Below are 57671 nucleotides of genomic sequence, written 5' to 3'. Positions count from 1 at the left end.
TTAAAGAATTTTAGGTTGTGAACAACAACAATATTGGTCTTATTAATTTCAATAAACTTTGAAATATCAATGAGGTTGATATTGTGAGCAACTAGACATCCTTTTGAATCAAGGCCTTTATCAATTCTTGGCTCGTTATCTGTTGAGTGAAGCCAGATTCCGCCACCTGTTTTTCCTTGGGCCTTGTCAATTGGGTTAGGGTAGTTAAGAACAAATGCTCCAACTCCATATTGCGCACCAAGCTCTCCATGTCTTTTAATGAGATCCTTGTGGTCGATAAATTGATTAAAGAAGTAAACACCTTCTGGAGTTCTGCGGTCTCCTTGGAATGATTTATTTCCAACCTTCTGACCTGTGGCCATTTGATAAGTTTTAATTAATCGTGGTAGGCCATCGTTATTTTCATATAGGTAGAGAGTGTGAGTTGATTTCTCTGCAACGATCACATGGTGAGCGAAGTAATCATTTAATAAAAGCAGATTTGATGGATAGAATTCCTGAGCGACACTACTCATAGAAAAAATAGTCGATGTAATAATAGTCGATAAAAATAATAGTTTTTTAATCATGAAAAGCCTTTATATTTGATAACTACCTAATATTGTAGAACATTTTTTTACCACTACTCAAGTATTTATCCCCCAAAAAGCAAAATAACTTTCGACAAAATAACTTTACGAGTCGTAAATACTTAACTTTTTTCAAAAAAAGGCGAAAAGTAGAGGGTAAGGATTTAAGAAAAGGCCATATTTAAATAAATTTCATACGTTTTGCATGGCCGCGATGGGGAAAAATATGTCAGCAGAAAAGAAGCAACAAGAAGAGTTACTCGCTGAAAGTGAGAAAATTCAAAATGCAGTTGATGAAGTTCTTGGAAGCGATACTGAGGCAAACAGTGACGCACAGGAGAAAACTTCTTTAACGCTTGTTGACACAAATATTGACTTTTCTCAGCTAAACAATGAGGCCAGTTCCCCACTGGACGAAGGTATTGAGCTTAACTTTGATGATGTAAGTGCCATTGATCTTTGTGCTGAAGGGGATATTATTGAAAATGCCCCTGCCAATGCAGATTCTCCAAATGATCTCGATATGGACTTTTCATCAAGTATTAAGATCAATCTTACTCAGGAAGGGGATACCATTCCTAATGCATCAATTGATGCTGTTCGTGAGGATGATCTCGACCTTGATAACAATCCAATTATTGTTGAAGATAAAGTTGAGGAAGCACCTGAGGCCCAAGTAGAAGATGTTGAAGAGGCCGAAGAAATTGAAGCACATGCTTCTGAGGACGACTTCGAGGTGAGCCTAGGCGAGTTAGATAATCTGGATAATCTGGATAATCTGGATGACGAACTAAGCGAAATGGAGATGTCATTAGGTGATGACCTAGATGACGATCTTGATGGTGAGCTTGGGGACTTAGGTGATCTTGATGACCTAGGGGATTTCGGGGATGTCGATGATGATTTAGGTGACCTCGACGACGTCGATGATGACTTAGACGCAGACCTTGATATGTCTCTTGATGCTATTGAAGCGGAGGATATGACAGACGAAGTTGAAACTCCAGTGATGCAAGCTCCTCTTGAAGCTGAAGACACGATGGCACAACTTGATGGCATGGTTGAGACAAACCAAGAACACCATGAGACGCCAGCAGTTTCATCAGAAGAAACATTAACTGTGACGGCAGTATCACCAACAGAAGTAACTTCTAATTTTGATATGAATGACTATGAAGCAGTGGAGACACCGGCAGCAGAAATTGCACAAGACTTTACTTCTTCTGAGCATGGGACAACTCAAGCCTATGCCAGTGCAAATATTAATTTTCATCCAGGGCATATTTTAAGCTCCCTGAGTGAAGACCAGCTTCTTGACCTAAGAGTTACTGTTACTGAGTTGAAAGAAGATCGAATCAATCTTCTGTCTGAGTTAAACGAACTTAAGACCATGGTTGAACTCCTAAAAAGAGAATCACTTAACTTAAGAACTGAAGTTGATGAAAAAAATATTGAGCTATCAATTGCTAAAAAACGACATGCTATCGAAGTAGAGGAGACTAAGTCTCAGCTTGATAAGTATAAGCATGGCCTCGAGTTAAGTGAGGCGAAGAATAAGGCCATGAAGGAAGAAATGGCCGAGTTTGGCACGCGCCTAAAGATTGACCATACAAGCATTAGAGCACGTGAACAGGAACTGGAAAGTCAATTAGAGCTAATGGCCATTGACAGTGATAATAAGATTAAAGCAAGAGATGAAAAGATCTTGGAGCTTAAGCGTAAAATAGATACTCTTGAGTTTAATATGGAAAATGTTGCAATCAACGAGAGACAAGCAAAGAAAGAAAGAATGTTAGCACAGCAAAAACTTGAACGCCTTATTACAAACTTAAGGGGATCTTTGAATGTAGTTGCTGATACATTAGAATTAGATGATGATTTAGGATTGGATGATTAATAATTAATATGCTGGAAAAACAATATAAAGCACTTTTAGATTTTATCTGTCAAAATGTTGAAGAACATAATTTCAATATCGTTTTGAAGTCCTTTCGTGACTTTATTAAGACAGAGTTTGATTCAAAAACGCCACTTGTTTTTGCAACACTTGATAATGATTCGGCAAATCCCATTATTCGTGACTTCTACAATAATAAAGTTATTGAAGAGTATCCAAGTAAGGTCTATCAAGAACTTATGGGGGCCTTAAAAACGCAGAAGCTTCACGTTGATATCGAAGGTGATAAGTACCGCTTTGTGGAAGTCGGCTTTAATGGTAGCCAAAGCTTATACCTAGTACTCAATGGAGAGTATTCGACAGATATATTTAAGCAAATAGAAAATTATATTCAATCGAAATTTAGAAGCCTTTTACAAGTCAAAGAGCTACAGCGCCTTCAGGCCTTAGCACATGTTGATGATGTCACAGGCCTATATAATCAAAGAAAGTTTAAAAGTGATATTGACGCTGCTATTAGAGAGTTTGAAGCATTAGAGCGCTCATTCTCTTTAATCTTCATTGATATTGATTATTTTAAAAGTATCAACGACGGCCATGGCCACTTAATTGGAACAAGTTTACTTCAACAGGTTGCTGAGACTATTCGCGCAACAGTGAGAGAGGATGATCTTTGTTATCGTTATGGGGGAGATGAATTTGTTGTCCTTGCTCCATACTCTTCACTGGAAGACGCTAAGATGATTGGTCAACGAATCCTTAACCGAGTTAAGTCGACTGTCTATAAGATTGAAGCTGATTTAGAAATCAATACTCACGAGGATGAAGATGTCCAGCTGAGTGTCTCAATTGGTGTTGCCAATTACCCAACTAACGCTTCTGGACGTAATGAAATCATCGGAATGGCCGATAGAATGATGTATGAAGCAAAAAAGTCTGGACGTGGCAAAGTCTGTGTAGCAGACTCATAAATATGAAGTATCTAATCTTATCTGATCTCCATTTAGGCAAAGGTAGTTACCTGCAAAACGGTGAATTTAATATCTTAGAAGATTTCTTCGAAGATAATCGTTTCTATGAATTCTGTGACTACTTCTCAACGAATGAATATTATTCAAAACCCGTCACAATCATTATGAATGGGGATATTCTAAATCTCATTCAAATTGATTCAGATGGTGTCTTTACTCATGTTGTTGATGAAGCAATGACAATCAAACAAATTGAAGACATTGCAAAAGGGCACCCTCGCTTCTTTGCCGGACTTAAAAAGTTTCTAAGGGCACCTCATAAACGTGTCGTCTATGTTGTTGGTAATCACGATGTAGGAATGCTTTTTAAAGGTGCACAAGAGAAGTTTTCTAAAATTTGTGGTGATAATATTTTCTTTACTGAAACCTTCTTAGAAAACGGTCTTCATGTGGAACACGGCCATCGTTTTGAGGCGGTCAACACTGTTCCAAAGGCCAAGCAATTCATTCGTGGACCTGGAGGAAAAGAGATTCTTAACTTTCCGTGGGGGTCTCTGTTTTGCATCAATGTCCTACCAAAGCTTAAAAAAGAGCGTCCTTATATTGATAAGGTTAGGCCTATGTCTTCATATGTGAAGTGGTGTCTTTTTAATGACACGAGGTTTTTTTGGCGACTCTTTATGACTTGTATTAATTACGTCATCAAGACTCATTCAAATTATTACACACGTCAAAATTCAAATTTTAAAACCAATATCAAAATTCTCCAACAGATCACGATCTATCCACGTTATGAGCGTATGGCCAGGCGAATATTAGATCGTGATAGCTCGATTCATACCGTTGTTATGGGACACACTCATCTTCAGGAGTGGAGACGTTTTCCAGAAGGACGCTACTATTTTAATACTGGTACTTGGAATAATATCCCTTCTATTGATGCAGGAAAGCACCAGGATACGTTAAGTCTTACTTATTGCAGTGTTATTGTACATCCCGAGAGTAACTCATTAGTTAATGCGTCAATGAATCAGTGGATGGGGCAGTGGAAGCCTTATATCGAAGAGATTAGAACTAGTTAAAAATGTAATTGAAAGATAAAATGAAGTGATTTGTGGTAAAAAAAACGACGTTCCTAAAAAGTCCTTTCCCGAAACGCCGAAGTGTCTTTAATTTTTTGTCTCTGCTTATTAATAAGTTTATTCGATTTTACAGAAACCACAAGAGATTTTTTCTTACAGTAACTCGCACTAGAGATTAACTTAGTCCATTATTCTTATGCCCCTGCTATAGGGTATTTACACACTCTATAAAATATGTTTTTCTGTTTTCTGACATCACAAAAATTTGTTACTTTTGATTTCATATTTTGATGAAGAAGTGAAACGAAATTTAGATGCTCAAATGCTGGCCTGTGCTGACTTTTTCGAAAAGTTTTGGTAGAAATATGTGATATTTAATTAGGTAGAAGAAGTGAAAAAATACGAATCAATTAGAATATTTAAAAACCCTATTCTTGAGTCATTTACCCATGTCCATCCAATTGTTCCTTTGGTTTTATGGGCACCATTTATAGGCTTTCTAATTTATCGTTCATATTTTGAACTTGGTTATACTCATCTACAGATGCTTCTATGTGCAGTGAGTGGTCTCATCATCTGGACACTTACAGAGTACCTTCTACACCGCTTTGTTTTCCATTTAAGGCCGATTGGTCCTCTTACTGAGCGATTTGTCTTCCTATTTCATGGACTTCATCACGATGACCCAAATGACCCGACAAGGCTTGTTATGCCTCCTGTGCCGGCCATTCTTATTATGGCCTTGATTTGGTTATTCTTTTCACTATTTATCCCTGCTTTTTACATGCCAGGATTTATGGCCTTCTTCACGGTAGGCTATCTTTGCTATGACTATATTCACTATGCGACTCATCATTTTAAAATGACTGGAAGAGTTGGACGCTATTTAAAAAAGTTTCACCTTCAACACCACTTTAGACACGAAAAAGCGAAGTACGGTGTAAGTTCACCGCTATGGGATTATGTGTTTAGAACAGTGACAGGGCCAAAGGAAGACTAGACTAGAGCCAATTGCGCTCTTGGTAATCCTTAGCTGTCATTTCAATCGTATCTTTTAGGTTGTAATTTGGAATAAAGCCAAGTGCCTTAATCTTTGAGTTGCTACAAAGCCAAGCATCTTGTTCTAATTCATTAATCTTATCTCCCGTAAGAGGTAAGTGAATTGGGAGAGTATAGATAATTCCCGCTACGATCCTAAGAAACCAGATAGGCAGCGCCATGAACATGACCTTCTTAACACCAAGAGCTCCTGAGATCTCATTGATTAATTCTTCAAAAGTTACTTCATCAACTGAAGTCACAAAGTAAGTTTCCTTCTTTGCTTGTTCTTGAGAAGCACAAAGGATAATGGCATCCACTAGATCAAAAACATTAACGACGCTATATCTTTTCTTTTTAAAATTAAGTCCAGGGCCAGTGACAATTCGACCTTTAACCATTTTAAAGACATCAAGAACTGCACTGTCACGCGGGCCAATAACCATTGGAGGGCGGATAATTGTCGTATTCCAACTCTCAGGTGCAAGCTCATTTACTGCATATTCTGCTGCTAGTTTTGAATGGCCATATGCTGAAACAGGAAGGCACTCAATACTTTCATCAACAAGTTGTGATGAAGGGCCAGCGGCCGCTTGAGAAGAGATAAGCATAAAGTGAAGATTTTCATATTTATCTTTTAAGGCCTTAATTAAAATTTCAGTTGCGAGATGATTTGTTTTAGCAAAGGTTAGGGAATGTTTTGCAGAAACAACTCCGGCCGTATGAATAACACAGTCGATGTCTTGTGGAAGTTTTCTTACCCAAGACTTAATTGATTCTTCTTCAAGATTGCCTTTGATATATTCACCAGGGAGCTCTAAAGACTCTGCCTTTTGAGGGCTTCTTACAAGAGCAAAAACCTCATGACCTTGTTGAGTTAATTTATCACATAGATGTGAGCCGACAAAACCTGTTGCACCAGTAACTAAAACTTTCATTATAACTCTTTTTGAAAAATTCGATATGTGCGATATGGAATCGCATTCATGCGAATGAGTGGTTTATTCATATTGAGATTATCTTCTAGAATCCAACTCATCTCTACATTCTTATATTTTTTATATTGCTTTATATTCTCATGGCATCTGTAATACAGAATTGATTCAAGTCCGTATAAACGGTATTTCTTTTTCACACCCATTGTAATGACACGAACACCGTCGATAAGCTTTGGCGCGCGTAGGACTTGAAAGATTCCCTTTGGAAATAACTTTCCATCTGGAATTTTGTGTAGGACTTGGTTGAAGTCGGGGAGGCATACGATAAAGCCGGCCACTTCGCCGTTAACTAGAGCAAAGAGAACGAGTTTTTCATCAGCAACAGTTTTAAGGTCTGCGGCCATGGCATAGAACTCATCTTTGGTCATTGGAACAAATCCCCAATTCTGTTCCCACGCATCGTTGTAGATGCTGTACATAAGATCAATTTCTTTCGTCCAATTCTTCTTTGAAACTGTTCGATAAGTAATATTGGCCTTCTCTTCAGCTCTTAGTGCGATTTTCTTGATTACCTCAGGCATCTCAAAATCACTCTTCATATGATAGGCCAAAAGATCTTTCGCTTTTGAGAACCCAAGCTCATTTAAGTATTGGTGATAGTACTCATAATTGTACATCATCATAAGGACTGGGACTTCATTATGTCCTTTAATCAGTGTTCCACACTCATAATTTGTCGATGGATTAAATGGCCCAACAAACTTTGCTAGACCTAGTGACTTTGTCCACTCCATTGCTGAATTAAAGAGGGCCTTAAAGACTTCGATATCCTCGATGGCCTCAAAAAAGCCCCAGTGGCCTTCTAGCGTCTTATGGAATTGATTATAATTGTGGTTATTGATGGCCATAATTCGGCCAACATCTTTTCCATCCTTAATTGCAATATAGAAAGCACATTGTGCTGTTTGGTAGAATGGATGCTTATGAGTAAAGAGCTTATTGAGTTCCATACGAAGTTGTGGAACCCAATACTTATCGTCTTTGTAGATATTAAATTGGACATCAATAAATCTTTTACGGGCCTTTTTATCGTTTAAGATATCAACTTTTTCGATATAAATGGCCATAGACTTATCTCCTTAAAATTTAACTATTGTCCCATTGTTGAAGGGATATCAAACTCTTTCTTTGCTCTTGCAAATACTTCTAGAACTTTTGTTAACTCACTCTTGTTATGAGTGGCCATATAGCTTGTTCTAATTAATGCTTCTCCCTTAGGAACTGCAGGTGGCACAACAGGAGTTGCAAAGACACCATTTTCACTTAGGAATTTTGTCACAAGCATTGATTTAACATCATCACCAATGAAGATCGGGATGATTGGAGTTTGTGAATTATAAGTATAGAAACCAATTTCTTGAAAACCGTTTCTCATAAATTTAACGTTATCCCAAAGACGCTCATGGATTGTGTCATCAGAATTGATAACATCAATACAGGCAGAAACAGTTGCGACTGCAGAAGGTGCCATTGAAGCAGAGAACATGAATGATCTTGCTAGGTGCTTCACATAGTTAATTGTTTCAGCATCACCTGAAAGAACACCACCAATAGATGCGAATGACTTCGAGAAAGTACCCATATTTAAATGTACTTTATCAGTTACCCCAAAGTGGTTCATTGTTCCCGCGCCTTTATCTCCCATAACACCGATACCGTGAGCATCGTCGACGTAGATATAAGCACCATATTTTTCAGCAAGTCTAACCATCTCTGGGAGATTTGCGATATCACCAGTCATCGAGAAGACACCGTCAGCTACGATAATAACTTTTTGAAAGCGGTCGATATTTGCTTCTAGCTGTTCTTCTAAAGACTCCATATCGTTGTGACGATATTTGAAAGTCGTCCCCATCGCTAGGCGAGAGGCATCGATGATTGATGCATGATTTTCTGAATCAAAGAGCATACAGTCTCTTGGACCGCATACAGCTGAAAGAGCACCAAGGTTTGTTTGCATACCTGTAGAGAAGATAAGGGCCTTCTCATGTCCGAGATAGCGTGCAAGCTTCTCTTCAAGTTCTTCGTGTATCGTTAGGTTACCATTTAGGAATCGTGATCCTGTACAACCTGTTCCGTATTTTTCGATGGCCTTGATGGCCGCTTCTTTTACGTGTGGGTGATGTGTAAGGCCTAGGTAGTTATTTGAGCCGATCATGATTTGATCTTTTCCATCAATCTTTACTACTGTTCCTTCTGAGTCACCAATTTGGCGGAAGAAAGGGTAAAGATCTTTTGATTTTAGCATCGCTGCTTTGTCCATTAAACGGTCAGCTGCGCTAGAGAATTTAAGTGCCATATTTCACATCTCATTCGAATTGTATTAATAATAGAGGTAGGGTTGAATTTAGCCAGTATAGATTGACAAGTCAACAAATTATGCGCACAGTGACAGCACCTATGGTACTTAAATTATTCACTTTGAAAACATGCATCATGTTCATTCTGTTAACAATTAATGTCTCGTGTCAGAGCGAGGTTGATCAGAATGAAGGAACACAAGTTGAAGTTTCCGACTGGAAACCTCCGTGTGATTTGAACTCTCTATGTGGCCGAAAAGAAATTTTAAGTTCTTTAAATGGGCCAATAGAGTATCGTCAATCACTTGTAAGTATTCTAAATCGTTCAAAAGACGAGTTTCAAAAATACCAGGCACACTACGCAGATGATATCTTCTACATTTGTGGCAAGTTAATTTCGGTAGGCGGCTGTTCGTATCTTTCACTAAAAGAAGAGGATATGAATTCGACTCAAATTGAGCTCTACCTAAGTGCTATGGCCAATTGTCATCACTATAAGTGCTATGATTACTTTCAAAACCTAAGGGCCGACTTTCTTAAATTGGCCAATGCCTCCCAGTCTGATAAGGCCAAGAAGTCTTTCTATTTAATGGCCATTAAGCTTCCTAGGCCATGGTTTGAAAAATCTGGCGACTTAAGAATGTATATTCATTTACTTGAAAAGAATGAAAAGAGCATTGCCTATAAAGACCTTGGGGCCTTAATTAGCGCAATTCCTAACCATGAGGACTTAAAGGACTTTGTGGCAAAAAACTTCTTTAAAATTGATTCACATAAGTCAGGAGTCGCAGTTTATCTTGCACGCTACCTAGAGGGTTGGCATGATCGCAATTACAAAAGATTTCTAGTGAAAGATGTGAAGGTAGAAGATATCAATGCATTTATTCTTAGCATGCCGATTGGTTGTCCAAAACTTGAGACAATTTTAGCTTTTAAGGATCACTTCTCGAAGGACAATGAGAGGGTATTAAAAGATATTCTTAAGCAAGACGAGCTTAATACCTATTTTAAGGATTTAAAGCTTAAAGAGAATGAAGGCTCTAAGTGCCTTTCTTCATTGCCGCCTGCTTCCTAAGCTCTTCGCCACGTGCCTCTGAATTAATTGAAAGAACGAGATCTTCTTCAACTTCCTTATCCATATTCATAAAGGCGATTCCAATACCCATTGGCGTCTCTTCATTATTTTCAATAGGCCATGTTGCTGCAATTTTAACTTGTGGAATTTCAAATCTCTTTGAAGCAAGTCTTACGGTTGCATTGTCAAAGATTAATTCTTTCTTGAATTTATCAGCGAAATCTTTTGGACAATTAAAGCTAATTCCACCGGCAGAGATATCGTTGCAATCAAAGACATCTTCTTCGATTTTAATCTGAATAGGGATGTAAGCATTCGCATGCAAACGATAGTTAGATCTTTGCTGACTCTTATAAACTGGACGGTCAACTTTGAGCTTATAGACTTCTTCTGCTGGAAGAAAGCTTAAGAATGAACTTGAAAATAAAATAACTGACTTAAACTTAATTTTTAGAAGAACCTCGCTATCCTTGTTTTTTGAACCGGCCAGCTTGGCAATGAGACTTGCGTCAAAGTCGAGAGTGAATTCGAGTTCACTTTCATCAAAAGATTTGATTTTGAAGCTTTCTACTTTGTCTTTTTCTTGTCCTTTGCGCCAGATTTCAATGATCAATCCATCGCTTAGGGCCCTTTTTAGAAAACTTATCTTCTCTTCAAAGGGAATTTCTGAGAAATAAAATTTCTTATTCGCATCCATCAAGTTCTCACTTTAATAATATCTAAATTAATTTAAGTGTTTAATATTAAATATATTCTAATCAAAGTTTTCATTCAGTTCAAATTGTGGCAAATTCTACAAATAAATACTCAAAATTATAGGAAATAACGAGGTATATATGAAAAGCGAAACTCCTGTGGTCAAGTATTTGGCGGACTATAAAGCGCCAACTCACAAAATCGAAACTGTGGAACTAGAATTTCACTTAGACGATACAAAAACTCAAGTATATTCAAAGATGGAAGTTGTGCCAGTAAATGGTCAAACTCTTGAACTTAATGGTGAAGAATTAATTCTGAAGTCAGTTAAAGTTAACGGTGAAGAATTTAAAAACTTCAACGAAGAAAAAGAGATTCTAACTCTTTCAGCTCTTCCAACAGAAAAGTTTACTTTAGAAATTCACAATGAAATTAATCCAAAGGCCAACACTGCACTTGATGGTTTATATAAATCAGGTGGAATGTTTTGTACGCAAAACGAGCCAGAAGGTTTTAGAAGAATTACTTACTTTATCGATCGTCCAGATAACCTAAGTATTTTTACAACGAAGATCGTAGCAGATAAGAAAGACTATCCATTCCTTCTTTCTAACGGGAACTTAATTGAAAAAGGTGATCTTGATGGTGGAAAGCATTTTGCGATTTGGAATGATCCATTTGCAAAACCTGCATACCTCTATGCACTAGTGGCAGGGGATCTTGCACTAATCGAAGATACATTCAAAACAAAATCAGGTCGCGATGTTAAGCTTCAGGTATTTGTTGATAAAGGGAATGAAGATAAGTCTCACCACGCGATGGAATCTCTTAAGAAATCAATGAAGTGGGACGAAGACAGATTTAGACTTGAGTACGATCTTGATATCTACATGATCGTAGCAGTTGACTCATTCAATATGGGGGCAATGGAAAACAAAGGTTTAAATATCTTTAACTCTGCTTACGTTCTTGCTTCTAAAGAGACAGCAGAAGATCATAACTTCTTTGGTATTGAATCAGTTGTAGGACACGAGTACTTCCACAACTGGACAGGAAACCGTGTTACTTGTCGTGACTGGTTCCAACTTACTCTTAAAGAAGGTCTTACAGTATTTAGAGATCAAGAATTCTCTGCGGACTTAAATTCGAGATCAGTATGTCGTATTAATGACGTTATTAATCTTAGGGCAGCTCAGTTTCCAGAAGATGCAGGGCCTCAATCACACCCAATTCAGCCAAAGTCATATATTGAAATGAATAACTTCTATACAATGACAATTTATGAAAAAGGTTCTGAAGTTATTCGTATGTATCACACACTACTTGGTGAAGAAGGTTTCCAACGTGGTATGGATAAGTACTTTGAGCTTTATGATGGTCAGGCCGTAACAACAGCAGACTTCACAAATGCAATGAGTGTTGCAAACGATAACTACGACTTCTCACAATTTAGAAGATGGTATGACCAAGCAGGAACTCCAGTTCTTGATGTAACAACTAATTACGATGAAGAGGCAAAAGAGTTTACTCTAACGGTAAATCAATCAACACCTGCAACTCCTGGACAGCCAACAAAAGAGCCATTCCATATGCCATTTGTTATTGGACTACTTGATAGCAAAGGTGCTGATATGAAGCTTGCTCTTAAGAATAGAGACGATCAAGCTGATCTTAATAGAGGACTTTTACATATCAAAGCTGATACAGAAGTTTTTGTTTTTGAAGGTGTTTCTGAGAGACCTGTTGCTTCACTAAATAGAAACTTTAGTGCTCCAGTTGTTCTACGTTCAGATCTAACTGACAATGATTTCATTTTCTTAATGGCAAATGATAATGATGATTTTAATCGCTACGAAGCTGGACAAGCTCTAGCTCTTAAAAATATCCACGCTCTTCTTAAAGATGAGAATTTCCAAGTTGATGAGAAATTTATTCAAGCTTGGGGAGCGATCCTTAAAGATCAAAATATTGATGAAGAATTTAAGGCCGTATGTCTTGGGCTTCCATCGATGACAGATGTCGCTTCAACTATCGATATTCCAAATTACCGTGCAATTGATGAAGTAAAAGAGAAGCTATATAAACTTCTAGCAAGTACTTTTGAACAAGAGCTTGTTGCAATTTATAATGATCTAAGCACTGAAAGAGATTTCAAGGTTGATGCAAAGGCAATGGGTGAGAGAAGACTAAGAGGATTTACTCTTGGTTGTCTGGCAAAAATTGATGGGCATCAAGAACTTGCTCGCAAGTGTTTTGAAGCTGCGACAAATATGACAGATATGATGAACTCTCTATCAGTTATGGTTCATGAAATGCTTCCTGGTGCAGATGAGTCTCTAAAAGAATTCTACGCACGCTTTAAGGATCAAACTCTTGTTATGCAAAAGTGGCTAAGTGTTCAAGCAAGTTCATGTGATGATACAACTTTTGATCGTGTTGGGGAGCTTATGAAAGATGAAGTCTTTGATATGAATGTTCCTAATCTTGTGTCTTCACTAATTGGAACCTTTGCACGCAATAAAGTTCAGTTCAATCACGAGAGTGGACGTGGGCTTAAGTTCATCGCAGAAATGATTAGAAAGGTTGATGCAATTAATCCTCAGTCAGGATCAAGACTTGCTGGTGCATTTAATGACTACCGTAAGATGCCAGCTGACTTAAAAGAAATTGCTCGTGTTGAACTAGAAGCAATCGTTAATGACGAGAAGACTTCTAAGAACGTTTTTGAAAAACTTTCTAAAACATTAAATTCATAAAATACGGAGACTGGCGTGAGTGACAATATTTTTACAGAAGAACTTGAATTAAATTATACAGAGGTTGCTCCGGAAATTGATTTTAAGGAATTTGAAAAGGTTGTTACTTCACGCCGTTCTGTTCGTGTCTTCGGTGATGAAGAAGTACCAGATGAAGTTGTCCAAAAGGCAATAGAACATGGTCTTCTTGCACCTAATTCTTCAAACCTTCAGCCCTGGGAATTTCATTGGGTAAAGTCTGAAGACAAAAGAAGTGCTCTCGCCAAAATGTGCTTTGGCCAAAATGGTGCAAAGACAGCAAAGCACTTAATCGTTTGTGTCGCAAAGACTGGAACTTGGAAGAAGAATTGTGAGCGCATGCTTGCTTCACTTGAGGCCGCTTCAAAGAAAGATGGTATTGAAGTGCCTAAGGCCGTAAAGGCATATTACGGAAAAATCGCTCCGATGGCCTATGGTTATATGGGACCATTTGGAATTCTTTCTCCTCTTAAGTGGGCCTTCTATAATACTATTGGCCTATTTCAAGTGATCTTTCGTGAACCAATGTTTCCATCTCAGCTTAAGACTTGGGCCCATAAGACAACGGCCCTTGCTTGTGAAAATATAATGCTCTCTATTCGCGCTCAAGGTTATGACACTCTTCCAATGGAAGGCTTTGATGCTAAGAGAGTTAAAAAGCTCTTAGGACTTGGATGTAAGGATCACGTTACAATGATTCTTGGAGTTGGGAAGAGATCAGCTAAGGGTGTGTATGGCCCGCAATTTCGTTTTCCAAAAGAAGACTTTATTATTAAGCACTAAATTCACTAAGCAACCATGTAGCGTGGAATAAACGGAAAGTAGTACAAGCTTCTTCTTGTATGAAGTCGAATACGCGAGATTGAATCCGTTTGCTCTTGATTGTGCTTGATTTGATTTTCTTTTTGCCTATGTGTTTCATTACCGACATTGATCATAGATAAAGTTAGAGCAATGGTTAGAATTGAAAAATGTTTCATATACACATCCTTTGTATGTATTCATTCTATCTAGAGCGAATTTGAACGAGGTCAGGGCCTTGTAAACTTTTTGTTATTTATTCCTATAAAATTGGGATCAAATTTAAGGTTACCTCCGTATCGAGACATTTATTGCCACAAATGCCATTCTCAAGTTTGAAAATAAGAGTATCTCCATTAAATAATTCGACGGATAAATTTGGCGCTAGATTGGTATCAAGACTTGAGCTACAAGAATTAATGATATCTGTTGTTGAATGAATTAAGTTATAGATTAGTGATACTTGATTTATATTTTTAGAGTCACCCATATAGCAAAAGCGTATATTATCGATTTCAAGTTGTAGCCAGCCTTGGCCAGCATTTCCAACCGCTGCCGTAATCATTGCCGGAATGGTATAGGTGGCCTGTTCATCCACGAGATAGGAATCTTCAGTAATAGTATTTGTGTTGTAGTCGATTGAAGATGTCAAAATGATCTCTGGAGGATTTGAAGGCACTCCATTAGGTGGCGTGTTTGTCGACTGTACCGTAAGGAACTCAGGGGCGAGGGTCTTCTGATGACAAGAGGAGAAGACAAGCACGAATAGTGAAAGAATAGTCAACTTAAGCATAGTTGTATTTTAGTCGGATGAACCTTGTATTGTTTATAATTAATTCTTAAATTAATTTGCTAATGTAAGTTTTCATCATTTGCTCATAATTTGATTGTCACTTAAAATAGTTACTTAGAATCAATTACGAAAAGGATTTTCAAATGAAGTACTTACTAAGCTTACTCGTTGCTGCAAACTTATTTGCCATCACGCCACAGGATCTTTACGGGTGTTTTGAAACAATTGAACATAATCAGCAGTCGGTTCCTCATGGCCCAGATTACGAGAGAAATCTTTCAACTTATGAAGATTATAGCTTCTCACGAACTTATAAGAATGTTGAGACAAATCGCGTAGAACCAATAAATGTTTTCAACTTCTTTACTGGTGTGAGAGATGATGTTTACTACTCATATTCTCCAATTATTCTTTTTCAAGACCTAGGTGAATATAAGTGGAACGATAATTCTTTAAGCTATGAAATCGATGAAGATATTTATATGTACCGCTCTCAAAAAGAGATGTATGAGAAAGTTGATCATCGTCTAAAACTTTCAATTGAAAAAGTTGGAGTATACTTTGAGGGAAGTGTTGAGCTTAAATCTTATGCTCGACGTATCAATCGCTCTTTTACTTTCAAGCTTAAGAAAGTTTCTTGTCCTACATCGTACTAATATCGTAAATAGACTTAAATAAAAGGCCTACAAGAACAACATTAAATGCTGTTGTGACTGTGGCCTTATTTCCATTGATAACCTGACTTGATCCAAGATAATTTCCTAGAAGTCCCGCAGGTAGTGCAATAGCAACAACCTTCCACATGATGGCACCCTTTATTAGGAAAGTTATAAAGGCGGCAATATTACTAACGTAATTCATAAAGGCCGCATGAGGTGAGGCCTCAAGAATATCAAAATGAAGAAAGAACATCATTGAGATAATAAGAAATGTTCCCGTTCCTGGCCCAAAGAAGCCATCGTATCCACCAATAATAAGTCCGATAAGAACGGAGCGAAAGAGGACTTGCATCTTTTCAAGAGGCGAGTGATCCATTAACTCTCTTTTCTTCTTTAGGTGATTCATAAAGAAGATGATTGGAATGATGAGAATAAGAATATAGACCATATGCTTTGATTCAAGAATAGTACTAAGCTGAGCGCCAATTAATGATGCACTAAATGTTGCGATCGTTGGTGGCAGGATAAATTTAAAATCGATCTTACCTCGCTTTACATAGCGAAAGATCGAAAGTGACTTAGAAATGCAAGAAACGCATTTATTTGTTCCAAGAAGTAGGTGAGCTGGAACTCCCGTTGCAATATATGTCGGGATCGTGATGAGTCCACCACCTCCGGCCATGGAGTCAATAAAACCTGCAAATGTTATGAGAGTAAAAATAGTGACAGCTTGAACTAATGTGAAATCTTCCATGAAGAGATTATCACTCTTTTTGAAATAGAAAGATAGTGGAGGATGAAATTTATTCGCTATGGTTTTTTAAGGTGTCTCTAAGAGCTGCCTCAAGAAAATTAAATGAGTACTCAAAGCCACAGGCCTTAGTCTCTTCACAAGATACTTTCTGACTTGCCAGCATGATTTGAGACATCTCACCAAAAATTGTTTTTGCTGCAAACTCAGGTAGTGGGATGAAAGTAGGGCGATGAAGGACTCTTCCCAGGGTTTGCGTGAAATCAATATTTTCAATTGGGTTAGGTGCTACACCATTGATGACTTGCTTTTCAGTATCGTGTTCAATAAGAAAGCGGTAGAGATCACAAAGGTCTCTTATGTGAATCCAACTCATATACTGATGTCCTGTTCCAATTCGTCCAGCAAGCCCAAGGTTAAAGGCCGGTAACATTTTTGCGAGAGCACCACCGTCACTTGAGAGAACAATTCCGACACGAAGAATCTTCACATCAATATCTAAGTTTTGAATTCTAAGGGCACTTGACTCCCAGTGTTCACACACTTCTGCCAAGAAGTCTCCACTAATACTACTGTCACTTGTAAGCTCTTCATCGGAGCGATCACCGTAAATTCCAATGGCCGAAGTGCTGACAAATTTTTTCGGAAGAGGAAGACCTCTTGTTCCAAGCTCTTTCAATTTATCGTGGAGTAAGTTTGTTGCATTGATACGTGAGTTATAGATTTTATCTTTTTTCTCTTCACTCCAGCGAGAGTCTGCGATATTTTCTCCCGCGAGGTTAATAATAGCATCCACGCCCATCAGGGCGGCCATATCCATTTCGCCATTTTCCACATCCCACCTGAAGTACTTAACTTGCTCATTGCCTTGCTTGTTAGAAGTATCGCGAGTGAGAATGCGCACTTCCTCGTGGCCGTGTTCAAGCAAAGATTGTGTTAAATTTGTGCCAATAAAGCCTGAACCACCACTAATTAATACTTTCATGGTTTTAGTATATGGATGAATTGTGAAGAATTTATTAATGAAGTATGAGTAGGTACCACGAGTTTCGTGATACCCACTCTTTAGAATATTTTAATTAAAGATTGATCGACTTTCCGTCTGACTTTAGATCGCGACAAGCTTGTGCAATACGTTCAGTCATTGCGTTCTCAGCTTTCTTCATCCACGCTCTTGGATCGTATTGTTTCTTATTCCCAACTTCTCCCTCGATCTTAAGCATTTCATCATAGTGCTTGAACATGTGATCAACAACTGGGCGAGAGTAAGCATACTGAGTATCAGTATCGATATTCATTTTGATAACACCGTAGTTAAGTGTTTCATGAATTTCTGAAAGCTCACTTCCTGATCCACCGTGGAATACTAGCCAGTTTTCAGCATCTGCTCCAAGCTCAGCAGTAACTGCGGCCTGTCCGTCCTTAAGTACTTGTGGACGTAGCTTTACATTACCTGGCTTATAGACACCGTGAACATTTCCAAAAGTTGCAGCATACATGAACTTTCCAAGTGGACGAAGTGCCTTTGTTACTTCAACCATTTCTTCTGGAGTTGTATAAAGTTTGTCAGCTGGTGTATCTTCGTTATTAACACCATCTTCTTCACCACCAACAACACCTGTTTCAATTTCAAGAATGATTTCACTCTTAGCACATCTCTCTAAAAGCTTCTTACTCATTTCAATATTTTCTTTCGTAGGTAAAACTGAACCATCAAACATGTGAGAATGGAATAGGTTCGGCTGACCAGCGGCTCTTCTTTTTTCCGTTTCTTCAATGAGTGGAATTAAAAAGCTATCAACTTTTTCAGGATGACAGTGGTCAGTGTGTAGAGCAATAAGGACATCGTACTTGGCCGCAACGAGGTGAACGTGTTGAGCTAGAGAGATTGCACCTAAGACTTCATCTTTTAGGGCCTGACCTGAAGCAAATGAACCACCACCAGTTGAAACCTGGATAATTCCATCAGACTTCATATCAGCGAAGGCCTTAATGGCAGCATTTGCTGTAGAAGTAGAAGTTACGTTAATGGCCGGATAAGCGTATCCGCCTTTTTTCGCGCTATCTAACATATCGCAGTATTGTTCATAAGTAGCTATTGGCATCCAGTGCTCCTTTTAGTTATAGTAGGATTATTAGGTTCCAGCAGACTTTTACGTAAGCAAAGCATCATTCTTAGATACTGCACTGCTTACGTAAAAGTCTGCTGGAACCCTTAACATTATAGAGGTCAAAGATGTCACTTGCAAATAAGGAAACACAAAAATTATCACCAAAAGAACTTAGGGAAGTTTTAAAAACGGCTCGCGGTGATGGTGAGATTGATTTACTTATTAAGAATGTAAAGATTCTCGACCTTGTTAATGGGGAAGTTGTTGAGAGCTCAATTGCTATTTCTGGTAAAACAATTGCGGGAATTGGAAAAGAATACGATGACCAACCTGCTAAACGTATTTACGATGCACAGGGCGCAACTGCTGTACCGGGCTTCATCGACGGCCACTTACATGTTGAATCTTCAATGATGCATCCATTTGAATTTGAAAGACTAACTCTACCTCTTGGAACAACGACGGCCATTTGTGACCCGCATGAAATTACAAATGTTATGGGAGACCGTGGTTTTTCTTGGTTTCTAAGATGTAGTGAGCTTATGGATCAGAACCTCTTTGTTCAGGTGAGCTCTTGTATTCCTGCGCTACCTGGTTTTGAAACAAATGGTGGGCAATTTGATATTATCGATATGAAAAAATACAAAGAGCATCCACGTGTTCTTGGCCTTGCTGAAATGATGAATTTCCCAGGCGTCATTAATGGTGTCGAAGGTGTTCTTGAAAAGGTCGAAGAGTTTGCGGAGTTAAACCTTGATGGCCACTCACCAATGCTTCGTGGAAAACAACTGAATGCCTATATCGCAGCAGGAATTCAAAATTGTCACGAGACAATCTTTGCAGATGAAGCAAAAGAAAAGCTCCAGAAGGGAATGGGGCTAATCATTCGTGAAGGTTCAGTTGCTAAGAACTTAAAGACCCTTGCTCCTGTTGTTAATGAATTTAACTCTTGTCAGTGCCTCTTATGTACAGACGATAGAAATCCATATGAAATTTTCAACGAAGGTCATATTAATTATATGATAAGAAAAATGATCAATGAACTAGGGACTCCAGCTCACATTGCTTATAGACTTTCTAGCTTTTCTGCAGCGAAACACTTTGGCCTAAAGAAGTTGGGATTAATCGCTCCAGGTAAACAAGCTGATATCGTGCTTGTTGGAAAGCTTGAAGATGTTGATGTGAAAGAAGTTTTCAAGAAAGGAAAGCTTGTAAGTGAATTAGACCTTCCTTCTAAAGTGGAGGCAAAGCTAGATGAGTCTCAGCCTCCAAAAGAAAATACAATAAAAAGAAACTTCTTAGCACCAACTGATTTTAATTATGATCTGACTGCTGGGACTTATAATGTGATGGAAATTGTAAAAGATGAAATCATCACAAATCACCTTAAAGTAAAATTTGATGGTAAAGATTTTGAACAAGACGATATTTCATATATCACTGTTATTGAAAGATACGGACAAAATCGCAAACCAAGTCTTGGACTTGTTAAAGGGATGGGCCTTACTCGTGGAGCGATTGCTTCGAGTGTTGCTCACGATTCTCACAATATTGTTGTCATCGGTAAAACTCCGCAGGACATCGCTACAGCTGCAAATGAAATCATTGAAAATGCTGGTGGTTTCTGTGTTGTGGATAAAGGGAGAGTAACTGCGTCTTTATCTCTGCCAATTGCAGGGCTTCTAAGCTTAGAGTCTGCTGAAACAATTAATGAGGGAATCATTCAGTTAAAAGCTGCTTGTAAAGAAATTGAAGTGGCCGTAAGTGAACCTTTCATTCAAATGGCATTCTTAGCTCTTCCTGTAATTCCTACTCTTAAGATTACGGATATGGGACTTGTGGATGTTACAAAATTTGAATTTATCGATCTAAAATGTGAAGAAGCTTAGTCAAATTATTGAAGCTATACCTGGGTGGCTATTTCTCACAATTTTCGTTGGAGTTGTGGCCGCCTTTCTTGATCCAATTATGGTGCTTTTACAAAAAAGAGTCGCTCAAGTTGAACGGGATAAGATAAGAGGTGAGGCCCATACTCTATGTTTTCGTGACGATTTTTCACGTGGGCGTCAACTTCAGGCCTGTCTCGATGGTAGAAAACTGGCGAAGACAGACAATAAAAAACAGCTAGAATTAAAATATTTAGAGAGGCTTTGTGCCATTGAAGACGCCTCATCTTGCTATGAGCTAAGTCAAGTCAATGCACAACTCTTGTCACCTTACGAGTATAAAAGCCTTTTAAATAAGGCCTGCAGGCAAGGTCGCGGTGGTAATATGCTGGCCTGTGGAAAGCTTGGAGAATTGATTAAATCTGATTCTCCTGCACTTTCAATAAAATACCAAGAATACGCTTGCGCGAGTGGTCATAAAAAGTATTGTCTTTAGTTACGACAGCGCCACTATTTCTTTCCAATTCCGTTAAATTATGGTTAAATTCCGTTTCACTTAAGATTTATAACTAGATGAAAATACGAGGTTGATAATGGCAACTGTTCTTAAGCCTAAGAAAAAGTACACTTGGAAAAACACAGATAAAGCAACACTTAAGCAGTGGTATGAACTACTGACACTTGGACGTATGTTAGATGATCGTGCGCCAAACTATCTTAAGCAAGCTATCGGTTGGTCTTACCACGCTCCATACGCTGGACACGATGGTATCCAACTAGCAATTGGTCAAACTTTCGAACTTGGAAAAGACCACTTATTCCCATACTACCGTGATATGTTAACGGCATTCTCAGCGGGACTTTCTGCAGAAGAGATCCTTCTTAATGGTATCTCTAAAGCAACTGACCTTGCTTCAGGTGGACGTCACATGTCTAACCACTTTGCAAAGCCAGAGTGGAATATTCATAACGTATCTTCTTGTACAGGTAACCACACGCTACACGCTGTAGGGACTGCAAGAGCATTTAATCGTTATAAGCACGATGGTGTTGTTTATTCTTCACAAGGTGAGTCTTCTGTTTCTGAAGGTTACTGTTATGAAGCGATCAACGGTGCTTCTCGTGAGAAACTTCCAGTTGTCTTCGTATTCCAAGATAATGGTTACGGTATTTCTGTTCCTAAATGTGATCAAACAGCTAACGAGTACGTTGCTGATAACTTCACAGGTTTCCTAAACCTTCACATTATTCACTGTGATGGAAAAGATATCTTTGATTCAATGAACGCTATGGCGACAGCTAGAGAGATTGCGGCAACTCAACAAGAGCCAGTAATCGTTCACGCTCGTTGTGTACGTATTCACTCTCACTCTAACTCTGATAAGCACGAGCTTTACCGTTCAGAAGAAGAAAGAGCAGAAGCGGCAGCACAAGATCCATTAGTAGCGTTTAGAAAAGAGCTAGTAACTAATAAAATCTTTACTGAAGCTGAGCTTGATGAGATGGATGCAATTGCAAAAGCTGAGCTACTTGAAGCTCACAAGAAAGCAATGAAAGCACCAAACCCAACTCCAGAGTCTATCTTTGACTTTGTACTTCCTGAGCCACATAAGCCAGAAAAATATGTTGATGGTACTCATAACGAGTCTGGTGAAGAGACGAAGTTCATTGATGCAATCAACGGACAACTAAAGAAAGAATTCAGACATAACCCAAATACTTTCATTTGGGGACAAGATATGGCCAACAAAGATAAGGGTGGTATCTTCAACGTATCTAAAGGGATGCAACAAGAGTTCGGTAAGGAGCGTGTATTTAACGGTCCAATCGCTGAAGACTATATCCTTGGTACAGCAAATGGTTTCTCACGTTTCAACAAAGACATTAGAGTTGTTGTTGAAGGTGCAGAATTCGCTGATTACTTCTGGCCAGCAATGGAACAATACGTAGAGTGTTCACATGACTACTGGAGATCAAATGGTGCATTCGCTCCAAATATTCTAATCAGACTTGCTTCTGGTGGATATATTGGTGGGGGACTTTACCACTCTCAAAACCTTGAAGGTAACCTAGCAGGTATCCCTGGTGTACGTATTGTATGCCCAGCTTTCGCTGACGATGCTGCTGGTCTTCTAAGAACTGCAATGAGAAGTGAAGGGCCAACTCTATACTTAGAGCCAAAATCTCTATACAACGCTAAACAAGCAATGACTGTTGTACCAGAGGACTTTGAAGTTCCTTTCGGTAAATGTCGTGTAAGACGTGAAGGGACTGATCTTTCAATTATTACTTACGGAAACACAGTTCACCACTCACTTGAAGCAGCAGAAAAGCTTTCTGCTCAAGGTTACAGTGTTGAAGTTGTTGACCTTAGATCAATTGCTCCTCTAGATGAAGAAGGTGTTCTTGCTTCAATCAAGAAGACAAATAGAGCACTAGTTGTTCACGAAGATAAGGTATTTGGTGGATTCGGTGGTGAAGTCGCTGCCATGATCAATGATAAAGGATTTGAGCTTCTAGATGCTCCAGTTCAACGTGTTGGTTCGACTTTCACTCCTGTTGGTTTCAACAGAATCCTTGAAAAAGCTGTTCTTCCTAACACTGACCGTGTTGTAGAAGCTGCTCTTAAAGTTCTTAATTACTAAGCATCCGCGAAATTGAGATAAAGAGAAAGCCTGCATTATGCAGGCTTTTTTTATATCGATATTACTTACTAGTTAATGTGAAAACACCATCCCATTCTGGTGGAGGAGGAAGCTCCTTATAATCTTCACAACGCTTAATATAGATTTCAGATGGATTTGTTTTAACACCTTTTAAATCTGGATAGCGCATATATTCAAGTTCCAACGTTTGCTTAAATAACTCAATGGCCTCATCCCATTTCTGATTCTTATATAAAAGAATCGCCTTAGAGAATTTATCTGCAAGCTCTTTTAAGTAATCAGGAGCTGTCGCCTTTAGTCCTAATAGGTCATAACTTGTTACTGGAATTGATTTTCCCACAACTCGAATTGTATCAAGCTCACGCCATAAGAATTCATCTCCTGCAAGTTCAACTGTTTCCTTGGCCACTTGTGTGAAAATTCCATATTGCTTTGCAGACTCTTCAAGACGAGCTGCTAGGTTTACAGAGTCTCCCATCATTGTATAGTTCATACGAGATGCAGAACCCATATTTCCTGTTACGATGTCTCCTGAGTTGATCCCAATTCTCATTCTCATATCGTGAACGATCTTAGGCCACTTATCTCCTTCTGAAACCCATTTCTTTCGAAGCTCTAAAAGTGACTCCTGCATCTTGTGTGCAACCATGCAGGCACGTTGGGCATGGTCAGGAAGCTCCATTGGTGCCCCAAAGAAGGCGATAATAGCATCACCCTCATACTTATCGAGAGTTCCTTTTTCTTCAAGAAGGATATCTGTCATGGCCGTAAGGTACTCATTTAAAAGTTCAACGAGCTGTGTGGCCGATAACTTTTCTGAGAAGCTTGAAAAGCCCTGAATATCTGTAAAGTAAGCTGTTCGAATTCCTGAAGTACCACCAAGTGTTGGAGCAGAACCAGCTTCGTACATCTCATCAATAAGCTCTGGGGAGATATAACTTCCAAAGGCACTCTTTAGGAAGGCCTTGTCTTGATTGGCCATATAGAAGTTTACGATTGTATTCCATGAATAGCAGAGGACTAGGGCAAAGAAGCACCAGAATAATTTCGTTTCAAAACCCTGTGGAATAAAATAGTAAGTATCAGTGTAATAAAGACTTGAAACTAAGAGAACAAGTGTGAAGAGATCAAAAATAGGATTTTCTTTTAATTGCATTAAGAGAAGTAGAATGACCGATCCAACAAGTAGTGCCCAAGATAGTTTTGCTGAATCAATGAATTCCTTAAAGAAATGGCCGTCAATTAGCATTTGAACGAAGTTCATGTGAAAGAGAACTCCTGGTAGCATCGAATCAATTGGCGTGTTTCTTAAGTCGTGTGCTCCAAAAGCTGTCGCACCAACAAAGACAAGGGAGCCTTCAAATAATTTCTTAAACTCAGGATCATTTGGATCTTTTTCAATAATTTGATAGATAGGTATGCGAGTATAAGCATCGGCGCCACCGATCCAACGAACTTTTGTTTCACCTCTAAGGTTTAATTCAACATCTCCCTTTTTGGATTTTAAGATTGGAACACCACCTTGAGTACTTAGGTCTAGTTCTGTTTTAAAAATATTCTTATTTTCACCTTCCTCATTTTCATCAAACTCACCAATCCAGTGCATATAAGATGATAGCCCATATGAAGGAACATGAACTTCTCGATATGGAAAGGCCAGTGCCTTGTAGTGTCTAATAACTCCGTCGTTGTCTGCACTTGCTTCAATAAAGCCTAAAGATGCTTCAGCATCAATAATACCCTGGATAGGATATACTGAATTTGAAATGATCGTTGGTTCCATGTCGTAATTAACCCCACCTGCTTTTGTGTTCAGGGCAAAGAGGTATAAGTCTTCTGGTAAAGTAGGGTAGTGATCGGTTCCATAAACTTCAAGGTTATAAGGCATGATGACACGATTATTTGGTACCTCATGAAAATACTCAATGGCCGAAATTAATTCATCATCAGGATTAACTCCATTACAAGTCATGGATGCTTCAGAAAAGAAAACATCAAAGGCTATGACCTTTGCACCATATCCACGTAACTTCCTAATCATTGTTCCCCAATGGGAGCGAGTGATAGGCCAAGAGCCCAAGTTCTTGATCGAGTCATCATCTATATCGGCCAGAATTAGTTTTGGGTTTGGTGTATTTCTGTCCATTGTTTGCATCATTCTTAAATCATAGAAACGATTTTCAAAAAATGATGCATAAGCTGTGAGGTCTCTAAAATTTTTATCGTATGTTCGTGAATAAAGAGAAAAGAACACACTGGCACATGAAAATAATATGATAAGAAATAGTCCTGTGTATTTGATAATATTTTTCATAGCAATCCATGGTTCTTAGCGCTTAATAGTAATAAGAGAAATCAATGGCCGTTTGATGGGCCGTATAATTACTTGTGTCTTCGTCAGAGCTGTTATTTGTATAAATATACTCAAACCCAAATGAAAAGTTACGATTGATAATACGAGTAAGCTTTGCATTGAGTGACGTCGTCATTTCAAGCCCACGTGTTGCATCTGTTGCTGCGTCTTCATAACTTATGAAGTTTGTCGAAAGACCTGCATTAAAGCTTGTATTTGGAAATAGGCCTGGAACAATATAATCAACACGAAATAGGTGAGATGTCGTGTTTAGGTTTGGAGAGTTTGCATAATCACTACTATCAAATTGGTAGAGTAGAACAAAGATTCCGTAAGTCTTTTTGATTATTTGATCAGCAGAAACAACCATCGAAGATCGATCAAGACTTTCTGTATAGTATGAATATGTTTGATACTTAAAAGTTAAAGTTGTGTTACCAACTTCAAAGAAAGGCATTTCACTACCTAATTCAAACTGCTGAGAGCGGTAGTTAAACTGCTTACTTTTTTGTGCGTTAACATCCTTGGCCTGGTAGTCATAAACTAGGTTTGTAAATAAGCGAGCAGGCTTCTTGTTAATACGATAAGCAAAGTCGATATCCAACTCAGGTGTAATATTATAACTATCATTTGAGTAGATTTCCGAATCAACGCGATCTGTATAGATTGTATTCTTAAGCTCTAGCGCAGGAGTAATCGTATATCTTCTCTTAAAATTAAAGGCCTTTTCAATATTGAGACGAGTTTGAGAAAAGAATGAATCCTTATTCGTTCCAGTCGAGCTTGGGAGATCGTCTGAAAGAGTAACGTTATTATCATATGTGATCTTTTCTTCAACACTTAGGCTTAGTCTTTCACTAGGTAGGGGATCACCATTAATTAATTTATTTTCTTCTAAGAAGAATTCCTTTTTTATTTCTTTTATTCGATTATCGATATCATCTGCAGTTGAGCTATTTGGGTCGATATCAATGGCCTTGTAGTAATCAGGAAGGATATATTTTTCGACAATCTCTCTTGTGCGATTCGTTTCTCTTGCAATCTCTAAATTCATATTAGCAATTTGAAAGTAGGAGATCTGCTTCATCTCTTTTGAAGTCTTTTTGTCTTTTAAGAGCTTTCCAAAATAAACCTTTGCATTCTTCGGTTCTTCCTTAAGCTGATAAATATAGGCTATATAGTAATTTGATTGCTCGACTTTATACTTTGCTCTTTCAGATTTTTTGAAATTTTCAATAGCATCATCTAGGTTGTTGATAGCAAAGTTGGCCTGGCCCAATTCATAATTAAGCTCACTTGCTTTATTTCCCTTCTTTATCGCCGAATTAAAAGCATCAATGGCCTTGTTATATTCTTGAATACGAGAGTAGGAGATCCCAAGAAGATAATCTCTTACTCCTGGGGATTTGGCGCTTTTAAAATTCTTATAATTTGGTGAGTTCAATAACTCGATAACTTTCTCATAATTCGAGTTTTCAAATGCACGGTAAACAGGAGTCATGCTCTGGGCAAGTCCCATTGATGTGATACTAGCGAATGCCAGTGCGATAAAAATCTTTTTCAAAGTCAGTCCTTTAACTTTTTATTAAAATCTAGGTATTTATAAATAATTTTACTGATAAATCGGACAATTGAATAGGGGGAATTTGGCCACAGAGCTTTTAAGCTGTGGCCATATTTGAATATTAAACTCGGTTATTTATTGACGATCGAGAATGACTTTTACACGTGCTCGATTTGTTGAAGTCGTATTTGTTTGATCAAGCATTTGGTCGCGATCATCCATTGTTTTCTTCATAATATCAGCTCCGTCATCAACAGGTCTTGTATCATCAACAATTACTGGAGGTAGCAATGGATCACCAAGTGGCGCTTCTCCATCAGGATTAAAGATATTCATTGGTTCTTCTGGCATTATATCTGGTACTGTTCCACCTGAAGCCGGAATACGGTTTACACTAATTTGAGGCTTGTCCTTTGGAATCATGTCTCCATTTTCATTTACAACATAGAAGTCATTCTTATACTCACCAGTTTCCTTATCGAAACTACCCATTTGAACCGGTACAATTACTTCATTTGTCATTGGGTCAACTGGAGCATTCTTCGGTGGTGGAATGTAGAGAGCATTACTTGTGTCAACGTAGCCACCTTCTTGCATTGTTCCTTTAGGAGCGGCCGTTGTAATGGTAAGAGTTGGTGCTTGAGCTGTAGGGACTTTAAGATTAGAGTCGGCCTTGGCCATTTGTCCCATAATCTCAGAACCACCAGCACCACTAAATTTTGAGCTATCCATTCCTGGAGGAATGATATTTCGACTCATTTGTTTCTTTTCTGATTTATTCTTATCATCATTTGATGATGTCTTTGAACCATCATTTGCTTCAAGGGCCTTTAGCTGTTGCTTATTAATTTTAACTGGCTCCATTGGCTTTGAGTCAACCTTAGGCATAACCCCTGAAAGTTGTCCTTGGCGAACCATAACTGAAGTAGGTGATGAAACAACCTTTTCAAGCCTGTCTTGTAGAAAGCGACTCTTTTTAAAATTAGAAAGAGAACCCATGGCAACGGCACCCTCGAATGTAATAAGTGTCGTATTATTATTGGCCGGGTTAAAGTTTACTTGGAAGTCTGTCCCACGAACACCCATGGCCGCAGTCTTTGTCTTAATAAAGAGCTTTGATTTCTTCTTATCAATTTGTAGGTAGTTCTTAGAAACTTTAGAGCGAAGTTGACCATTAATAAGATTGATAATTCCTGCTTTCTTTTTCGGGAATTGCTCGACTTCAACTTCTGAATTTGCACCTAGAGTTAGATTTGATTTGTCGATAAAGAGGAGCTTAACAAAGCTTCGGGCCTTCGTTGTGATCTTGGCACCTTCAGGCACCCAATCTCCTTTGGCCAATGGTTTCTTTGTCTGGGAGTAAAAGACCTTTCCTCTTACTTTCATAACCTTGGCGACACCCCTTTCTGAGTTTGCATTCAAGGCCGAAATATTCGCTAAAATTGCTACAGATAAAATAATAAGTCTTAGTACCTTCATAATGAGTCCCCACAAAATCAATCTCATTTATACTTATCGTAGATCAAAGTAATTTCTTAAGCTGAAACTTGTGTAAATGACTAAAAACAAAGGGAGTTTGAATTGGTGTAACTTTCTGATATGACAAGAACTTGTGGCAGGGTGAACTGCCACAATACGTAATTTTGGCTAGTTAGAGAATTGTGTCGAAATTCTCTGTTGGCCTACCAATGGCGGCTTTTTTCTCGTCATTAACGAGAATTGGACGTTCTAGAAGCTTTGGGTTTTCGTGAACGATCTTGGCCCACTCAATATTTGATAACTCTTTTCCTGCAAGCCCTAGATCTTTAAATAGGGCCTCTTTCGTACGAATTAAGCCTTCAAGTGGTGCTAGCCCCGTATACTTCACTAGATCGATAAATTCTTTCTCTTCAATGCCATCTTTCAGATATTCCTTAACTCTAAAGCCAATGCCTTCTTGAATACCTTTTTGTTCTAAATATTCTAGACCTTGGCGGCTCTTAGAGCATCTTGGATTGTGATAATAAAGCATTTATTCTACTCCTGATAATTATCATATCAGTTCTTTTCTGATATATTGGGTTTTTAAAAAATAACTAACTAGGATTTTAGCCATGTCTTACGATATTGAAAATATCAAATCAGAATTTGCCGAACATGTTAAAACTTTACAGAATCAGATTAGTGACGAACTTAAGAGAATTGATACAAAAATTAACTTGAATGAAGATATATGGGAAAGAAAGGATTACGCCGGAAACCCTGGTGGTGGTGGGATCACACGTGCCTTTGAAGGCGAGATCTTTGAGAATGCTGGTGTTAATACATCACTTGTATTTGGAGAAGTTGATCCAAAATTTGCGGCCAATATTGGTGGTGATAATAACCAGATGTGGGCAACAGGAATTTCTCTCATCATTCACCCGACAAACCCAAAAGTTCCAACAACTCATGCGAATTTTCGCATGATTCAGGCCGGATCAAAAATTTGGTTTGGTGGTGGTGCCGACCTTACTCCTTACTTTCCACATGAAGAAGACTTTGAGTACTTTCACAAGGTTTGGAAAGATGCCTGTGAACCATATGGATATTGGGACGACTGGAAAAATCGTTGTGATAAGTACTTTGTTAATAAGCATCGTGCAGATGAAATGCGTGGAGTAGGTGGCTTCTTCTATGATCATTTCTTCTCGGGTGATCCAGTAAAAGACCTGGCCATGTTTAAAGAGATTTCTTTAAACTTTATCAAGTCTTACTTCCCACTAGTTGAGAAGAGAATGAATGAGGCCTTTGATGATGAAGATGTGGACTTCCAACTACATCGCCGCGGGCGCTACGTTGAGTTTAACCTTCTTCACGATAGAGGAACTCACTTTGGACTTAAGTCTAATGGCCGTACCGATTCAATATTAATTTCACTTCCAAAGAGGGTGAAGTTCACTTATCGTTATGAGCCGACAAAGCCAGAACACAAGAAGATGATGGAATATTACTATCCAAAGGACTGGGCCTAGCTATTAGCTGGCCTGTGCCTTAATAAGGTCCTCTAAGATTTCATTGGCATCAATTTCAACTCCATGGGACTGAGCAACAGCTTGAATCTCTTCAAGTTTTTTCTCTAGTTTTGTGATTTCACAAAGAAGACGGTAGCAGTTATTAATCATCATAATTTACTCCTGTGTTAGAGTTGTTAAATATAAGTTTGGCATATCAAACTATCGGTGTCCATAGAAAAATACTTAATGATCATAATTTTATTTGAGTTGATCAATACAATTTATTTTAAATTTACACAGTTCAGGATTTTATGTAATGTGCCAGAATTCCTGTTGGAATTCATTCCAAGATTATATTAGAGGTAGAAGATGTCTAAGAGACTACAAGAATTATTAGAAGAAATGAAAGAGTACTCACCGAAGCAAATGCGAACGCTAAGAAATAATCTTAATAACAGATTACAAAGTTTTAAGAACGATTTTAAAGAGCCAAAAGATCTTCAACCTTCACATAAGTTATATGGGCTTGAAGAAGGCGAATGCCGTGAACTTCTTGGTGTTGTTAAAAAAGAACTAATCAAAATGAAATTTTCTGATTTATAGAACATGCTCTAGAACAAGTGTTGTAGCATTGTAATATAAATGTAAAAGCTCGGGCCTTGGCTTTAATTGAACGCTAATGGAGGGTATGCTTCCTATATGCAAAAAGCCAAGCAAAAGCCCATTCTAAGAGGTTGGTCTCATCAAGTCATGTTCTTCGTCGCACTTGGTGCCTGCACCCTTCTAATCGCAAAAAGTGTCAATTCCACTCAGTATATTTCAACTATTGTGTACTCTCTAGGTCTTCTTATGATGTTAGGAGTTAGTGCCTTTTATCATCGAATTCACTGGGAACCCAGAGTACGTGACCTTCTGGGCAGACTTGATCATAGCGCTATTTACGTCATGATTGCAGGAACTTGTACACCGATTACTCTTCTCGTTTTAAATGGAGAGTCTGGTTCAACATTTCTCATAAGTATTTGGACTGTGGCCGCAATTGGTATTTTGAAATCGATCTTCTTTCCTAATCTGCCAGAGAAGGTAAGTGCAATTATCTATCTTATTCCTGGCTACATGGTTCTTCCCTATGTATCGGAACTTCTTCCAAAACTTGGGATGACAAATATTTCGCTTCTAATTGCAGGTGGTATTCTCTATACAATCGGTGCAGTCTTTTATGGATTAAAGAAGCCTGGTAGGTATGCGAAGTGGTTTGGCTATCATGAGTTATTTCATCTATTCGTTTGTGTGGCAGCGACGTTGCACTTTATGATTATCTATTCGATTGTTGGGTAGATGATTTTTGAAATAGTAAAGGGTGCCATGCACCTTTGGTTTCGCATGTGCACATAGCGACCAATGGCCCTCGTACGATTCGCTAACTTTCCCATTGGCCCAGAGACAACAAAGCCTGCAAAAATGCAGGCTTGTTGAATATAAATTTCATTTCAAAAGTTGGGGGCCTAGCACCGCGAACAATAGTTTGCCTTTGGGCAAACAATTTCGCGGGTGCTTACCAATCAGGGGCGATGTAAACATCAATCGCTGGGTTGTACTCTGCTCTCAGAGTTGACTTGATCGCCTCAAGTGTTCCAGTCGTTGATGATGGGCAAGTCCCACATGCACCTTGATAACGAACAAGTAGAATATTGTCCTCGTAAGAAACTGTTTGAATATCTCCACCGTCAGCTTGCAGGTATTGTCTAACCGTACGATCAAGTACAGCTTCAATATCTTTAAGTTCTTGAGGTAGGTTTTCACGGCGCTCTTTTTCTGGATCGAACTCTTCGTATTCAGGGTTGTGATTTGGAAGATCGTGCTTGATTGTCTCAAGGATCTTTGGCTCAATATCATCCCAATCTTCGTAGTTGAATTTTGTTACCGTAATAACATTTTCAAAAAAGTGTAATTGGTCAATTCCACGAATTGTAAAAAGGTTAACACCTAGGTTCACCTCTCCACATTCCATTGGCGTTCTAAAAGTTGAAGAACCAGATGCTTTTACATTTTGATTTAAAATGAATTTTAAAGCATTTGGATTTGGAGTTGGTTGAATGTCGATTGTTACTTCACTCATATATCTTACCTTTGTTGCCCTAACTTCTTATAGGAAGTTAATGGCCTTATGTAGTGCTTTGATAAAATTATCTATTTCTTCTTTTGTATTATACAGCGAGAATGAGGCCCTTGCAGTCGCACTGATTTCGAACCTTTTCATTAAAGGCTGTGTACAGTGGTGGCCAGTTCTAATTGCAACACCTTGGCGATCTAGAAGTGTTCCAAGGTCGTGTGGGTGAGCACCTTCAACAACGAATGATAAAACCGAGGCCTTCTCTTTTGCTGTTCCAATTAAACGAACTTTTTCAACTTCTAAAATTTGCTTAGTAGCATAATCAAGAAGCTCTTTCTCGTAGCTTTTAATTACATCAAGATCACAATTTACAATGAAGTCAATTGCTGGCTTAAGGCCAATCCCACCTGCGATATGAGGAGTACCTGCTTCAAACTTATGTGGAAGATCGTTATATGTTGTCTTTTCAATTGTGACAACATCGATCATATCTCCACCACCTTGATAAGGAGGCATTGATTCAAGAAGCTTTTCTTTACCATAAAGAGCTCCGATTCCTGTTGGCCCAAACATCTTGTGTGAAGAAAAGGCGAGGAAGTCGCAGTTTAGGTCTTGAACATCAATTTTCTCATGAGCAATTGATTGGGCAGCATCAACGCAGAAGTAAGCTCCATTGTCGTGTGCTAACTTAATATATTTTTTGATATTGTTAACTGTTCCAAGGCTGTTTGAAATATGGGCCATGGAAACAAGTTTTACATTACCTTCTTCTAGAAGCTTCACATAAGCTTCTTCATTGATGTCACCTTCATCCGTAATAGGGATCTCTCTTACTTTTGCACCAATCTTTTCGGCCTGAATTTGCCAAGGAACAATATTTGAGTGGTGCTCCATTGTCGAGATTAGGATGACATCATCCTTTTTCAAGTAGTGAGGAACGAAAGAGCTTGCAACTAAGTTTAAGCTGTCTGTTGTTCCTTTTGTGAAGATGATCTCACATCTCGAATTTGCATTAATTAGAGATTGTATCGCGTCGCGAGTTTCTTCATACTTAATTGTTCCAAATTCGCTTAGGTAGTGAACACCTCTGTGAATATTGGCAACATCATGTGTGTAGTGCTTATTTAGAGCATTGATCACATTGATATGCTTAAGAGTTGATGCAGCATTATCTAAGTAGATAAGTGGCTTATCATGTACTCTTCTTTCTAATTGTGGAAATTGCGCTCTAATAGCGTTAATTTCAAAGGCCATTAAGATTCCTTTTCCATTTCATCAAATGCATTTTTTTCAAATGATTCAAATAGAATATCACTTAAGAATTTTTCAATTTTCTCATCTTCAATCTTTGTAATCGCATCTGAACAGAATGCGTGAATTAGTAGCTTTTGCACGCGCTCTTTTGAAAGTCCACGAGACTGAAGATAGAAAGCTTCTTCGTCACTCATTTGTCCTACAGTTGCACCGTGGGCACATTTAACATCGTCAGCATAAACTTCAAGTTGTGGACGAGTATCAACGTGGGCCCCTTTAGATAGAAGTAGGTTCTTATTTAACTGCTCTGAGTTTACAAGTTGAGCATCACGACAAACAAGAACTTTACCAGTGAAAACACCACGGGCCTTATTGTCTAGAACTCCCTTGAAAAGCTGCGAGCTATCAGTTCTTTCTTTAATATGTGAAATTAGTGAGAAGTTGTCAGTGTGCTGATCTCCTCTAAGAGCATATAGGCCATCAACACTTGCTGTTGCTCCGATTCCATTTAGACGAACTCTCATCTCATTACGAGATTTCTTGGCACCTGTTGTGAAAGTAAATGACTTAAAGTGTGCGTCTTTTGCAATGTCAGCATTTACACTACTTACGTGGAATGCATTAGCACCATCAGTTTGAACTTTTACGTGACTTACATTTGCACCATCTGCAATTTTGAAATTTGATACAGCGTTAATATTGTAGGCCTTGTCACTTCCTGTAAAGATCTCAACAAAGCTCACCTTAGAGAATTGTTCAACGTTTACGTGAATACGTGGTAGTGCAAATTCTCCATCAAAGTCAGAGATGTGAACTATTGAAATAATATCATCAACGCTTATGTTTTTAGGTACATTGATCTCAATGATGTTCTCAACTGCAGAAGCATTAAGCATGGCAAAGATATCGGTTTGATCACAGTTTGCTTCATTTGCTACGAGGGCCTTTTGTTCAACAGTTACTTCTTCTGGAAAGAAAGAGTCAGCTTTTGAATATTGACCGTTAAGAAGTACAACTTGATACTTTCCAGCAACCTTAACATTCTTAAGCATTGCTTTTTCAGCTGTTACTGCAAACTTCTCTGGTAGTACATCTGTAAGCTTAGTGTAAATCCAGTCTTCCATTTTTGTATGTGGAAGCCCTCGTGCCTTAAAGTTAGTTAAGGCTTCTTTATTCGACTCTGACTTAGCGTAAACAGCTAGATCATTTAAATATTGGTCTGTTAATTCTTGGATATTCATTATTAATCCTAATCCTTATTTTGTTAGCCAGTCGTAACCTTTTTCTTCAAGTTCAAGTGCTAGTTCTTTTCCACCTGACTTAATAATTTTTCCGCCACTTAGTACGTGAACATAATCAGGAACGATATAGTCTAGAAGTCTTTGGTAGTGAGTTACAAGAACGATTCCATTGTACTTAGACTTAATTGCGTTAACACCTTTTGCAACGATCTTAAGAGCGTCGATATCTAGTCCAGAATCTGTTTCATCTAGTAGGGCGATCTTTGGATTAAGAACGGCCATTTGAAGAATTTCATTCTTCTTCTTTTCTCCACCAGAAAAACCTGTGTTTACTGGACGGTCTAAGAATTCTTCTCTCATCTCTAATAGCTCTAGTTTTGGCTTTAGGAATTCTCTGAATTCTTCTTTCTTCATTTCTGCAGCACCTTGAGATTTCGATACTTCGTTAAATGACTCAAGAAGAAAGTCAATATTTGATACACCTGGAACTTCAATAGGGTATTGAAAGCCTAGGAAGATACCATTCTTTGCTCTTTCATCTGGCTCAAGCTCTAGAAGGTCTGTTTGCTTTCCATTGATATTGTAATCAATTGATCCGCTTGTTACTTCAAATGATGGGTGACCAGCGATTACTTTTGATAGTGTACTCTTTCCTGAACCATTAGGTCCCATGATTGCGTGAACTTCACCTGGTTTAACTTCAATAGAAATCCCTTTTAGAATTTCTTTTTCTTCAACTCTTGCGTGAACATCTTTAACTGTAAGTAAGCTCATTTTTTTCCCTTTATATAAATCTAAATTTTATCCGATTGAATTTTCTAATTTCATCTCAATTAACTTTACGGCCTCAACTGAGAACTCTAGTGGAAGCTCTTTGAAAACTTCACTACAGAAACCATTTACGATCATTGAGATACATTTTTCCATATCCATCCCACGTTGTTGTAGGTAGAAGAGCTGATCTTCAGATATCTTTGAAGTTGAAGCCTCGTGCTCTACTGTTGCCGTATTATTTTTTACGTCAATATATGGGAATGTATTTGCTGAACACTTTGAACCAACAAGCATCGAGTCACATTGAGAGTAGTTCTTTGCACCAATAGCTGATGGCATAACCTTAACAAGTCCACGATAATTATTTTCAGAAGCTTCTGCTGAGATACCTTTTGAAATAATTGTCGACTTAGTATTCTTTCCGATGTGAACCATTTTAGTTCCTGTATCGGCCTGCATTTTATTATTCGTTAGTGCTACTGAGTAGAAAGCACCCTGTGAGTTTTCACCAATTAAGTTACATGAAGGATACTTCCAAGTGATAGCAGATCCTGCTTCAACTTGTGTCCATGAAATCTTAGAATTCTTTCCAAGGCAGTTACCACGCTTTGTTACGAAGTTGTAAATACCACCCTTTCCTTGCTCATCTCCGGCGTACCAGTTTTGAACAGTTGAATACTTAATTTCTGCATCATCAAGAGCAATAAGCTCAACGATAGCAGCGTGAAGTTGATTTTCATCTCGTTGAGGAGCTGTACAACCCTCAAGGTAATTTACGTAACTTCCTTTATCGGCAACAACAAGTGTTCTTTCAAACTGACCCGTCTCTTTTGCATTGATTCTAAAGTATGTTGAAAGATCCATTGGACAAGTTACACCTTCAGGGATGTAAACGAATGATCCATCAGAGAATACTGCCGCATTAAGTGCTGCATAGAAGTTGTCTGCAGGAGGAACAACTGTTCCTAGGTACTTCTTAACTAGTTCTGGGTGCTCTTGTACTGCTTCTGAAATTGAGCAGAAAATAACTCCAACTTTTTCTAGTTCTTCTTTATATGTTGTCCCAACAGAAACTGAATCAAATACTGCATCTACAGCAACACCTGAAATTCTTTTTTGCTCTGATAGAGGAATTCCTAGTTTTTCAAAAGTCGCTAAAAGCTCTGGATCAAGATCATCAAGGCTCTTTGGTGCGCTTTCTGTCGATTTGGGGGCCGCATAGTAGTATAGGTCTTCAAAATCAATTTTTGGGATTTCTAGTTTGGCCCAATTTGGCATTGGCATTTGTTTCCAAAGGCGAAATGCCTTAAGTCTATATTCAAGTAACCACTCAGGTTCATTCTTCTTTGCTGAAATCATCCTAACGATGTCTTCATTTAAACCCTTAGGGAACTCTTGAGTTTCAATGTCTGTAAAGAAGCCATACTTATATTCTGACTTTGTTAATTGTGTATCACTCATGTGTGAATCCTGCCTTATTTATTAATAACTCTTCAAGCGACAAGTTAATCAGCTGGTGATTAACGTGAGAGTTAAGCTTTTCTATTGGTGTAATTAATTCGCAATTTAAATATTTCGTACATTTGCCCTTAAGAGCATCACAATCAGATTCTGTAATCTTTCCTTCAATTGAATTACTTACTTCAAAGAGATTGATTTCAGATAGGGGACGGCTAAGATAGTAGCCTCCTTTTATACCCTTGATTGATGAGAGCACTCCGTATCCATTTAGCTTTTGCATAACTTTAGATACTGGATCAAAAGGCATCTTGTGTATGTCACAGATCTCTCTGGCCGAAGTGAGATTTTCGGCACATGTGTGTCCGTGCTCTTGCATATGCTTTAGAGCTGTCAGGGCATATTCTGTTTTTTTACTAACCTTAAACATGCTTAACACACCTATATTGTGACGAGTTAAATACCTTAGGTATCGCCTTTTATTAATAATTTACGTTATGACTTTTAAATAACGTAAAATAAGTCAAAAAACAACTTATTTAACTCCATCTTAGCAAATATATAGGTCGAATCACACCTCAAATCCATAATATTTATGTAAGATCGACTTTTATCAAGCTTTGTAGGAAAATGGTCTTATGAGTGAACATGATTCGGAAATTAACTTAAAACGCCTCAAGTATATTGGTTCTTTACGTGATGAGTCGATCGTTGCCCAAATTGAAGCGCAACTAATTCGACAAGGTATCCATATTACAAAAGAATATGAGAACGAGTTCTATCATTTATTTGTTGTGGACCTAAATCAATTACAACAGGCCCGTGATGTTTACCGTATCTATATTGGAGGGGCCAAACCAACTAAGGTTGATAAAAATTGGCAATATGTTCAATCCTTAAGTATGGGACCTGCGACAATTATAATCTTGGCCTTGTGTGTAATCGTCTTCATCTTTGGCTGGATTCTAAAGAATGAAAACCTCTATTATCTTTTTCTTTTTTCAACTTCTAAAGTAGATGCCTTTGCAGATATTAATAATGGTGAGTACTGGAGGCTTCTTTCTCCTGCCTTTATCCACTTTGGCTACATTCATATCTTCTTTAATATGTTGTGGTGGAAAGAGTTAGGTAAGCTCATTGAGGTGACTAAGGGAAGTGTATTTTTAATACTGCTTCTTTTATTTACGGCAATTTCTTCAAATATCCTACAAGCGATTATGTCCCCGGGGATGTTTGGAGGGCTTTCTGGTGTGGTTTACGGCCTACTTGGTTTTCTATGGCCATACTCAAGGCTAAATCCAAACTTTAAGTTTAAGCTTCCAACTTCTGATATTGTTCTCATGGTTGGATGGCTCTTCTTAGGTTTCTTTGATGTCTTTAATTTTAAGATGGCCAATTGGGCCCACGGAGGTGGACTTGTCAGTGGTGCCGTCTTAGGTGTTATTTTTGCTTTGATTGATCGCTCGGATCAAAAGTCGAATACTCACCAATCTTAAGATCACCTAATTTCACATCGCCAATAGCGACTCTAATTAGCCTAAGAGTAGGGAAGTTTACCGCCGCACACATTCGACGAATCTGGCGATTTCGTCCTTCTGATATACGGACTTCAATCCAAGAGGTTGGGATTGTTTTACGTACACGCACTGGTGGGATGCGATCTTCAATTTTAAAGTTTGTTAGCTTTTTAACTTTCGCTGGCTTTGTCTTGTAATTACCTTTAATGACAACACCACGCTTTAGCTCTTCAATTGCTTCTGGTGTGATATCGCCGTCGACTTGAACAAGATAAGTTTTTTCAACCTTACTATCAGCATTGGCCATTTGGTTCTTATACTTCCCATCATTAGTGAGAATCAGTAGGCCTTCACTGTCTTTATCTAAGCGGCCAACAGGGTAAACTTCCTTTGGTAGCTTGTAATCAATAAGGCTTAGCTGGTCTCTGTGGTCTTTTCCAAATTGGCACAGGACATCGTATGGCTTATTAAAGATGATATATTGATGTTCTCCATTACTTGCTACTTCTTTGAAGTTTTCAAGCTTAAATGGAGGAGTAATTTCTAAGTTTATTTCTTTTTGTAAAAACTTATCAAAGAAGCTGATTTTGTAAGCACAAAGTCTTTGTCCACTCTGATCCTTTGAATTTGAATAGATTGGATCACCGTAAATTGGATGACCAATCTCTTTTGCATGGGCCCTAATCTGATGCTTTCTACCAGTTAGGATCGTAAACTCAACTAATGAGTACTGCTTATCAGTATCGATAACTTTGTAGTCTGTTATGGCCTTTTTACCACCAGAGTTAACGACAACCATCTTCTCAATACGCCCAACTCGGTTTGCCTTAAGGAAGTTTTCAATCCTTGCTTCTTGTTGTGTAAAGACACCGCTACAGATAGCTAAATAACTCTTTCTTATCTTTTGCGGATCATGAGAGCTAAAGAGTTCTTGAAGATATTTATTGGCCTCTTTGTTTTTAGCAAATAAAAGAATTCCAGACGTTTCCACATCAAGTCTATGTGCTAGGACGAGATACTGATCCTTTCCATCACTTCGATTTTTCAGAAAACTAGAAAGAGCATCAGTGCAATTATCTCGAAAACGATCGAGAGTTTTATGCACTGGCCAGCCCGCCTTTTTGTTTAGGGCAATATAGTTATCGTCTTCAAAGACGATATCATTGGCAGATAATCGGATTTTAATTCTTTTTTTCACTGAAAGTATTGTATCATGTTTACTATGAACGATTTACCAAATTCTGAAGCATGTGAAAGAAATAAAGGCCCTATCCTTGAGGTGATCACACCTTATTTAAGCAGTAGTGATAATGGAGAGTTTCTCGAGATTGGCTCTCTGACTTGTCAGCATAGTGCACACTTTGCTAAGGCCTTTGCTCAAATTGATTTTATTACATCTGAGATTAGAGATAACCAAAATGTCTTAAAGACTTGCTTATCACATTACCAAAAGAGTTTACCAAATCTTAAAGGCCCCCTTGTTTATGAAGCAGGTTTCAATAAACTTGAGGCCGGGAAAAAGTTCTACTACACAGCAAATACACTTCATATCATGCCTTGGAAGGCCGCAAAGACTTTTATTAAGGACTTGGCCACAGCAATGGATGAAAATAGCACTCTATTTATTTACGGGCCATTTAAGTATCATGGAAATTTCACGAGTGCGTCTAATGAACAATTTGATGGATTTTTAAAAGAGCGTGATGCTCAAAGTGGAATTCGAAATTTTGAAGATATTTGCAATAACTTCTTAAAGAAAGGTGTCTTTCTAAAAGAAGATATTGCAATGCCAGCTAATAATCAGCTTTTAATATTTACGAAATAATGGACTACATTCTTTCTGGTACTTGAATTCCTAGAATCCCAAGGCCAGTTTTAATGATTTCACTTGTTGCATACGCAAGCTCAAGGCGAGCTTTCTTAAGTGACTCTTCACTTGAAGCAATTGGGCAAGCTGCATAGAAGCTATTAAATAACTTTCCAAGTTCAAATAGGTAAGTAGTCAGAAGACTTGTTTTATTTTGCTCATGCGCCTTAATTGCAACATCATTAAATAGTGATAGCTTCTGCATTAGTTCAAATTCTTTTGTTTCAACAAGTGAGCTTGCATTTGAAAGCTCGAGGGCCTGAGCTTTATCAAAGCCTTGCTTCTTAAGTAGTGAATTAATACGTGCATAAACATATTGAAGATATGGGCCAGTGTCTCCATCAAGTTTTAACCATTCGTTCATATCAAAAACGATCTTACGGTTATTATCAATTTTGATCATCCCATATTTAATTGCACCATTGGCAATCTTCGTTGCTGTCTCATCGATCTCTGACTGATCCCATTCCCCAGCATACTTATTAAGGTAATCATCCTTAATTTTACTTTCCATATTATTGATAAGATCAGTAAGGGCAACGATATTTCCCTTACGAGAACTCATGGCACCATCTGTAAGCTCAACCATTTCATATGGTAGGTGATAGCAGTCTTTAGCTTGTTCAAAACCAATATGTTCTAGAACTTTGAAAACTTGCTTGAAGTGGAAGGCCTGGCGAGAGTCAACAATGTAGATATTATTTTTCACACCGTATTCTTCAAATTTCTTAATTGCTAGAGCAACGTCCTTTGTTGAATAAAGACCAGTACCGTCTGATTTAATTAGAATACAGAAGCCAAGCTTATCATCACTTAGATCCATTCCAATCGCACCATCATCTTTTACGAATAAACCTTTCTCATAATATTCATTACAGATTTTTAGTGATGGAGCATCCATTTCAGATTCAAAGAACCAACGATCAAATTCAACATCTGCCCAAGCATATGTTTTCTTCATGAGATCAATTGACCACTGACGAGTCTCTTGCCATAGATCAAAGAATTCTCCCTCTTCAGCGTGAAGCTCTTTTAGGATCTCTGTCAGCTTAGCGCGGTTATCATCTTCTTTATCGCTTCCAAGCTCATCTTCAAGCTTTGTATTAGCTAGTGTGTAAATACGTCCTAGCCATTCACCCTTATTTGTTTCAGGAATTGTGTCTTGATTGTGATACTTCAAATACCAAAGACATTTTGCAACGTGAGTACCAGAGTCACCAGGATAAGTTACTGGGTGAACATCAACACTACAATACTGCTTAATTCTAACAAGAGCATTACCAAGACAGAGATTTCTCATATGCCCCACGTGAAGCTCTTTGTGAGTATTCGGTTGCGAGTACTCAATCATTGTTTTCCCTTCACCCTTTGTTAGTTCTTTCTTGAAAAAATCACCTGTGCGAATTTCTCCAATTAAGCTTTCAAAGTATGCATCAGCAGTAAGGGTAAAATTAAGGTATGGACCTTGTGCTTTAAGGTCTTTGATTATTGAAGCATTTGCTTCGAGATCAACTTTTTCTAGAATTGCTGCTGCGATTTGTGGTGGGCCTTGTCTAAGGGCCTTGGCAAAACGAAATACAGGAAAAGCATAGTGGGCCATTTCAATATTCGGGGCCTGTCCAATTGATGAGTAAATATCATCTCTCTTAAACTCTGCATCTGGATAAGCAGATGAGAATGCATTTTCTAGGATATCAGTAAGTTTTGCTAAAATCGTATTCGTTTCCATTAAGTAATCACCGTATTTTGCTGCGCTGCAGTTTAGTATATCTATGTTATCATCATATTATAATAAATAATTTACTAATTGTTTAGGAAAAGTAATTTCATATGTTCATTTCTACTAGACTTCTAATGATTATATTTAGCTCAATATACCTTGCTATAGGGACGAGTCAGTCTGTGCTAGCAGATGATGCTATGACGCCGATTGAGGAGTTTCAAAAAAAGCAACAAATAGAGCGACAAGAAGCGGAGGAATTTCGAAAGTACAATACTGAATCAAGTATTGGGGATGGCCTTTTCAAAGGTCCAAACCTTATCTACTTATGCTCTAAAAGACGAAAGCACTTTGCCTGTGTTAATGATCTCTCCCTTAGAGATTGTGATACTCGAGAAGATATGAATTGTATGGTGATTCAAAAGTATAGTGGTCAAAAAGAATGCTTTAAGGGCCAGTCTAAACTGATGCTTAAGTCGAGGATAGATTCTTATTGCAAGGATTAATTGATCTCACGAAACATTAAAACATGACGTCCGATCCCTTCGACTTCAAACTCATCTCCAAACACTTCAAAACCAAGTTTTTCATAAAATGCCCTCGCTTCGATACGAGCATTACACCATACTAAATTACAGAAGTTTTGCTTAATAATAGGGAAGGCAACATTTAGCAGCTCTCTTGAAAAGCCTTGTTTACGGTGATTTTCAAGGGTCGCCATACCTTGTAGTTGATATTGATTATCAATATTAAAGTTAGGATTTGGATTAAAGTAAAAAGAAGCAACTGATACAAGATTATTGTCGACAAATGCACCTAAGTGAAATGTGTCTGACTCATTATCTCCAGTAAAATTATAACTAGAGTCGATGCCTTCAATGCCTAATACTGAGCGACGAATTTTAAATGTATCTTTCAAATGGATTCTTTTAACGATCATAGAGGGACTTTATACCAAATAAATGAAATTTTGTCACAATAAAGAGGCATTGATGATGCTTGCCCCGTATTACCCGAGTATCTAAGTTTATTTTTTAGTTTTTTTTACTATTGCGACAATAATAATTATGGGAAAAAGATCAGTTAACTTTATAATAGATTCATGAAATTTAGTATTATAAAAATTCAAAAGGCCGTGGCCGATGCTTTTCACTTTTTAAATCAAGAACTCGCTGGTCTCATAACAACCATCGATGACTTTATCCTTGCTTGGCCTATACGTTCATTCTTTTTATTTCTTGCTGTTATTATTGTCGTTCGAATCATCTTTTTCTTGATTAGAACCATGATGTTAAGACGTGGGGAGAATAAAGTTGATGCGCGAAAATATGTTTTCAGATTCTTCGACTTCAACTTGTATTACTTATTTGCTTTTAGTGCTCTAGATATTTTTAATCTCTACTTACTAAAATTTGAAAGAGAAGACTTTCAACTCTTCTTGCATGTCTTTAGAAATATCTTGGCCCTCTATGTTCTCTATATAAATATCGGATACTTTCATAGCTTCCTTCGTTATAACTTTCAGGTCTACTTTAAAAAAGTGAATAGAGACTTCGTTAAGGATAGCAAGAAGCTTCGCTACATTATTACCATTACAACTTTCTTTTTCATTTTACTCTATAATTTATTTTCAGGATTTCTTGGCCATAATATTATATCGATTCTCTTCTTTGTTATTTATACAATTATCTTACTTAGATATGACAATTACGCTGAGTTAATCCTTCCAAAGATTGTTCCGCCTTCAATGCTGTTAACAAAGAAGCATATTTCTAAACATGTTATACGCTATATCCTTCCAGTATTTCTCTATCTCTATACTCTGCTTTACTCATTCTACTTAATGTTCTTTCTTGCTAATAATGACAAGGAATGGGCGAAGAATCTATTGTCTGGAATTTTAGAACAACACCTGGAAAGTCTTAGAGATGAAGTCTTTACTGATTATGAAGTACCGAGTGATTATATTGAAATCTTTAAAAGAGAAAATGGTACAGAGATAACAAGAAAGCCTGATCCTGCTGTTATGGCCTATGAGCGTATTGATAGCTGGCTTAATGGAACGAGTAGCTCTTATCATTTGGCATTCTCTGGAGAGTCTGGAAGTGGAAAGAACCATGTTCTTGATAAGATTCTTAAACGCTATTCTTCAGTAACATCTTTTAAATTAGATATTAGTGAGAAGATTGTTGAAGAATCAGTACTTTTAAAAAGGTTAGAAAATTTTGTTGGTAAAGGTAGTGAAGAAGAGAAGAAGTTTGTCATTATTAAAAATGCACATAATCTCTTCTTATCAAAATTTCACGGTTTTAAGGCCTTCGATGCTTTCTTTAATGTTATCAATAATTCCTCTAAAAATGTCTTTTGGTTTACAGTATGGAACAGTAATTCGTTAAATCTTATTAAGCATATTTACAATAAATATGAACTGTCTTCAGATACGATCTATATCAGGCCATGGAATAAAGAAGAGCTAAAAGAACTAATCTTAAAAAGACATGAACCAACAGGTTTAGAGATTCGCTTCAACGAAGAGCTTTTTGAAATTATGTCCCATTTTGGTGCAGAAAGATCTATCGAAAATGCTCAGGATATCTATTTTAGAATTTTGGCCAAGCAAACGGGTGGAAACCCTCAGGCCGCAGTGAATACATGGCTAAAGTCCATCTCACATGTAAATGATAAAACAATTGAATTACACCTGCCACAACGTCGACCTATTCATGAAGTTGAAGTGTTATCAGATGAATCATTATTTGTTTTTTCCAGTATACTTTCACACGAATATTTAAGCTTTTCTGAAATCATAGAAACGACAGATCTAAGTGAGAAAGTTGTGACCTATGCACTTAAAGCTGGTTTTGGAAAAGGGATTCTAAGCAGAGATGGAGACTACTTTCACATAAGAAAGGATTGGTTAGTGGATATTAAAAATATCTTACGAAAGAGGAATTTTATCTATGAATGATGTTGTAACAGATACAATCGTAAAAACACAAAAAATGGCAAGTATCTTCGATTCAGTTAACTCTGAAATGATTTTTGGTTTATTCGTGGGCTTTTTTACTCTCTTTATTATTGTTAGAATCGTCTCTTGGTCCTTGCAGTATCTTGCCATTAAAATTCCATACTATCGCTTATCAATACTTCAACTAAATACAATCATAACCCATATGATTTATATCTTTGGTACCTTTTGGTTATTGTATGTAACGCTAAATCCTAGTCAGGAGATGATCTATGCATTTCTTGGTTCTGGTGCTGTGGCCATTGGGTTTTCTCTTAAAGATCTTATTTCATCAATTATTGCAGGTATCATTTTAATTTTTGATAAACCATTTCAAGTAGGGGATCGAATCCTATTTCGAGATAACTATGGTGATATTATCCAAATAGGCCTTCGCTCTGTTCGTATTCAAACACTAGATGATTCCACTGTCACGATACCGAATAATTTATTTCTAAGTGAAAATGTCGCTTCCGCTAACTCTGGGCAACGAGATATGATGGTTTGTAGCTATTTTTATTTTAAGAATAACTGCGATATTGCTCGCATGATTTCATTACTCGAAGAAGTGACTTCAACTTCTCGCTATGCCTACTTAAAGAAACCATTAAAGGTAGTTGTTTCAACAGAGAAGTTTGAGCATGGCATAGGCATTAAGGCGACAGTTAAAGCATATGTCCTTGAAACAATTTATGAAAAGGCCTTTGTGACAGATATTACGAAGAGATTCTATGAAGCTTTAAAAGAAGAGGAACTTGCCGATCAACTACTTTCTGAGTCATAATTTCTTATTCTTAAGAAAAGTAGGGAGTTGATATGGAAATGGAAATTTTTTTTCGCTATTGCGGTGTACTTGGATTACTTTATGTCGTTGTTACACTAAATGTTATTCGTAATCGTTGGAAACATCGTGTGGGCCTAGGGCACGGAAAAGTGTCAGACATGAATAAGGCCATCAGAATTCATGGGAACTTCTCAGAGTATATTCCCTTTATTTTGCTTTTAACTTATTTTGCAATTGAGAAAGAGGCGATCTCACTAATGGGAATTCATATTCTTCTTGCTGCACTCATTATTTCGAGAGTATCTCACTTTATTGGACTTACAAAAAGTGCTGGTACTTCATTTTATCGTTTTTTCGGTACCAGCATTATTCTTGTTTCTTTAATTGGAATCAGTATTACTTTATTACGTTAATACAAATATCAAGATCACCTAGGGTGTTTCTAACATCCTGGGCAGTCATTGAGAAGAAGAGATCCTTAAGTCTCTTATGAATAGAACCACTTGTTTCAAATCTCTCATCATCAGTTGAATCAAATTTAAAGGCTTCTTTAAATGATTGCCAAAACTTTTCCTCAACACATGCCATAACGACAAATTCATGATCCTTTGTCTGATAGATATTGTAGCAAGGGTATAGCCCATTATGGAGAAACTTATGATCTGTCTCTCTAATAGACTTTGGCCAGAAAGCATCGAATACTTCTTGAGTCGACTCGTATAAATAAGACTCAATTATTTGGACATCCTTAGTTTCTTGCGCCTTAAACATTGCGCCTAGGAGATCAAAGGCCATTTTTTGTCCAAAGTTAATACCTGCAAGAGGTAAGAACGGAGGGGCCACATCTTCAATTGAATTGATATTTCTTAGGTGAAGACTTAGAAGACCTGTCATTGCTAGCGCATTTAGGTCATGCATATGGCTCATATGCTCTTTTGATGCCTTTGGAATGACAATTCCATATGAGTGCTTAACTGTATTCTCAATTGTCTTTATGGAGATCCCAAGCTTGTCTTGAATTTTTCCTGGAATTCCCATAATGATTCCATCTGCTTCAAAAACTAATTTTTGTATCTCTTTAATATCTTCTTCGCTTTTAAAGTCGAAGCGTCTTACAGTTTTACATGCATTTAATTCTTCGTACCATTTAGGAAATGAGTTATCCATTTCAGCAAAGAGGCCATAGATAAATGGATCCTTAAATTTTGCATCTTCGATCTTAATAACATTTGCTCCAAGGCCCGCAAGAAGCTTTCCTGCCAGAGGCCCTGGGAGGCGATGTGAAAAATCAATGATTGTTTTTCCTGCAAGTGGCCTTCCCTGAGTGTTACTCATTGGCTTGGCCTTGTGCTTGATTAGGCTTTAGAGTTTCGATGAAGTTATCTAAACCTTCTCCAGTCATCTCACATTCATTTGTTCCACAAATTTCCCATCTCTGTCCTTTGTCTTCATGGAAGTCAAAAACAAATCTTGGTAGGAAGTAGCAAATAAAACCTGCGAATTCTTGGTTTTGAAGCCATTCTTTTGGACATTTAATTACCTTGTATGCATTTGCTGGGTAACTAAGTGCTCTAAGACCTTCTCCAGAACCAGCTGGGTTCTTTAGGACATCTTGAGTCGTATTTTCCATCAGAGGCTTAATTTCTTCAAGCATATCAATGTCGCTAAATAGAACACTTGCACGTCTAATTAATTTAATAAGAGTCGAAACAGGAGACTTAAATGACTGATCAAAACTTGTAAAATTTTGATTTGGATATAGCTCCATATCATTATCTCTTAGGGCACGAGTTTTAAGACGGCCATCGACTAAGAACTCTTTTAAGATAAAGCCTAGTGTGTCTTTTAGATTTGCCTTAAAGACAGGATTACCACTTAGTTCATAAATTCTAAGTTGGGCCTCTGCAAAGAGAACGTAGTCTTCTAATAGAGAAGCACCAACTGGACGAGTTGTCGTGTGACGTAGACGCATTCCGTTTGGCGTTGTCTCTAAGAATTTCTTATATGTACCTTCCACAACACGGTTAAATAACATGCTGGCCGCATTTCTAATTGCTGGCACTTGAGTGTATTGCATAACATCTGAGAGTGCTGTGATCATATGGAAGTTCCAACTAGCAATCCCTTTATTATCAGTCATTGGAGGAATGCGAAGCTTTCTCTCATTAAGAAGTGCTTTCTTTGCATTTCTAATTAGATCCCAAGATTCACTTGTGAAGATCTCTTGTGATTTTTCATGATTAATTGTCAGTACGTTAAGTCCTGAATCAAAATTACCTTTTTGAGTAATTCCAAACCAGTCCTTAAGTTTATCAAGATTTTTTGTTAGTGACTCATCTTCTGTATCAAATCTTCCTAAGGCATCTTCAAACTCTTGTTCTGTGTAAGTGAAGTAAAGTCCTTCAACGCCTTCACTGTCAGCATCTTGTGCTGAGAAGAAGAAATTTTCTTCTTCATTAAGCATTTCACTTTTTAGGTACTCAAGTGTGTTAAAGATTCCATCAAAAACAAGTGGTGAAGGGTAGAGCATACTTGCTTTTGCAAGAAGCTTTAGAAGACCAGCTTGATCATAAAGCATCTTCTCAAAATGTGGTACAGTCCACTTATTGTCAGTGCTGTAGCGATGTAGACCACCACGTACTTGATCGTAAACACCACCCATTAGCATTCTTTCTAATGACTTTACAATGTGCTCACCATGCTCTTTCTTTACAACACCCTCAAGCATTTGCTCGATGGCCCACTCGTAGAAAGCAAGTTGTGGAAACTTTGGAGCTTCTCCAAAACCACCATTTTCCTCGTCTTTAAATTTCTCAAGAACATCAAGAACTGAGTTTGGATGTGGAAAGTGGCCTTGAAAGTCAACATTCTCTGGTGAAATGAAGCCTTTTTCAATTGCATCAAATGCTTTATCAGCATTCTCTGTTACTGTAGCATTATCGTCTTTATATGCTCTAACTAGCTCAGATAAAACTTCCATAAATGGAGTTGCCTTGCCCTTAGCTTCTTTAGGAAAATATGTTCCTACAAAGAATGGCCTAAGGTTAGGAAGTAGGAAGGCACTTAGAGGCCATCCGCCTCCATTTGTAAATAATTGGCACGCTTGCTGGTAGTAGTTATCAATATCTGGGTGTTCTTCTCTATCAACTTTAATGTTGATAAAGTTCTCATTTAGGTATTTTGCCGTTTCTTCATCACAGAAGGACTCTTCGGCCATGACGTGGCACCAGTGACAAGAGCTGTATCCAATTGAAAGGAAGATAGGTTTGTTTTCCTCTGTAGCACGGGCAAGTGCCTCTGGTCCCCAAGGATACCAGTGAACTGGATTGTCTTTGTGTTGCTTTAGGTATGTTGATGATTCATCTTTTAATCGGTTAAATCCAATATCTGTCATTCTTACTCCTCAAATTTATATATCTATTATGCGTGAAATATTTAAAAATTAAAGGATAACCTCCCAAAATCCTGTAATTAAATGAATGTTTTTGAAATTATTTCCGATGCTTTGCATTATAATTTTCTTTTAACTAGACGAGCAGGTTCAATAGCGGTAAAAGACCATCATATGAAAGCACCGAGTGAGCGATATAGCTCGCATCTTGAACATTTTAGTACTTTTTGTACGAATACAAAATCATTGCTCACGTTAGGACTTTGTGCCTTTGCGGCCGTGCTTTCTTTTGATTTCTTTTGGACTCCTACAAGCACAAACTTCCGTGATTTGGGTATCCTTTCTTCAATAAATTCAAATAATCACGTTTATACACCTTACAATAGCTATAATTTTAAAGAGACTAATCCTTTCTTCAAAAGCCTTCACCTTGGATTCCTTTCATCGATTGATAAAAAGACTCTTGAGGACACATTAATTGCTCACATGGAGCATCCTATTAATGTTAGGGCAAAGAAATATATTTCTTCACTGCTTCACTTTGCGCAGGAGAGACAACTTGACCCATTATGGGTTATTTCAATCGCTTGGACAGAAAGTCACTTTAATCCAACAGCACAAAGCTATGTAAAGGCCCAAGGGCTAATGCAAATTATGCCAAAAACAGGTGTCTTCCTTCATAAGCTTCTAAAGAGATCACTTAATAAAGATGATATTATTGAGATTCTTCGTGTTCCTCACGTAAATATGGAACTTGGAGTTTATTACCTTAGTCGTCTTTATAAGAGGTTTGGTCTTTATCGTTATGCAACAGTTGCCTATAATATGGGGCCGGGCTTTGTGAGACAGAGTCTACGTTTTAATCGCCCTGTTGGAATTAAGAACGTTTATTACGATAAGGTAAAAAAGAATTATAAGAAGCTGCTAGCAGCAGTTGAAACACTAAATAAGCGTTCACGTTCACTGGGCGTTGAGTCAATACTTCACAAGAATAATCACAAATTTGATCTTGATTACTACCTGGGAATGGATATCGTTCCTAATCTTGACGAAAAGATTGCTAAGAAAGAGCTTTCTAAGTCACGCTTTGCAAAAAACTCGTAATTCAGCGAGTCATCTTTTCAACTTCAAATAGCTATTAAAAATTGCTATATTCATTCCTTATAAATTACACGAATAAGGAAGTTGTATGACATATTCATCAGTTATAGCAATTGATGGCCCAAGTGGGAGCGGAAAATCAACTGTAGCTAAGCTGTTGGCCAAGGAACTAGGTATCCTTTATATCGACACTGGTGCAATGTTTCGCGCCTTAGCCTTTGCTGCAAATGAGAAGGGGATTGACCTTCAAAACCACGCGGCAGTTGAATCATTTTTAAAAGAGATTAAGCTTGAATACGGGCAAGTAGATGCCCTTGTGAAAGTTGACGGCGTGGATCTATCTCAAAAAATTAGAGAACACCACGTATCTAAGCTTGCTTCGATCATTTCACAAATTCCTGTTGTCAGAACAATGCTTCTAGATTTTCAAAGATCAATTGCAAATGAAAAGGTTTGCGTGATGGAAGGCCGTGATATTGGAACGATAGTCTTTCCTAATGCCTTTACAAAATTCTTTGTGACAGCATCGATCGATATTCGTGCGCAAAGAAGATATGATCAGCTAATGGAGAAAGGTCAACACGATATCGACCTTGAGCAACTCAAGCGTGATGTAAAAAAGCGCGATGAAAAAGATATGGGCCGTGAAGTGGCCCCTCTTGTCAAAGCCGATGATGCAACACTCGTTGATACAAGTGAAATGGATATCGACAAGGTTATTTCAACACTTAAAGAAAATGTAAAAATTCGCGCAAAAGAGGTTGGAATAGAGTTGTGAAATACTTAATCAGTCGCACAGACGCCATTGGCCAGAATATTCTAACAATGCCAATGGCCCAGGCCATAAAAGAAATGGATCCAAATGCGACTGTAGCAATTATCACATCGCCAACTTCGGTTATTCTCTATAAAGATCATCCCTATATCGATAAAGTCTATGTACTGGATAAGAAGAGATCTTATCCATTCAAGGTAAAGCGTGCGCTTCAGGTCTTTAATGACTTTAAGCCTGATGTTTATCTCTACGCAGGTGGATCACAAACTCCAAACTTTGTTGCTTGGCTTAAAAAAGTTCCATTTCGAGGCGGACATCTGGCGAAATGGCAGGCCAATTTCACCCTAAATCGTGGAGTTCGACAAATACGCTCAGAAGTTGAAGGACATGAAACCTTCTATAATATTGAGCTACTTCGTGATCTCGATAATTTTATTACAATTGAAGACAAGGAATATATTCCTGAGTTTAATTTCAATGTAAATGAGAACGACTTCAATTCTTTTAAAGAACTAATAAAGGGAGAGGGCCTTGATCCTGAAAAGGAGATGGTCTTTGTTCACCCTGGTGTATCAAATAATAACCTTCCATGGCCGGCAAAGAATATTGCAACGTTTATTAAGCGCATAAATGGTATTTATCCTAACCGTTTTAATTTCATCATTTCTCATATCCCTTCTGATTTACGCTACGTAAATCCAGTTAGAGATGAGCTTAGAGATTATAGTGATCAGAATATCTACTACTTCAATGGTAAAAAACGAGGCATTGTTAACTTTCTAAATATTTTAAAACACGCTACACTTTTTATAGGTCCAAACTCTGGTGCCACACACATGGCCGCGGCGCTGGGAGTGTCTTTAATTGGGATATACTCGCCGATCAAAAGTCATTCTTCATTAAGGTGGAAGCCGAAAGGGGAGACTGAAATTAAAACAGTCACGCCAAATGTTGTTTGTGGAGAGTCTGATAAGTGTGCAGGAATGGATTGCCCTTATTATGACTGCATGGCCAAAATTGAAGAAGATAGAGTTATTGAAATCGCAAAATCAATTTTAAATAAATAATGGAAATACTATGACAAAATTAATTTCATCTGAACGTTTTAATACAATTATTGCTAACCTTGCCAACATTAAGCCAATTCTTGTTGTTGGAGATGTTGGGATTGATAAATATACATCTGGCGTTGTTAACCGTATCTCTCCTGAGGCTCCAGTACCTCTTGTTGAAGTTCAAAAAGAATGGCACAAGCTTGGACTTTCGGCCAACGTATCTGAAAACCTAAAAACTCTTGGAGTTAACTCAACTCTATGTGGTGTTATGGGTGACGATGCAAACGCTAATGTTTTAGAAGACCTTTTAGAAGAAGCAGGGCTTTCAACTTGGGGAGTTGTCCGTTGTGATGAGCGACCTACTGTTTTCAAAGAAAGAATCGTTACAGATCATCAACAAATTTGTCGTATCGATTATGAATCAAAGAAGCCTATTAATGCTGACGTCGAAAAAAGACTTATTGCTCGCATTAATGAACTTAAAGAAAACCACGGTGCGCTTATTTTAGAAGACTACTCAAAAGGTGTTCTAACAGAGTCTCTAATTTCTCGCCTTGTAAGTGAGTTTAAGGAGACTAAAAGCCTTGTGGCCGTAGACCCTAGTCGTACAACGCCTCCGCTTTTCTATAAAGGTGTCTCGCTTCTTAAGCCTAATCATCTCGAAGCAAAGCTTATGGCAAATCTCTTAGGTTATGCACAAGAACTTCAAGTTGAAGAAATTGCAGAGATCCTTGTTGATAAGCTAGAGCTTGAAAAAATCATTATCACGCTTGGTGCACGAGGAATGGCAATGCTTGATACTTTAGGTGATGGCAAGCTTCATATGATCCCAACTGTTGCCAACGAAGTCTACGATGTTTCAGGTGCAGGGGATACAACAATCTCACTTCTCGTTGCATGTTTAGAAGCAGGTGCGAGCCTTGAAGAGGCCGCGTGGATTGCAAACTGTGGCGCAGGTGTTGTTGTTGGTAAGGTTGGAACAGCAACTGTTAATATCGAAGAGCTAAATAACTACTATAATGTTTTAAAAGAGAAAATGAAGTAGAGTGAGTGACTTAAAACCTGCCACTCAGGCACTCGTTTTCTTTAGTGTTCTCTATCAAGAGGATAAAATTGGCCCAGGTGAAATCGTTAGTCTACTTGGGCCAAGATACTCTCATCCTATCATCTTCACCCATAACTTCTTTCCAATGAAAGACTATTACAGCAAAGAAATGGGCAGTGGCCTTAAGCGATGCTTCTTTTTCTATCCTGATGCAGTTGAGCGTACCGAGCTCGTTGATATCAAGAAAGAGTGTGATGCTTTGGAGAAAGCACACCTTCAGGATCAAGGTAGGACTTTTAATATCGACCCAGGCCTAATCTGCTTGGATCAAGTGCTGCTTTCAAGTGGAAAGCCATACTCTCATCGCATCTATTTAGGTGAGGGGGTTTTTGCTGAGTTAACCTATCAATTTCAAGGAAAGTCTTACGAGACTCTATCTTGGACATACCCTGACTATCAGCACCCAGAGATCATCGCTAAGTTCAATTGGATGCGCTCATTTTTATTGATCTAATTAACTAATTACTGACCCTCCAAGTCTTGCTTTTTCGCACACCGCATGAAAAACTCCCAAGGTTATTATTGAATGTTTATAAATCGTCGAATAGGTGGGATTATGATTGATAAGCTAAATGAAGCTTATGGAAAGTTTCAAACAGAACTTGAAACAGTAAATGCGCAACCAGAAGTGCTTTCACTTAAGTCTAGTTACTTAGGCAAGAAGGGAGCAGTATCTGAAATTTTAAAGTCGCTTAAGGATGCTACTCCTGAGCAAAGAAAAGAAATTGGGCCAGTTGCTAATGAAATTAAGCAAAATATTGAAAAGCTTGTCGCAAAGAAGCTTTCTGAAATTGAGCTAGCTCAGATTAATGAAAAGCTAAGTAAGAATAAAATCGATATTACTTTTACTGATGCTGTAAAATCTAAGAATAATAATCACGGTGGACTTCATCCAAGAACTCTTGTGCAACAAGAAGTTGAAGATATTTTCTTATCAATGGGCTTTGAAGTATTAGATGGTCCACATATTGAAACAGAGTTTTATAATTTTGAGGCCCTAAATATTCCAGGTGATCACCCAGCACGTGATATGCAAGATACTTTCTGGTTTAAAGACGAAAAGTCTCCAGAAGGGAATAAGCACTTACTACGTACACACACTTCTACAATTCAAGTACGTGGTATGCAGTCTCGTAAGCCTCCTTTCCGTTTTATTGCCCCAGGGACAGTTTTCCGTTGTGAAAGAACAGATGCTTCTCACGAGATGGTATTCCAACAACTAGAAGGGATGATGGTTGGAAAAGATATTTCTGTATCTAATCTAATTTACTTCATGAAAGAAATCCTAACAGAAATCTTTAAGAAAGATGTTGAGGTTAGACTTCGTCCTGGTTACTTCCCATTTGTTGAACCAGGTTTTGAGCTTGATATCAAATGCCAAGTTTGTAATGCAAAAGGATGTTCTGTTTGTAAGCAAGTTGGTTGGGTAGAGCTTCTTCCATGTGGAATGGTTCATCCAAATGTTCTTAGAGCAGGAGGAATTGATCCTGAAGAATACAATGGCTTTGCTTTTGGTCTAGGGCTAGATCGTCTTGTTATGATGAAGTACGGAATTGATGATATCCGCCACCTTCAATCTGGTGATCTTAGATTTAACTCACAATTTAAAGAATATTAGAAAATAGTTTTAAGGAATATATATGTTAATTAGTATTGATTGGATTAAAGATTTCGTTAAGGTTCCAGACTTAGACGCAAATGAAATTGGTTCAAAGTTCACTCTAGCAACAGCTGAGGTTGAAGATGTTCTTTCTGTAGGAGATCACTTAGAGGCCATTACTGTTGTTGAAGTTCTAGAAAAGGAAAAGCACCCTGAAGCAGATAAGTTAAATCTTGTGACTTTTACAAATGGTAAGGATCAATTCCAAGTTGTTTGTGGTGCCGCAAACGTTCGCATTGGTATGCGTACTGCTTACGCTCCTTTAGGGATTACTCTACCAAATGGTCTAACTCTTGAGCCTAAAAAGATCCGTGGCGTTCTTTCTGAAGGTATGCTTTGTTCTGAGGAGGAACTTGGTTTTGCTGAAGAGTCTCCAGGTATTATTGAATTAGATAAGATGTTTGATAACCCGGAGCTTGGGACAAATATGCTAACGCTATTTGGTCAAACAAAAGACGTTCTATTAGACGTTGATAATAAGTCTCTAACTCATAGACCTGATCTTTGGGGACACTTTGGTATTGCTCGTGAGTTTGCAACAATTTTTGATAATGAATTAAAAAATCCATTCTCAGATTCGTGGGCAGCTGATTTAAAAGCAAAATTTTCAAGTGATGCAGCTCCAATCAAAATTAAAGTTGAAGAAGACACAAGTTGCCTTGGTTACTTTGGTCTTAGCTTAGATAACGTAAAAGTAGGAGAGTCTCCTGCATGGATGAAAAGACGCCTGCAAGCAGTAGGTCTTCGTCCAATTAATAATATCGTTGATATTTCAAATTACGTGATGCTTGAACTTGGAATTCCTCTTCATATCTTTGATCGTGAAAAGATTAAAGGTGACACAGTTGTGATTAGTTCTCTAAAAGCTGAAACTGAATTTACAACTCTTGATGAAGAAAAAAGAAAACTAGTAGCAGGTGATACTGTTATTGGTGACTCAGAAAAGCCTTTGGTTCTAGCTGGAATCATGGGGGGACTAAATAGTGGTGTTGATGAAAGTACAACGAAGATCTTTATCGAAGTTGCAAACTGGAAAGCTGCTGAAGTTAGAAAAACTTCAACTCGCTTAGGGCTTCGTACAGATTCTTCTTCAAGATATGAAAAGACTCTTGATTCACTAATGCTTGAAAGAACACTTTTAAGAACTCTTGAGTATGTATTAAAAGAAAATCCAGATGCTAAAGTCGTTGGTGACATTCAATACGATGGCCCGAATCTTTTAGAGATTAAGCCGGTATCAATTCCATCAAGTGCTGCTAAAATTAATAAGGCACTAGGGAAAGAAGTTTCTTTTGATGAAATGAAAAGAATTTTTAATGCTCTTGATTTTAATATTGAGGGAACACAAGAAAGCTTTGTTGCTCATATTCCAAGTTACCGTGCAACTAAAGATATTGAAACAGGCTCATGCCTAGTGGAAGAGATTGGCCGTATTATTGGTTTCGATAATATTGATCCAGTGTCACCAAAACTAGATATTTCACCTGTTAAGTTAAGCCCTGCACAGAAGCTTCACCGTCGTATGAAAAACTTCATGGTTAACCATGCAAGTGCATTTGAAGTTATGACTTATCCAATGATTGGGCCATCACTTCTTAAGAAAGCAATGTACGAGCACAAGGGTGGGCTAGAGCTTATTAATGCTTTATCAAAAGATGCATCTCTTATGCGTGAGTCACTTGCTCCTTCTTTCATAGAAGCTGCTTCTCAAAACGCAAAGAACTCTTCTTCTTTCAAGTTCTTTGAAATCGGCCGTACATATCACGCAAACGATAAAGACTTCGTAAAAGAAGAAAGTGTATTTGGTGCTTTATACTTTGATAAAGAAGCAACTCCTTTTATGGATCTTTTAAACGATACAACTCGCTTACTTGATAGTGCTAATATCAACTATCAGTTAAATGAACGTAATCCAAAATTTAAGAGTAATGCAATCAATGAAGAATGGGCCGGTATTCATCCTTTCGAATTTTACAACTTAAGAATTCAAGGAAAGATGGATGGTGTAATCTTCTCTGTACACCCACTTGTTCTTAAGCAATTTAAAATTAAAGGAAACGTTTCAATTGCTCTTGTTAACATGAGTGCGTTTGAATCACGTGAACAAAAAGATAAAACAAAGTATAGTCCACTAGCTAAATTCCCTGGTTCAACTTTCGATTGTACTGTTGAAGTAGATAATAGTGTTGCTGTTGGGTCTATCTTAAATAGTCTTTCTAAACTTAAGATTAAAGAACTTGTTTCTACTTCTATTGCGGATATCTTTGTTCAAGAAGATAAGAAGTCTGTAACAGTAAGAAGTGAATTCTTAGATCCTAATAATACTTTATCAGGTGAATTCATTACTGAAGCATCTAATAAGATTGTAGAGACGTTAGAAAAAAACGGATTTCCTCTAAAAAAGTAGTTAAATTTTTTACATAGTTACCGATGATAGAAGGCCACTCAGAGAGTGGCCTTTTTTATTCTAATAACTTTTCGAGATTTCGGTGGTTTATAGATTTGGTAGAAGTTCAACCTACTGCTAAAATTAAGTATCGTTAATAATCTATAAGTATTTAATATTGTTATTAAAATTTATGAAAAAAAAGTTAAAAAAAAGTAAAAAAACTATTGACGAAGTTATTGGGGTTTCATAATATGCCCCTCGTTCCAAACAACAAACGAAACAAAAACAACGTTGCTAATAACGACATTGAATTTTTTTCCTTAATTGTTAAAAAAAGACTTTACATGTTGAACATGAACATATAGTCTCGGACAGCTCTTTAGACATTCAAATAAAGTAATAAAGATTTGCTGCTTAGGCAGTGAACAAGATGAGAAGAAATCCAAAATAAGTTTTAAACGGTTTTTGAAAGATCTGACGTAACTGAATCATTGAAGTTAC

Annotated in this window: 53 protein-coding genes (1 of these 53 running past the window's edge); 27 read left to right on the top strand and 26 right to left on the bottom strand. The window is 37.7% G+C overall.

All coding sequences use genetic code 11. The features are described from left to right. Nucleotides 1-569 carry the 5' portion of a L,D-transpeptidase family protein gene (locus ABMA72_RS15070; RefSeq protein WP_392860148.1) on the bottom strand. It extends 493 nt beyond the left edge of the window, so 569 of the gene's 1062 nt are visible here — the first part of the coding sequence; it begins with the start codon at nucleotides 567-569; the stop codon falls past the left edge of the window. Between the two features lie 226 nt (nucleotides 570-795). Here ABMA72_RS15070 and ABMA72_RS15065 point away from each other — a divergent pair, with 226 nt between their 5' ends. The 4 genes from ABMA72_RS15065 to ABMA72_RS15050 all read left to right on the top strand — a co-directional run bounded on the left by ABMA72_RS15065 (nucleotide 796) and on the right by ABMA72_RS15050 (nucleotide 5519). Next, complete coding sequence (locus tag ABMA72_RS15065) at nucleotides 796-2466, top strand: hypothetical protein (protein WP_393057756.1); 1671 nt, start codon at nucleotides 796-798, stop codon at nucleotides 2464-2466. 8 nt (nucleotides 2467-2474) lie between these two features. Further along, complete coding sequence (locus ABMA72_RS15060; protein WP_392860150.1) at nucleotides 2475-3437, top strand: GGDEF domain-containing protein; 963 nt, start codon at nucleotides 2475-2477, stop codon at nucleotides 3435-3437. A 2-nt stretch (nucleotides 3438-3439) separates the two neighbouring features. Next, the gene (locus ABMA72_RS15055; protein WP_392860152.1) at nucleotides 3440-4519 is read left to right on the top strand and encodes a metallophosphoesterase; all 1080 of its coding nucleotides are present in this window, start codon (nucleotides 3440-3442) and stop codon (nucleotides 4517-4519) included. A gap of 391 nt (nucleotides 4520-4910) precedes the next feature. Next, nucleotides 4911-5519: a sterol desaturase family protein gene (locus ABMA72_RS15050; protein ID WP_392860154.1), complete on the top strand. Its 609-nt coding sequence runs from the start codon at nucleotides 4911-4913 to the stop codon at nucleotides 5517-5519. A gap of 1 nt (nucleotide 5520) precedes the next feature. Here ABMA72_RS15050 and ABMA72_RS15045 read toward each other — a convergent pair whose 3' ends face one another. Genes ABMA72_RS15045 through spt form a run of 3 tightly spaced genes read right to left on the bottom strand, consistent with a single transcriptional unit; the run spans nucleotide 5521 to nucleotide 8854 of the window. Further along, nucleotides 5521-6495, bottom strand: a complete 975-nt coding sequence (locus tag ABMA72_RS15045) for an NAD-dependent epimerase/dehydratase family protein (RefSeq protein WP_392860155.1) — start codon at nucleotides 6493-6495, stop codon at nucleotides 5521-5523. Continuing rightward, nucleotides 6495-7622 carry an N-acetyltransferase gene (locus tag ABMA72_RS15040; RefSeq protein WP_393057754.1) on the bottom strand — a complete coding sequence of 376 codons (1128 nt, stop codon included), beginning with the start codon at nucleotides 7620-7622 and terminating at the stop codon, nucleotides 6495-6497. Before ABMA72_RS15040 ends, ABMA72_RS15045 begins: the two co-directional genes overlap by 1 nt. 23 nt (nucleotides 7623-7645) lie before the next feature. Continuing rightward, nucleotides 7646-8854 carry a serine palmitoyltransferase gene (spt, locus tag ABMA72_RS15035; RefSeq protein ID WP_392860159.1) on the bottom strand — a complete coding sequence of 403 codons (1209 nt, stop codon included), beginning with the start codon at nucleotides 8852-8854 and terminating at the stop codon, nucleotides 7646-7648. A gap of 122 nt (nucleotides 8855-8976) precedes the next feature. Here spt and ABMA72_RS15030 point away from each other — a divergent pair, with 122 nt between their 5' ends. Beyond that, nucleotides 8977-9930, top strand: a complete 954-nt coding sequence (locus ABMA72_RS15030; RefSeq protein WP_392860161.1) for a hypothetical protein — start codon at nucleotides 8977-8979, stop codon at nucleotides 9928-9930. Here the strand turns inward: ABMA72_RS15030 and ABMA72_RS15025 are convergent. Further along, the gene (locus ABMA72_RS15025) at nucleotides 9896-10627 is read right to left on the bottom strand and encodes a PilZ domain-containing protein (protein WP_392860162.1); all 732 of its coding nucleotides are present in this window, start codon (nucleotides 10625-10627) and stop codon (nucleotides 9896-9898) included. The genes ABMA72_RS15030 and ABMA72_RS15025 overlap by 35 nt on opposite strands. A 139-nt stretch (nucleotides 10628-10766) precedes the next feature. Here ABMA72_RS15025 and pepN point away from each other — a divergent pair, with 139 nt between their 5' ends. Both pepN and ABMA72_RS15015 read left to right on the top strand, forming a co-directional pair. Then, complete coding sequence (gene pepN / locus ABMA72_RS15020) at nucleotides 10767-13382, top strand: aminopeptidase N (RefSeq protein ID WP_392860164.1); 2616 nt, start codon at nucleotides 10767-10769, stop codon at nucleotides 13380-13382. A 15-nt stretch (nucleotides 13383-13397) separates the two neighbouring features. Then, the gene (locus ABMA72_RS15015; protein WP_393057752.1) at nucleotides 13398-14183 is read left to right on the top strand and encodes a nitroreductase family protein; all 786 of its coding nucleotides are present in this window, start codon (nucleotides 13398-13400) and stop codon (nucleotides 14181-14183) included. Between the two features lie 5 nt (nucleotides 14184-14188). On the opposite strand, the gene ABMA72_RS15010 is transcribed toward ABMA72_RS15015, so the two are convergent. Further along, nucleotides 14189-14380, bottom strand: coding sequence for a hypothetical protein (locus ABMA72_RS15010; protein WP_392860167.1), 192 nt, complete (start codon nucleotides 14378-14380; stop codon nucleotides 14189-14191). An 83-nt stretch (nucleotides 14381-14463) separates the two neighbouring features. Continuing rightward, complete coding sequence (locus tag ABMA72_RS15005) at nucleotides 14464-14994, bottom strand: hypothetical protein (protein WP_392860168.1); 531 nt, start codon at nucleotides 14992-14994, stop codon at nucleotides 14464-14466. Between the two features lie 143 nt (nucleotides 14995-15137). On the opposite strand from ABMA72_RS15005, the gene ABMA72_RS15000 reads away from it, so the two are divergent. Continuing rightward, nucleotides 15138-15650, top strand: coding sequence for a hypothetical protein (locus ABMA72_RS15000; protein ID WP_393057750.1), 513 nt, complete (start codon nucleotides 15138-15140; stop codon nucleotides 15648-15650). Here ABMA72_RS15000 and ABMA72_RS14995 read toward each other — a convergent pair. From ABMA72_RS14995 to fbaA, 3 genes are all read right to left on the bottom strand, one after another. Further along, the gene (locus ABMA72_RS14995) at nucleotides 15637-16407 is read right to left on the bottom strand and encodes a sulfite exporter TauE/SafE family protein (protein WP_392860172.1); all 771 of its coding nucleotides are present in this window, start codon (nucleotides 16405-16407) and stop codon (nucleotides 15637-15639) included. The two genes, ABMA72_RS15000 and ABMA72_RS14995, sit on opposite strands and share 14 nt — an antisense overlap. A 49-nt stretch (nucleotides 16408-16456) precedes the next feature. After that, nucleotides 16457-17389, bottom strand: coding sequence for a TIGR01777 family oxidoreductase (locus tag ABMA72_RS14990; protein WP_392860174.1), 933 nt, complete (start codon nucleotides 17387-17389; stop codon nucleotides 16457-16459). A gap of 94 nt (nucleotides 17390-17483) precedes the next feature. Further along, nucleotides 17484-18509, bottom strand: coding sequence for a class II fructose-bisphosphate aldolase (gene fbaA / locus ABMA72_RS14985; protein WP_392860175.1), 1026 nt, complete (start codon nucleotides 18507-18509; stop codon nucleotides 17484-17486). 131 nt (nucleotides 18510-18640) lie between these two features. Between fbaA and adeD the strand changes: the two genes are divergently transcribed. From adeD to ABMA72_RS14970, 3 genes are all read left to right on the top strand, one after another. Continuing rightward, nucleotides 18641-20404: an adenine deaminase gene (adeD, locus tag ABMA72_RS14980; RefSeq protein ID WP_393057749.1), complete on the top strand. Its 1764-nt coding sequence runs from the start codon at nucleotides 18641-18643 to the stop codon at nucleotides 20402-20404. Next, complete coding sequence (locus ABMA72_RS14975; protein ID WP_392860178.1) at nucleotides 20391-20897, top strand: hypothetical protein; 507 nt, start codon at nucleotides 20391-20393, stop codon at nucleotides 20895-20897. Before adeD ends, ABMA72_RS14975 begins: the two co-directional genes overlap by 14 nt. Nucleotides 20898-20994: 97 nt before the next feature. Further along, on the top strand, nucleotides 20995-23046 hold the full coding sequence (locus tag ABMA72_RS14970) for a thiamine pyrophosphate-dependent enzyme (protein WP_392860179.1): 2052 nt from the start codon (nucleotides 20995-20997) through the stop codon (nucleotides 23044-23046). A 61-nt stretch (nucleotides 23047-23107) separates the two neighbouring features. On the opposite strand, the gene ABMA72_RS14965 is transcribed toward ABMA72_RS14970, so the two are convergent. The 4 genes from ABMA72_RS14965 to ABMA72_RS14950 all read right to left on the bottom strand — a co-directional run bounded on the left by ABMA72_RS14965 (nucleotide 23108) and on the right by ABMA72_RS14950 (nucleotide 28995). Next, entirely contained in the window at nucleotides 23108-25381 is a 2274-nt protein-coding gene (locus ABMA72_RS14965; RefSeq protein WP_393057747.1) for a CHASE2 domain-containing protein, read from the bottom strand. Nucleotides 25382-25403: 22 nt separating this feature from the next. Further along, entirely contained in the window at nucleotides 25404-26984 is a 1581-nt protein-coding gene (locus tag ABMA72_RS14960) for a hypothetical protein (RefSeq protein ID WP_393057745.1), read from the bottom strand. A gap of 135 nt (nucleotides 26985-27119) precedes the next feature. Further along, complete coding sequence (locus tag ABMA72_RS14955; protein WP_393057743.1) at nucleotides 27120-28463, bottom strand: FecR domain-containing protein; 1344 nt, start codon at nucleotides 28461-28463, stop codon at nucleotides 27120-27122. A gap of 172 nt (nucleotides 28464-28635) precedes the next feature. Further along, nucleotides 28636-28995: an ArsC/Spx/MgsR family protein gene (locus ABMA72_RS14950; RefSeq protein ID WP_392860185.1), complete on the bottom strand. Its 360-nt coding sequence runs from the start codon at nucleotides 28993-28995 to the stop codon at nucleotides 28636-28638. A gap of 82 nt (nucleotides 28996-29077) precedes the next feature. Here ABMA72_RS14950 and hemF point away from each other — a divergent pair, with 82 nt between their 5' ends. After that, nucleotides 29078-29977 (top strand): oxygen-dependent coproporphyrinogen oxidase, encoded by a 900-nt coding sequence (hemF, locus tag ABMA72_RS14945; RefSeq protein WP_392860186.1) that lies wholly within the window; start codon nucleotides 29078-29080, stop codon nucleotides 29975-29977. A 3-nt stretch (nucleotides 29978-29980) separates the two neighbouring features. Here hemF and ABMA72_RS14940 read toward each other — a convergent pair whose 3' ends face one another. Next, on the bottom strand, nucleotides 29981-30130 hold the full coding sequence (locus ABMA72_RS14940) for a hypothetical protein (protein ID WP_158246941.1): 150 nt from the start codon (nucleotides 30128-30130) through the stop codon (nucleotides 29981-29983). Between the two features lie 198 nt (nucleotides 30131-30328). Between ABMA72_RS14940 and ABMA72_RS14935 the strand changes: the two genes are divergently transcribed. Together ABMA72_RS14935 and ABMA72_RS14930 are read left to right on the top strand one after the other, a co-directional pair. Then, nucleotides 30329-30562, top strand: coding sequence for a hypothetical protein (locus ABMA72_RS14935; protein ID WP_392912571.1), 234 nt, complete (start codon nucleotides 30329-30331; stop codon nucleotides 30560-30562). Between the two features lie 96 nt (nucleotides 30563-30658). After that, entirely contained in the window at nucleotides 30659-31297 is a 639-nt protein-coding gene (locus ABMA72_RS14930; RefSeq protein WP_392860188.1) for a hemolysin III family protein, read from the top strand. A gap of 217 nt (nucleotides 31298-31514) precedes the next feature. Here the strand turns inward: ABMA72_RS14930 and ABMA72_RS14925 are convergent, their stop codons facing one another. Genes ABMA72_RS14925 through ABMA72_RS14900 form a run of 6 tightly spaced genes read right to left on the bottom strand, consistent with a single transcriptional unit; the run spans nucleotide 31515 to nucleotide 37229 of the window. Beyond that, nucleotides 31515-32078: a NifU family protein gene (locus ABMA72_RS14925; RefSeq protein WP_103219034.1), complete on the bottom strand. Its 564-nt coding sequence runs from the start codon at nucleotides 32076-32078 to the stop codon at nucleotides 31515-31517. A 27-nt stretch (nucleotides 32079-32105) separates the two neighbouring features. After that, nucleotides 32106-33326 carry an aminotransferase class V-fold PLP-dependent enzyme gene (locus tag ABMA72_RS14920; protein WP_393057741.1) on the bottom strand — a complete coding sequence of 407 codons (1221 nt, stop codon included), beginning with the start codon at nucleotides 33324-33326 and terminating at the stop codon, nucleotides 32106-32108. Continuing rightward, the gene (gene sufD / locus ABMA72_RS14915; RefSeq protein ID WP_393057739.1) at nucleotides 33326-34567 is read right to left on the bottom strand and encodes a Fe-S cluster assembly protein SufD; all 1242 of its coding nucleotides are present in this window, start codon (nucleotides 34565-34567) and stop codon (nucleotides 33326-33328) included. Before sufD ends, ABMA72_RS14920 begins: the two co-directional genes overlap by 1 nt. A 15-nt stretch (nucleotides 34568-34582) precedes the next feature. Further along, a complete protein-coding gene (gene sufC, locus ABMA72_RS14910; RefSeq protein ID WP_021267803.1) occupies nucleotides 34583-35341 on the bottom strand; it encodes a Fe-S cluster assembly ATPase SufC in 759 nt (252 codons plus the stop codon). A gap of 27 nt (nucleotides 35342-35368) precedes the next feature. Then, nucleotides 35369-36802: a Fe-S cluster assembly protein SufB gene (gene sufB, locus ABMA72_RS14905; protein WP_392860194.1), complete on the bottom strand. Its 1434-nt coding sequence runs from the start codon at nucleotides 36800-36802 to the stop codon at nucleotides 35369-35371. Next, nucleotides 36795-37229 carry an RrF2 family transcriptional regulator gene (locus ABMA72_RS14900; protein WP_392860195.1) on the bottom strand — a complete coding sequence of 145 codons (435 nt, stop codon included), beginning with the start codon at nucleotides 37227-37229 and terminating at the stop codon, nucleotides 36795-36797. The genes sufB and ABMA72_RS14900 overlap by 8 nt, the downstream gene beginning before the upstream one ends. Before the next feature lie 208 nt (nucleotides 37230-37437). Between ABMA72_RS14900 and ABMA72_RS14895 the strand changes: the two genes are divergently transcribed. Beyond that, nucleotides 37438-38295, top strand: coding sequence for a rhomboid family intramembrane serine protease (locus ABMA72_RS14895; protein WP_393057737.1), 858 nt, complete (start codon nucleotides 37438-37440; stop codon nucleotides 38293-38295). Here ABMA72_RS14895 and ABMA72_RS14890 read toward each other — a convergent pair. Continuing rightward, complete coding sequence (locus ABMA72_RS14890) at nucleotides 38240-39514, bottom strand: pseudouridine synthase (RefSeq protein ID WP_393057735.1); 1275 nt, start codon at nucleotides 39512-39514, stop codon at nucleotides 38240-38242. The two genes, ABMA72_RS14895 and ABMA72_RS14890, sit on opposite strands and share 56 nt — an antisense overlap. Before the next feature lie 24 nt (nucleotides 39515-39538). On the opposite strand from ABMA72_RS14890, the gene ABMA72_RS14885 reads away from it, so the two are divergent. Next, nucleotides 39539-40141: a DUF938 domain-containing protein gene (locus tag ABMA72_RS14885; RefSeq protein WP_393057733.1), complete on the top strand. Its 603-nt coding sequence runs from the start codon at nucleotides 39539-39541 to the stop codon at nucleotides 40139-40141. Nucleotides 40142-40145: 4 nt separating this feature from the next. Here ABMA72_RS14885 and argS read toward each other — a convergent pair whose 3' ends face one another. After that, nucleotides 40146-41912: an arginine--tRNA ligase gene (gene argS / locus ABMA72_RS14880; RefSeq protein WP_393057731.1), complete on the bottom strand. Its 1767-nt coding sequence runs from the start codon at nucleotides 41910-41912 to the stop codon at nucleotides 40146-40148. 125 nt (nucleotides 41913-42037) lie between these two features. On the opposite strand from argS, the gene ABMA72_RS14875 reads away from it, so the two are divergent. Next, complete coding sequence (locus ABMA72_RS14875; protein ID WP_393057729.1) at nucleotides 42038-42409, top strand: hypothetical protein; 372 nt, start codon at nucleotides 42038-42040, stop codon at nucleotides 42407-42409. Here ABMA72_RS14875 and ABMA72_RS14870 read toward each other — a convergent pair. Continuing rightward, nucleotides 42406-42843, bottom strand: coding sequence for a GNAT family N-acetyltransferase (locus ABMA72_RS14870; protein ID WP_392860205.1), 438 nt, complete (start codon nucleotides 42841-42843; stop codon nucleotides 42406-42408). The two genes, ABMA72_RS14875 and ABMA72_RS14870, sit on opposite strands and share 4 nt — an antisense overlap. Nucleotides 42844-43005: 162 nt before the next feature. Between ABMA72_RS14870 and ABMA72_RS14865 the strand changes: the two genes are divergently transcribed. The 3 genes from ABMA72_RS14865 to ABMA72_RS14855 are packed head-to-tail and all read left to right on the top strand — an operon-like array spanning nucleotide 43006 to nucleotide 46107. Further along, the gene (locus ABMA72_RS14865) at nucleotides 43006-44871 is read left to right on the top strand and encodes a hypothetical protein (RefSeq protein WP_392860207.1); all 1866 of its coding nucleotides are present in this window, start codon (nucleotides 43006-43008) and stop codon (nucleotides 44869-44871) included. Further along, on the top strand, nucleotides 44864-45694 hold the full coding sequence (locus ABMA72_RS14860; RefSeq protein ID WP_392860208.1) for a mechanosensitive ion channel family protein: 831 nt from the start codon (nucleotides 44864-44866) through the stop codon (nucleotides 45692-45694). The genes ABMA72_RS14865 and ABMA72_RS14860 overlap by 8 nt, the downstream gene beginning before the upstream one ends. 32 nt (nucleotides 45695-45726) lie before the next feature. Next, nucleotides 45727-46107, top strand: a complete 381-nt coding sequence (locus ABMA72_RS14855) for an MAPEG family protein (RefSeq protein ID WP_393057727.1) — start codon at nucleotides 45727-45729, stop codon at nucleotides 46105-46107. Here the strand turns inward: ABMA72_RS14855 and ABMA72_RS14850 are convergent. Further along, nucleotides 46091-47029, bottom strand: a complete 939-nt coding sequence (locus ABMA72_RS14850; protein WP_393057725.1) for a CoA transferase — start codon at nucleotides 47027-47029, stop codon at nucleotides 46091-46093. The two genes, ABMA72_RS14855 and ABMA72_RS14850, sit on opposite strands and share 17 nt — an antisense overlap. Further along, nucleotides 47022-49088 (bottom strand): thioredoxin domain-containing protein, encoded by a 2067-nt coding sequence (locus ABMA72_RS14845; protein WP_392860213.1) that lies wholly within the window; start codon nucleotides 49086-49088, stop codon nucleotides 47022-47024. The genes ABMA72_RS14850 and ABMA72_RS14845 overlap by 8 nt, the downstream gene beginning before the upstream one ends. Before the next feature lie 171 nt (nucleotides 49089-49259). On the opposite strand from ABMA72_RS14845, the gene ABMA72_RS14840 reads away from it, so the two are divergent. The 7 genes from ABMA72_RS14840 to pheT all read left to right on the top strand — a co-directional run bounded on the left by ABMA72_RS14840 (nucleotide 49260) and on the right by pheT (nucleotide 57188). Continuing rightward, nucleotides 49260-50189, top strand: coding sequence for a lytic transglycosylase domain-containing protein (locus ABMA72_RS14840; protein WP_392860215.1), 930 nt, complete (start codon nucleotides 49260-49262; stop codon nucleotides 50187-50189). 85 nt (nucleotides 50190-50274) lie between these two features. After that, entirely contained in the window at nucleotides 50275-50964 is a 690-nt protein-coding gene (gene cmk, locus ABMA72_RS14835) for a (d)CMP kinase (RefSeq protein ID WP_392860216.1), read from the top strand. Then, nucleotides 50961-52028 (top strand): glycosyltransferase family 9 protein, encoded by a 1068-nt coding sequence (locus tag ABMA72_RS14830; protein WP_392990103.1) that lies wholly within the window; start codon nucleotides 50961-50963, stop codon nucleotides 52026-52028. Before cmk ends, ABMA72_RS14830 begins: the two co-directional genes overlap by 4 nt. A 10-nt stretch (nucleotides 52029-52038) precedes the next feature. Continuing rightward, entirely contained in the window at nucleotides 52039-53061 is a 1023-nt protein-coding gene (locus tag ABMA72_RS14825; protein WP_392860219.1) for a bifunctional heptose 7-phosphate kinase/heptose 1-phosphate adenyltransferase, read from the top strand. 1 nt (nucleotide 53062) lies between these two features. Beyond that, a complete protein-coding gene (locus ABMA72_RS14820; RefSeq protein ID WP_392860220.1) occupies nucleotides 53063-53575 on the top strand; it encodes a DUF4416 family protein in 513 nt (170 codons plus the stop codon). Nucleotides 53576-53677: 102 nt separating this feature from the next. Next, on the top strand, nucleotides 53678-54739 hold the full coding sequence (pheS, locus tag ABMA72_RS14815) for a phenylalanine--tRNA ligase subunit alpha (protein ID WP_392860222.1): 1062 nt from the start codon (nucleotides 53678-53680) through the stop codon (nucleotides 54737-54739). A gap of 22 nt (nucleotides 54740-54761) precedes the next feature. Further along, nucleotides 54762-57188, top strand: coding sequence for a phenylalanine--tRNA ligase subunit beta (gene pheT, locus ABMA72_RS14810; protein WP_393057723.1), 2427 nt, complete (start codon nucleotides 54762-54764; stop codon nucleotides 57186-57188). Nucleotides 57189-57671 lie beyond the last annotated feature (483 nt).

This window comes from Halobacteriovorax sp. CON-3 (assembly GCF_043196995.1).
Classification (GTDB): Bacteria; Bdellovibrionota; Bacteriovoracia; order Bacteriovoracales; family Bacteriovoracaceae; genus Halobacteriovorax_A.
Note: the sequence above shows the minus strand (reverse complement) of the source record. Positions and strands in the feature narration are given on the sequence as shown.

Coding starts and splice junctions, on each gene's coding strand:
- ABMA72_RS15065 (WP_393057756.1), top strand. CDS start 796: ATGTCAGCAGAAAAGAAGCAACAAGAAGAGTTACTCGCTGAAAGTGAG.
- ABMA72_RS15060 (WP_392860150.1), top strand. CDS start 2,475: ATGCTGGAAAAACAATATAAAGCACTTTTAGATTTTATCTGTCAAAAT.
- ABMA72_RS15055 (WP_392860152.1), top strand. CDS start 3,440: ATGAAGTATCTAATCTTATCTGATCTCCATTTAGGCAAAGGTAGTTAC.
- ABMA72_RS15045 (WP_392860155.1), bottom strand. CDS start 6,495: ATGAAAGTTTTAGTTACTGGTGCAACAGGTTTTGTCGGCTCACATCTA.
- ABMA72_RS15040 (WP_393057754.1), bottom strand. CDS start 7,622: ATGGCCATTTATATCGAAAAAGTTGATATCTTAAACGATAAAAAGGCC.
- spt (WP_392860159.1), bottom strand. CDS start 8,854: ATGGCACTTAAATTCTCTAGCGCAGCTGACCGTTTAATGGACAAAGCA.
- ABMA72_RS15025 (WP_392860162.1), bottom strand. CDS start 10,627: ATGGATGCGAATAAGAAATTTTATTTCTCAGAAATTCCCTTTGAAGAG.
- pepN (WP_392860164.1), top strand. CDS start 10,767: ATGAAAAGCGAAACTCCTGTGGTCAAGTATTTGGCGGACTATAAAGCG.
- ABMA72_RS15010 (WP_392860167.1), bottom strand. CDS start 14,380: ATGAAACATTTTTCAATTCTAACCATTGCTCTAACTTTATCTATGATC.
- ABMA72_RS15005 (WP_392860168.1), bottom strand. CDS start 14,994: ATGCTTAAGTTGACTATTCTTTCACTATTCGTGCTTGTCTTCTCCTCT.
- ABMA72_RS15000 (WP_393057750.1), top strand. CDS start 15,138: ATGAAGTACTTACTAAGCTTACTCGTTGCTGCAAACTTATTTGCCATC.
- ABMA72_RS14995 (WP_392860172.1), bottom strand. CDS start 16,407: ATGGAAGATTTCACATTAGTTCAAGCTGTCACTATTTTTACTCTCATA.
- ABMA72_RS14990 (WP_392860174.1), bottom strand. CDS start 17,389: ATGAAAGTATTAATTAGTGGTGGTTCAGGCTTTATTGGCACAAATTTA.
- fbaA (WP_392860175.1), bottom strand. CDS start 18,509: ATGCCAATAGCTACTTATGAACAATACTGCGATATGTTAGATAGCGCG.
- adeD (WP_393057749.1), top strand. CDS start 18,641: ATGTCACTTGCAAATAAGGAAACACAAAAATTATCACCAAAAGAACTT.
- ABMA72_RS14970 (WP_392860179.1), top strand. CDS start 20,995: ATGGCAACTGTTCTTAAGCCTAAGAAAAAGTACACTTGGAAAAACACA.
- ABMA72_RS14965 (WP_393057747.1), bottom strand. CDS start 25,381: ATGAAAAATATTATCAAATACACAGGACTATTTCTTATCATATTATTT.
- ABMA72_RS14955 (WP_393057743.1), bottom strand. CDS start 28,463: ATGAAGGTACTAAGACTTATTATTTTATCTGTAGCAATTTTAGCGAAT.
- ABMA72_RS14950 (WP_392860185.1), bottom strand. CDS start 28,995: ATGCTTTATTATCACAATCCAAGATGCTCTAAGAGCCGCCAAGGTCTA.
- hemF (WP_392860186.1), top strand. CDS start 29,078: ATGTCTTACGATATTGAAAATATCAAATCAGAATTTGCCGAACATGTT.
- ABMA72_RS14940 (WP_158246941.1), bottom strand. CDS start 30,130: ATGATGATTAATAACTGCTACCGTCTTCTTTGTGAAATCACAAAACTA.
- ABMA72_RS14935 (WP_392912571.1), top strand. CDS start 30,329: ATGTCTAAGAGACTACAAGAATTATTAGAAGAAATGAAAGAGTACTCA.
- ABMA72_RS14930 (WP_392860188.1), top strand. CDS start 30,659: ATGCAAAAAGCCAAGCAAAAGCCCATTCTAAGAGGTTGGTCTCATCAA.
- ABMA72_RS14925 (WP_103219034.1), bottom strand. CDS start 32,078: ATGAGTGAAGTAACAATCGACATTCAACCAACTCCAAATCCAAATGCT.
- ABMA72_RS14920 (WP_393057741.1), bottom strand. CDS start 33,326: ATGGCCTTTGAAATTAACGCTATTAGAGCGCAATTTCCACAATTAGAA.
- sufD (WP_393057739.1), bottom strand. CDS start 34,567: ATGAATATCCAAGAATTAACAGACCAATATTTAAATGATCTAGCTGTT.
- sufC (WP_021267803.1), bottom strand. CDS start 35,341: ATGAGCTTACTTACAGTTAAAGATGTTCACGCAAGAGTTGAAGAAAAA.
- sufB (WP_392860194.1), bottom strand. CDS start 36,802: ATGAGTGATACACAATTAACAAAGTCAGAATATAAGTATGGCTTCTTT.
- ABMA72_RS14900 (WP_392860195.1), bottom strand. CDS start 37,229: ATGTTTAAGGTTAGTAAAAAAACAGAATATGCCCTGACAGCTCTAAAG.
- ABMA72_RS14895 (WP_393057737.1), top strand. CDS start 37,438: ATGAGTGAACATGATTCGGAAATTAACTTAAAACGCCTCAAGTATATT.
- ABMA72_RS14885 (WP_393057733.1), top strand. CDS start 39,539: ATGAACGATTTACCAAATTCTGAAGCATGTGAAAGAAATAAAGGCCCT.
- argS (WP_393057731.1), bottom strand. CDS start 41,912: ATGGAAACGAATACGATTTTAGCAAAACTTACTGATATCCTAGAAAAT.
- ABMA72_RS14875 (WP_393057729.1), top strand. CDS start 42,038: ATGATTATATTTAGCTCAATATACCTTGCTATAGGGACGAGTCAGTCT.
- ABMA72_RS14870 (WP_392860205.1), bottom strand. CDS start 42,843: ATGATCGTTAAAAGAATCCATTTGAAAGATACATTTAAAATTCGTCGC.
- ABMA72_RS14865 (WP_392860207.1), top strand. CDS start 43,006: ATGAAATTTAGTATTATAAAAATTCAAAAGGCCGTGGCCGATGCTTTT.
- ABMA72_RS14860 (WP_392860208.1), top strand. CDS start 44,864: ATGAATGATGTTGTAACAGATACAATCGTAAAAACACAAAAAATGGCA.
- ABMA72_RS14855 (WP_393057727.1), top strand. CDS start 45,727: ATGGAAATGGAAATTTTTTTTCGCTATTGCGGTGTACTTGGATTACTT.
- ABMA72_RS14850 (WP_393057725.1), bottom strand. CDS start 47,029: ATGAGTAACACTCAGGGAAGGCCACTTGCAGGAAAAACAATCATTGAT.
- ABMA72_RS14845 (WP_392860213.1), bottom strand. CDS start 49,088: ATGACAGATATTGGATTTAACCGATTAAAAGATGAATCATCAACATAC.
- ABMA72_RS14840 (WP_392860215.1), top strand. CDS start 49,260: ATGAAAGCACCGAGTGAGCGATATAGCTCGCATCTTGAACATTTTAGT.
- cmk (WP_392860216.1), top strand. CDS start 50,275: ATGACATATTCATCAGTTATAGCAATTGATGGCCCAAGTGGGAGCGGA.
- ABMA72_RS14825 (WP_392860219.1), top strand. CDS start 52,039: ATGACAAAATTAATTTCATCTGAACGTTTTAATACAATTATTGCTAAC.
- pheS (WP_392860222.1), top strand. CDS start 53,678: ATGATTGATAAGCTAAATGAAGCTTATGGAAAGTTTCAAACAGAACTT.
- pheT (WP_393057723.1), top strand. CDS start 54,762: ATGTTAATTAGTATTGATTGGATTAAAGATTTCGTTAAGGTTCCAGAC.